Annotated in this window: 50 protein-coding genes and 1 other RNA gene (1 of these 51 cut by a window edge); 11 read left to right on the forward strand and 40 right to left on the reverse strand. The window is 67.9% G+C overall.

What is annotated here, in order from left to right:
• From HWY45_RS30875 to HWY45_RS30890, 4 genes are all read right to left on the reverse strand, one after another.
• A partial coding sequence (locus HWY45_RS30875) for a thiolase family protein (protein WP_457766427.1) occupies positions 1–125 on the reverse strand: 125 nt, incomplete at its 3' end.
• A gap of 99 nt (positions 126–224) precedes the next feature.
• The gene (gene phaC / locus HWY45_RS30880) at positions 225–2,102 is read right to left on the reverse strand and encodes a class I poly(R)-hydroxyalkanoic acid synthase (protein ID WP_059882694.1); all 1,878 of its coding nucleotides are present in this window, start codon (positions 2,100–2,102) and stop codon (positions 225–227) included.
• Between the two features lie 366 nt (positions 2,103–2,468).
• Positions 2,469–3,308, reverse strand: coding sequence for a peptidoglycan editing factor PgeF (pgeF, locus tag HWY45_RS30885; RefSeq protein WP_059882762.1), 840 nt, complete (start codon positions 3,306–3,308; stop codon positions 2,469–2,471).
• A gap of 6 nt (positions 3,309–3,314) precedes the next feature.
• Positions 3,315–4,517: an RluA family pseudouridine synthase gene (locus HWY45_RS30890; RefSeq protein ID WP_059882696.1), complete on the reverse strand. Its 1,203-nt coding sequence runs from the start codon at positions 4,515–4,517 to the stop codon at positions 3,315–3,317.
• Between the two features lie 41 nt (positions 4,518–4,558).
• Between HWY45_RS30890 and HWY45_RS30895 the strand changes: the two genes are divergently transcribed.
• Complete coding sequence (locus HWY45_RS30895) at positions 4,559–5,383, forward strand: outer membrane protein assembly factor BamD (protein ID WP_059558247.1); 825 nt, start codon at positions 4,559–4,561, stop codon at positions 5,381–5,383.
• 100 nt (positions 5,384–5,483) lie between these two features.
• Here HWY45_RS30895 and yoaA read toward each other — a convergent pair whose 3' ends face one another.
• The 3 genes from yoaA to HWY45_RS30910 form a co-directional block, all read right to left on the reverse strand.
• Positions 5,484–7,727, reverse strand: a complete 2,244-nt coding sequence (gene yoaA, locus HWY45_RS30900) for a DNA repair helicase YoaA (RefSeq protein ID WP_059882698.1) — start codon at positions 7,725–7,727, stop codon at positions 5,484–5,486.
• Between the two features lie 56 nt (positions 7,728–7,783).
• On the reverse strand, positions 7,784–7,999 hold the full coding sequence (locus tag HWY45_RS30905; RefSeq protein ID WP_017332212.1) for a DUF465 domain-containing protein: 216 nt from the start codon (positions 7,997–7,999) through the stop codon (positions 7,784–7,786).
• Positions 8,000–8,077: 78 nt separating this feature from the next.
• Complete coding sequence (locus tag HWY45_RS30910; protein WP_059558239.1) at positions 8,078–8,812, reverse strand: hypothetical protein; 735 nt, start codon at positions 8,810–8,812, stop codon at positions 8,078–8,080.
• Positions 8,813–8,976: 164 nt separating this feature from the next.
• Here HWY45_RS30910 and HWY45_RS30915 point away from each other — a divergent pair, with 164 nt between their 5' ends.
• A complete protein-coding gene (locus HWY45_RS30915) occupies positions 8,977–11,304 on the forward strand; it encodes a Tex family protein (protein ID WP_059882700.1) in 2,328 nt (775 codons plus the stop codon).
• An 89-nt stretch (positions 11,305–11,393) separates the two neighbouring features.
• Here HWY45_RS30915 and HWY45_RS30920 read toward each other — a convergent pair whose 3' ends face one another.
• The 17 genes from HWY45_RS30920 to ndk form a co-directional block, all read right to left on the reverse strand.
• Complete coding sequence (locus HWY45_RS30920; protein WP_059809362.1) at positions 11,394–13,313, reverse strand: potassium transporter Kup; 1,920 nt, start codon at positions 13,311–13,313, stop codon at positions 11,394–11,396.
• 251 nt (positions 13,314–13,564) lie between these two features.
• Positions 13,565–14,155 (reverse strand): phosphoribosyltransferase, encoded by a 591-nt coding sequence (locus tag HWY45_RS30925; protein ID WP_059882702.1) that lies wholly within the window; start codon positions 14,153–14,155, stop codon positions 13,565–13,567.
• Positions 14,156–14,161: 6 nt separating this feature from the next.
• On the reverse strand, positions 14,162–15,508 hold the full coding sequence (locus HWY45_RS30930; RefSeq protein WP_059809370.1) for an adenylosuccinate synthase: 1,347 nt from the start codon (positions 15,506–15,508) through the stop codon (positions 14,162–14,164).
• 114 nt (positions 15,509–15,622) lie between these two features.
• A complete protein-coding gene (locus HWY45_RS30935) occupies positions 15,623–16,771 on the reverse strand; it encodes an ATP phosphoribosyltransferase regulatory subunit (RefSeq protein WP_059567201.1) in 1,149 nt (382 codons plus the stop codon).
• A gap of 99 nt (positions 16,772–16,870) precedes the next feature.
• Positions 16,871–17,062, reverse strand: a complete 192-nt coding sequence (locus tag HWY45_RS30940; RefSeq protein ID WP_059567203.1) for a DUF2065 domain-containing protein — start codon at positions 17,060–17,062, stop codon at positions 16,871–16,873.
• Between the two features lie 36 nt (positions 17,063–17,098).
• Positions 17,099–18,001 carry a protease modulator HflC gene (hflC, locus tag HWY45_RS30945; RefSeq protein WP_059567207.1) on the reverse strand — a complete coding sequence of 301 codons (903 nt, stop codon included), beginning with the start codon at positions 17,999–18,001 and terminating at the stop codon, positions 17,099–17,101.
• Positions 18,002–18,015: 14 nt separating this feature from the next.
• A complete protein-coding gene (gene hflK, locus HWY45_RS30950) occupies positions 18,016–19,368 on the reverse strand; it encodes an FtsH protease activity modulator HflK (RefSeq protein WP_059882704.1) in 1,353 nt (450 codons plus the stop codon).
• 47 nt (positions 19,369–19,415) lie between these two features.
• The gene (gene hflX / locus HWY45_RS30955; RefSeq protein WP_175038413.1) at positions 19,416–20,579 is read right to left on the reverse strand and encodes a GTPase HflX; all 1,164 of its coding nucleotides are present in this window, start codon (positions 20,577–20,579) and stop codon (positions 19,416–19,418) included.
• A gap of 72 nt (positions 20,580–20,651) precedes the next feature.
• Complete coding sequence (gene hfq, locus HWY45_RS30960) at positions 20,652–20,891, reverse strand: RNA chaperone Hfq (RefSeq protein ID WP_006399927.1); 240 nt, start codon at positions 20,889–20,891, stop codon at positions 20,652–20,654.
• Positions 20,892–21,055: 164 nt separating this feature from the next.
• Positions 21,056–22,393: a ribosome biogenesis GTPase Der gene (gene der, locus HWY45_RS30965; RefSeq protein ID WP_059567213.1), complete on the reverse strand. Its 1,338-nt coding sequence runs from the start codon at positions 22,391–22,393 to the stop codon at positions 21,056–21,058.
• A gap of 242 nt (positions 22,394–22,635) precedes the next feature.
• Positions 22,636–23,781: an outer membrane protein assembly factor BamB gene (bamB, locus tag HWY45_RS30970; protein ID WP_059567215.1), complete on the reverse strand. Its 1,146-nt coding sequence runs from the start codon at positions 23,779–23,781 to the stop codon at positions 22,636–22,638.
• Between the two features lie 41 nt (positions 23,782–23,822).
• Positions 23,823–24,452, reverse strand: coding sequence for a tetratricopeptide repeat protein (locus tag HWY45_RS30975; RefSeq protein WP_059567217.1), 630 nt, complete (start codon positions 24,450–24,452; stop codon positions 23,823–23,825).
• A 55-nt stretch (positions 24,453–24,507) separates the two neighbouring features.
• On the reverse strand, positions 24,508–25,848 hold the full coding sequence (gene hisS / locus HWY45_RS30980; protein ID WP_059567219.1) for a histidine--tRNA ligase: 1,341 nt from the start codon (positions 25,846–25,848) through the stop codon (positions 24,508–24,510).
• Positions 25,849–25,863: 15 nt separating this feature from the next.
• The gene (gene ispG / locus HWY45_RS30985) at positions 25,864–27,168 is read right to left on the reverse strand and encodes a flavodoxin-dependent (E)-4-hydroxy-3-methylbut-2-enyl-diphosphate synthase (protein ID WP_059567419.1); all 1,305 of its coding nucleotides are present in this window, start codon (positions 27,166–27,168) and stop codon (positions 25,864–25,866) included.
• A gap of 112 nt (positions 27,169–27,280) precedes the next feature.
• Positions 27,281–28,318 (reverse strand): helix-turn-helix domain-containing protein, encoded by a 1,038-nt coding sequence (locus tag HWY45_RS30990; protein ID WP_059882706.1) that lies wholly within the window; start codon positions 28,316–28,318, stop codon positions 27,281–27,283.
• 168 nt (positions 28,319–28,486) lie between these two features.
• A complete protein-coding gene (rlmN, locus tag HWY45_RS30995) occupies positions 28,487–29,626 on the reverse strand; it encodes a dual-specificity RNA methyltransferase RlmN (RefSeq protein WP_059567223.1) in 1,140 nt (379 codons plus the stop codon).
• Positions 29,627–29,682: 56 nt separating this feature from the next.
• Positions 29,683–30,108, reverse strand: a complete 426-nt coding sequence (gene ndk, locus HWY45_RS31000; RefSeq protein ID WP_059882708.1) for a nucleoside-diphosphate kinase — start codon at positions 30,106–30,108, stop codon at positions 29,683–29,685.
• Between the two features lie 249 nt (positions 30,109–30,357).
• On the opposite strand from ndk, the gene HWY45_RS31005 reads away from it, so the two are divergent.
• Positions 30,358–31,056: a Bax inhibitor-1/YccA family protein gene (locus HWY45_RS31005; RefSeq protein WP_006761414.1), complete on the forward strand. Its 699-nt coding sequence runs from the start codon at positions 30,358–30,360 to the stop codon at positions 31,054–31,056.
• A gap of 71 nt (positions 31,057–31,127) precedes the next feature.
• Here the strand turns inward: HWY45_RS31005 and rlmD are convergent, their stop codons facing one another.
• Positions 31,128–32,525: a 23S rRNA (uracil(1939)-C(5))-methyltransferase RlmD gene (gene rlmD / locus HWY45_RS31010; RefSeq protein WP_175038411.1), complete on the reverse strand. Its 1,398-nt coding sequence runs from the start codon at positions 32,523–32,525 to the stop codon at positions 31,128–31,130.
• A 70-nt stretch (positions 32,526–32,595) separates the two neighbouring features.
• On the opposite strand from rlmD, the gene HWY45_RS31015 reads away from it, so the two are divergent.
• Positions 32,596–33,459 carry an endonuclease/exonuclease/phosphatase family protein gene (locus tag HWY45_RS31015; RefSeq protein ID WP_059882710.1) on the forward strand — a complete coding sequence of 288 codons (864 nt, stop codon included), beginning with the start codon at positions 32,596–32,598 and terminating at the stop codon, positions 33,457–33,459.
• A gap of 6 nt (positions 33,460–33,465) precedes the next feature.
• Here HWY45_RS31015 and HWY45_RS31020 read toward each other — a convergent pair whose 3' ends face one another.
• The 10 genes from HWY45_RS31020 to ffs form a co-directional block, all read right to left on the reverse strand.
• Positions 33,466–34,245, reverse strand: a complete 780-nt coding sequence (locus HWY45_RS31020; protein ID WP_059567232.1) for a 3'-5' exonuclease — start codon at positions 34,243–34,245, stop codon at positions 33,466–33,468.
• Between the two features lie 5 nt (positions 34,246–34,250).
• On the reverse strand, positions 34,251–35,342 hold the full coding sequence (gene rpoS / locus HWY45_RS31025; protein ID WP_059567234.1) for an RNA polymerase sigma factor RpoS: 1,092 nt from the start codon (positions 35,340–35,342) through the stop codon (positions 34,251–34,253).
• 11 nt (positions 35,343–35,353) lie between these two features.
• Positions 35,354–36,244, reverse strand: a complete 891-nt coding sequence (locus HWY45_RS31030) for a peptidoglycan DD-metalloendopeptidase family protein (RefSeq protein ID WP_059567235.1) — start codon at positions 36,242–36,244, stop codon at positions 35,354–35,356.
• 5 nt (positions 36,245–36,249) lie between these two features.
• Positions 36,250–37,188 (reverse strand): protein-L-isoaspartate(D-aspartate) O-methyltransferase, encoded by a 939-nt coding sequence (locus HWY45_RS31035; protein WP_059882712.1) that lies wholly within the window; start codon positions 37,186–37,188, stop codon positions 36,250–36,252.
• A complete protein-coding gene (gene surE / locus HWY45_RS31040; protein WP_059567238.1) occupies positions 37,185–37,946 on the reverse strand; it encodes a 5'/3'-nucleotidase SurE in 762 nt (253 codons plus the stop codon). The genes HWY45_RS31035 and surE overlap by 4 nt, the downstream gene beginning before the upstream one ends.
• A 117-nt stretch (positions 37,947–38,063) precedes the next feature.
• Positions 38,064–39,269 carry a CaiB/BaiF CoA transferase family protein gene (locus tag HWY45_RS31045; RefSeq protein ID WP_059567240.1) on the reverse strand — a complete coding sequence of 402 codons (1,206 nt, stop codon included), beginning with the start codon at positions 39,267–39,269 and terminating at the stop codon, positions 38,064–38,066.
• 52 nt (positions 39,270–39,321) lie between these two features.
• Positions 39,322–39,918, reverse strand: coding sequence for a recombination mediator RecR (recR, locus tag HWY45_RS31050; protein WP_017332239.1), 597 nt, complete (start codon positions 39,916–39,918; stop codon positions 39,322–39,324).
• A 31-nt stretch (positions 39,919–39,949) separates the two neighbouring features.
• A complete protein-coding gene (locus HWY45_RS31055) occupies positions 39,950–40,276 on the reverse strand; it encodes a YbaB/EbfC family nucleoid-associated protein (protein WP_017332240.1) in 327 nt (108 codons plus the stop codon).
• A gap of 94 nt (positions 40,277–40,370) precedes the next feature.
• Positions 40,371–42,725 carry a DNA polymerase III subunit gamma/tau gene (gene dnaX / locus HWY45_RS31060; RefSeq protein WP_059882714.1) on the reverse strand — a complete coding sequence of 785 codons (2,355 nt, stop codon included), beginning with the start codon at positions 42,723–42,725 and terminating at the stop codon, positions 40,371–40,373.
• A 116-nt stretch (positions 42,726–42,841) separates the two neighbouring features.
• An RNA gene (gene ffs / locus HWY45_RS31065) (signal recognition particle sRNA small type) lies at positions 42,842–42,940 on the reverse strand.
• Positions 42,941–43,312: 372 nt separating this feature from the next.
• On the opposite strand from ffs, the gene trxA reads away from it, so the two are divergent.
• The 6 genes from trxA (at position 43,313) to HWY45_RS31095 (ending at position 49,837) form a co-directional block, all read left to right on the forward strand.
• The gene (gene trxA / locus HWY45_RS31070) at positions 43,313–43,639 is read left to right on the forward strand and encodes a thioredoxin TrxA (protein ID WP_006402348.1); all 327 of its coding nucleotides are present in this window, start codon (positions 43,313–43,315) and stop codon (positions 43,637–43,639) included.
• Positions 43,640–43,833: 194 nt separating this feature from the next.
• On the forward strand, positions 43,834–45,096 hold the full coding sequence (gene rho, locus HWY45_RS31075) for a transcription termination factor Rho (RefSeq protein WP_006478662.1): 1,263 nt from the start codon (positions 43,834–43,836) through the stop codon (positions 45,094–45,096).
• Between the two features lie 144 nt (positions 45,097–45,240).
• Positions 45,241–46,074, forward strand: a complete 834-nt coding sequence (locus tag HWY45_RS31080; RefSeq protein ID WP_059567244.1) for a M90 family metallopeptidase — start codon at positions 45,241–45,243, stop codon at positions 46,072–46,074.
• A 157-nt stretch (positions 46,075–46,231) separates the two neighbouring features.
• Positions 46,232–46,495 carry a type B 50S ribosomal protein L31 gene (locus HWY45_RS31085; RefSeq protein WP_059567246.1) on the forward strand — a complete coding sequence of 88 codons (264 nt, stop codon included), beginning with the start codon at positions 46,232–46,234 and terminating at the stop codon, positions 46,493–46,495.
• A 145-nt stretch (positions 46,496–46,640) separates the two neighbouring features.
• Complete coding sequence (locus tag HWY45_RS31090) at positions 46,641–48,470, forward strand: ArnT family glycosyltransferase (RefSeq protein ID WP_124480269.1); 1,830 nt, start codon at positions 46,641–46,643, stop codon at positions 48,468–48,470.
• Positions 48,471–48,472: 2 nt separating this feature from the next.
• Positions 48,473–49,837: an MATE family efflux transporter gene (locus HWY45_RS31095; RefSeq protein WP_059882716.1), complete on the forward strand. Its 1,365-nt coding sequence runs from the start codon at positions 48,473–48,475 to the stop codon at positions 49,835–49,837.
• A gap of 38 nt (positions 49,838–49,875) precedes the next feature.
• Here the strand turns inward: HWY45_RS31095 and lipA are convergent, their stop codons facing one another.
• The 5 genes from lipA to HWY45_RS31120 all read right to left on the reverse strand — a co-directional run bounded on the left by lipA (position 49,876) and on the right by HWY45_RS31120 (position 55,206).
• Complete coding sequence (gene lipA, locus HWY45_RS31100) at positions 49,876–50,841, reverse strand: lipoyl synthase (protein WP_059882718.1); 966 nt, start codon at positions 50,839–50,841, stop codon at positions 49,876–49,878.
• 2 nt (positions 50,842–50,843) lie between these two features.
• Positions 50,844–51,959, reverse strand: coding sequence for an acetoin dehydrogenase dihydrolipoyllysine-residue acetyltransferase subunit (locus HWY45_RS31105; protein ID WP_059882719.1), 1,116 nt, complete (start codon positions 51,957–51,959; stop codon positions 50,844–50,846).
• A gap of 4 nt (positions 51,960–51,963) precedes the next feature.
• Positions 51,964–52,968, reverse strand: a complete 1,005-nt coding sequence (locus tag HWY45_RS31110) for an alpha-ketoacid dehydrogenase subunit beta (RefSeq protein WP_059809413.1) — start codon at positions 52,966–52,968, stop codon at positions 51,964–51,966.
• 44 nt (positions 52,969–53,012) lie between these two features.
• Complete coding sequence (locus HWY45_RS31115; protein ID WP_059567259.1) at positions 53,013–53,996, reverse strand: thiamine pyrophosphate-dependent dehydrogenase E1 component subunit alpha; 984 nt, start codon at positions 53,994–53,996, stop codon at positions 53,013–53,015.
• Positions 53,997–54,141: 145 nt separating this feature from the next.
• Positions 54,142–55,206: an ATP-NAD kinase family protein gene (locus HWY45_RS31120; RefSeq protein WP_059882764.1), complete on the reverse strand. Its 1,065-nt coding sequence runs from the start codon at positions 55,204–55,206 to the stop codon at positions 54,142–54,144.
• 488 nt (positions 55,207–55,694) lie between these two features.
• Between HWY45_RS31120 and HWY45_RS31125 the strand changes: the two genes are divergently transcribed.
• Positions 55,695–56,719, forward strand: partial view of a sigma-54-dependent Fis family transcriptional regulator gene (locus HWY45_RS31125; RefSeq protein ID WP_059882721.1) — the 5' portion only. 898 nt of this gene lie beyond the right edge of the window; only the first 1,025 of its 1,923 coding nucleotides appear in the window; its start codon is at positions 55,695–55,697; the stop codon falls past the right edge of the window.

Below are 56,719 nucleotides of genomic sequence, written 5' to 3' on the forward strand. Positions count from 1 at the left end.
CCGCCGCGCTCCAGCACCGCGCGGATCACCGTTGCGCCCAGCTCCGGCGCCGCGATCTTCGCGAGAGCGCCGCCGAATTTGCCGACCGCGGTCCGCGCGGCCGATACGATCACTACGTCCGTCATTTCCCTTTCCTCCGGGCCGGCGCGACACGGCGCATCGCTCCCCGCCCTGTTAAAAATACTGCGGCGCTCCAGACAGCGTGCGCCGCTGTCAGTCTTTCGTCAATCGCGCTGCAACACGTACCGGCCGGGCGCCGGCTCGATCACCGGGAATTGCGCGGAGCCGGCCTGCGCGGGCGGCGCCACCTTGCGGCCGCCGTACTGGTCGAGCCACTCGGTCCAGGTCGGCCACCAGCTGCCGGGCTGCTCGGTCGCGCCGGCGAGCCAGTCGTCGGCGGCTCCGGGCAGGTCGTTGTCGTTGACCCAGAAGCTGCGCTTCTTCTTCGCCGGCGGATTGATCACACCCGCGATGTGGCCCGACGCGCCGAGCACGAACTTCAGCGGGCCCGTCAGGATCGACGTCGACGCGTAGGCCGTCTGCCACGGCACGATGTGATCCTCGCGCGAGCCGTAGATGAAGGTCGGCACGTCGATCCGCGACAGGTCGACCGCCTCGCCGCACACGGTGAGCGCGCCCGGCTCGCGCAGCCGGTTCTCGAGATAGGTATTGCGCAGGTACCACGCGTACATCGGGCCCGGCAGGTTGGTCGAATCGCTGTTCCAGTACAGCAGGTCGAACGGCGCCGGCGTGCGGCCCTTCAGGTAGTTGTCGACGACGTAGTTCCAGACGAGATCGTTCGGACGCAGAAACGAGAACGTGTTCGCGAACTCGACGCCGCGCATCAGCCCCGGCGGCGTGCCGCTCTTTCCGCCGATCGTCTGCTCGCGCATCTGTACGTGCGCCTCGTCGACGAACACGTCGACGACGCCCGTGTCGGAGAAATCGAGCATCGCGGTGAGCAGCGTCATCGACGCGGCCGGGTGCTCGCCGCGCGCGGCCAGCACCGCGAGCGCCGTGGAGAGCATCGTGCCGCCGACGCAGAAGCCCAGCGTGTTGATCTGCTCTCGGCCGCTCACCTGCTGCACCGCATCGATCGCGGCGAGCAGGCCTTCGTTCATGTAGTCGTCCCAGGTCTTGTGAGCGACCGATGCATCCGCGTTGCGCCACGACACGAGAAACACCTGGTGGCCGCACGACAGCGCATGCGCGACGAGCGAATTCTCGGGCTGCAGGTCGAGGATGTAGAACTTGTTGATGCACGGCGGCACGATCAGCAGCGGCCGCTCGAACACCGTCTCCGTCGTCGGCTTGTACTGGATCAGCTGGATCAGGTCGTTCTCGTAGACGACCGCGCCCTCGGTGCAGCCGAGGTTCTTGCCGACCACGAACTGCGATTCGTCGGTCTGCGAAATCTTGCCGCGCTGCAAGTCGCCCAGCAGGTTCATCATCCCCTGCCGCAGGCTTTCGCCCTGGGTCTCGAGGATCGACTTCTGCGCATCCGGGTTGAACGCGAGAAAGTTGCTCGGCGCGGCGGCGGCCGTCCATTGCTGCACCGCGAAACGGATCCGCTCGCGCGTCTTGGGATCGGTCTCGAGCGCGTCGGCGAGCTCCTGCAGGTAGCGCGCGTTGAGCAGGTACCACGCGGCCGTGAACGCGTGCGCGGGCGAAGCCTTCCACGCGTCGCCGCTGAAGCGGCGGTCCTTCAGCTCAGGCACCTCGAGCTTCGCGGCGCTCGCCTGCTGCATCAGCGTCACGCAATCGCGCGCATAGTCGGCCTGCAGCTTCTGCAGGCGCTCGGGCGGGATCGCGGCGGCCGGCAGCTTCAGGCCGGCGAACGGCGATGCCGCGCCGCCGAAATCGGTCATCGACGGCATCTGGAACGGAAACGACTTGGGGAACTGAAACGTCGCGAACGGATTCGTCGCGGCCGACGCGGTCGCGGCGCGCGCCGGATCCGCGAAGCCCCGCCACGCGCTCAACCACGCCTCGAACATCTGCTGCATCGGCTGCGCTGCTTGCTGGGCTGCCTGGGCGAATGCCTGCTGGCCCGCGAAAGTGTCCGCCTGTGCGGACGTCGACGAGTTTTTCGATGCTGTCATTACCTGCCTTACCGGTGATTCCTGAGCGTCAATCGTGGAAATCCTGCTCGCGGGCGCGGCGTGCCGGCCGTGCAAGCAGGGCCGTCATGCTCTGGAGAGGCGTCTCCAGATTCTGCCGCAGTGCGGTATTTTTATCATTATCGTTTTCCCCATGTGAAGCGTTGCGTCAAACCAGGATCACGACCGTCCATCAAGACGGAGATAATCCGCGCGCAACAGGCGGGACAAGGCTCCCGGCGAACACATCGACATTTTGATTCGCTTGACTTCACATTTTTTCATTCGGTTGCGCATACATCGGCATTCTGCCGTGCGAATAGCGAGATAACCCGATACTGCACAGCAGCATGCGATGCATGCGCGACGTCAGCCGGCCAGCCAGATCGCCGCCGCCATGCGGCCGGTTACGCGGTCGCGCCGGTACGAATAGAAGCGCGACGGCTCGGTGACCGTGCATGCGCCGCCACCGCTCACGCGCGACACGCCCGCGCGCGCGAGACGCAGCCGTGCAAGCGCGTGGAGATCGGCCAGATACTTGCCCGGCGCGCCTTCGATCGCGGCGAACGCGCGCCGTGTTTCATCATGCTCCGACTGCGGGGCCGTGTCGAGAAATGCGTCGCGCACGTCCGCGCCCACCTCGAACGCATCCGGACCAATCGCCGGCCCGAGGAACGCATGCAGGCTGTCGGCCGCACCGCCGGCGAGCGCCGCGACCTGCGTCGCGGTGTCCTCGACAATGCCGGCCGCGAGCCCGCGCCAGCCCGCATGCGCGGCGCCGACCGCGCGCCCCTGCGCATCGCACAGCAGCACGGGCAGGCAATCCGCGACCATCACGACGCACACCGCATTCGCGCGATCGGTCACGCTCGCGTCGGCCCGCACCGGCGCCGTGGAGTCGGGATCGGCCGCGATCACTTCGTCGGCGCGCACGATCCGCGCGCCGTGCACCTGCTCGAGCCACGCGGCGCGCGGCTGGCCCGCGAGCGCCAGCAACCGCGCACGGTTCTCGGCGACGTGCGCCGGATCGTCTCCGGTGTGCAGCCCGAGGTTCATCCCGCCCGGCTGCGCGGCGCCGTCCTGCCAGCGCCCGTACGGGCCCTCGCTGACACCGCCGGCGCGCGTCGTGACCAGCGCGCGCACGCGCGGCGACACCTGCCAGTCGGGCTGCACGCAGTCCTGCCACGTCAACGGCGCCAGGTTCGTCATCGCCACTCACTCCTCCTCGTCGTCCGGGTACGCCGCATCGTCTTCATACTCGCCGCCGAAATCATCGTCGTAATCGCCGTCCTCGTCGAATTCCGCATCGTCCTGCCCGAAGCCGAGCGCGCCGACGAGCGCGGTCATGTCGTCAGGCAGCGGGCAGCGCCACTGCATCGTCTTGCCGGTCACCGGATGCACGAGGCCGAGCCGCCACGCGTGCAGCGCCTGGCGCGCGAACCCGTCCGGCAGCGGCGTCACCGAGCGCTTGCCGCGCGCGCGCCCGTACACGGGATCGCCGAGCAGCGGATGGCCGACATGCGAGCAATGCACGCGGATCTGGTGGGTGCGGCCGGTTTCGAGATCGCATTGGATCGCAGATACCGGCTGACGTTGCCACACACATGTGTCAACCGTGCGGAAATGCGTGCGCGCCGGCTTGCCGGACGCACCGGTCACGACCGCCATGCGCGTGCGCTCGCGCGGATCGCGGCCGATCGGCGCGTCGATCGTGCCGTCCTCGGGCATGGTGCCCCAGACCAGCGCGAAATAGCGGCGCTTCACGGTGCGGGCCTGCAGCTGGCGGACCAGGTCGGTCTGCGCGGCGAGCGTGCGCGCGACCACCATCAGGCCCGAGGTTTCCTTGTCGAGCCGGTGGACGATCCCCGCGCGCGGCAGGCCGGCCGCCGCGTCGCCGTAACGGTGCAGCAGGCCGTTGAGGATCGTGCCGCTCCAGTTGCCGGCAGCCGGATGCACGACGAGGCCCGCCGGCTTGTTGATGACGACGAGCGCGTCGTCCTCGTAGACGATGTCGAGCGGCACCGGCTCCGGCGTGAACGCGAGCTGCTCCGGCAGCAGGTCGGGCACGAGCTCGATCGTCGCGCCGAGCGGCACCGGCTGGCGGATCTTCGCGGGCGCACCGTCGATGCGCACCCGCTGGGCGTCGATCCAGCTCTGCAGCCGGCTGCGCGAGAATTCGGGAAACAGCTGCGCGAGCGCCTTGTCGAGGCGCTCGCCGGCAAGCGATGCGGGAACTTCGACGACACGCGGCGCATCGTCGCCCGCGCGGGACGGCGCGACGGGCGACTGCAGCGCGTCGCCGGTGAGGTCGTCGTCGAGCGAATCGCCGGAAGCAGCGTCGGCGGGCCGATCGCTTGGGCTATAATCTTCGCGATTTGCCTTGCCCTGCCGGGCATTCTGCGAATTTGAACGGGTCATTTAGACTGGGTCACCAAGACTTGAAGCTAGGACATGCGAGCATGATGAATTCGACCAAACGCGCGGCACGAACCGTCGCCGCCCGGGCGACGGCGGTTGCAGCCGCGGCCCTCATCGCGGGTTGCCACGGCTTGCCGCAGAAGCAGGACGAGACCGCGACCTGGTCGAACAACAAATTATACTCAGAGGCTCAGGACGCCCTGTCCGGCGGCGACTGGGGCAAGTGCGCGAAATACTTCGAGGCGCTGCAGGGTCGCGACCCGTTCGGTCATTTCGCGCAGCAGGCACAGATCAACGTCGCGTACTGCAACTGGAAGGACAACGAAGCGGCCGCCGCCGATCAAGCCGTCGACCGCTTCATCCAGCTGCACCCCGATCATCCCGATATCGCGTACGCGTACTACCTGAAGGGCATGATCCACTTCAACGACGATCTCGGGCTGTTCGGCCGCTTCTCGGGCCAGGACATGAGCGAGCGCGATCCGCAGGCGCTGCGCGAATCGTACGACGCGTTCAAGGTCGTCGTCGACCGCTATCCGAAGAGCAAGTACGCGCCGGACGCAGCGGCCCGGATGCGCTACATCGTCAATGCGCTCGCGTCGCACGAAGTGCACGCGGCCGACTATTACTACCGTCGCGGCGCGTACGTTGCCGCGATCAACCGCGCGCAGCTCGCGATCAGGGATTACAAGGGTGCGCCGGCCATCGAGGACGCGCTGCACATCATGGTCCTGTCGTACGGCAAGCTGAACCAGCCGCAGCTCGCCGAGGACACGAAGCGCGTGCTCGCGGGCACGTTCCCGGACAGCCCGTACGTCACGGGCCACGCCCGCCCCGGTGCGAAGAAGTCGTGGTGGCAGTTCTGATTCGCTGCGCCGCGTAACGCGCGCGCAGCCACAAAAACCCGGCCTTGCAGCCGGGTTTTTTATTGCGTGGCGGATTCGCGCAAGCGGAAGCGCGAAACGGCTATATCCGCTTCGCGGCGCGATGCTCGGCGAAGAACTCCTCGACAACCTCGATCTCACGCGTGCGCTTGAACGGCGGCAGGCTCTGCCAGATCCGTCGCCCGTAGGGTTTGTCGACGAGGCGCGTGTCGCAGATCATCAGCACGCCGCGATCGGTTTCCGCGCGGATCAGCCGGCCCGCGCCCTGCTTCAGCGTGATCACCGCCTGCGGCAGCTGGTGCACGGCGAACGGGCTCAAGCCCTTCTTCGTCAGCGCATCGAGGCGCGCGGCCAGCACCGGATCGTCGGGCGGCGCGAACGGCAGCTTGTCGATCACGACGAGCGACAGTGCGTCGCCGCGCACGTCGACGCCTTCCCAGAAGCTCTGGCTGCCGACCAGGATCGCATTGCCGTAGGCGCGGAAACGATCGAGCAATTCCGTGCGGCTCGCATCGCCCTGCACGAGCAGCGGCGTATTCCAGCCACGCGATTCGATCACCTCGCGCAGCTTCGACGCGATCCGGTCGACCGCGCGCAGCGTCGTGCACAGCATGAACACCCCGCCGCCCGCCGCCGCAATGGCCGGCAGCGCGGCATCGAACACCGCGTCGGTGAACGCGGGCGACGACGGCTGCGGCAGGTTGCGCGGCACGTACAGCAGCCCTTGCGTCTGGTAGTCGAACGGGCTCGCGAGCGTCATCGAGCGCCGCGAGCTGAGCCCCATCTGTGCCGCGTAATGCGTGAAATCGCCGCGCACCGACAGCGTCGCCGACGTGAAGACCCACGCGCGCGGCACGCCCGCGCGCTGCTTCGCGAAGATCGGCGCGACCGACAGCGGCGTTTCGTGCAGCTGGACGGTATGCGAGAACACTTCGACCCAGCGCACCTTCTCGTTCGGATCGCCGTCGCCGGCCGCGGCCTCGGCCGCATCGGCCTTCGCGGCCTCCTGCGCCGCGCCAGGCGCGACCCAGCCGGCGAGCAGGTCCTGCAGCTCGCGCGCGCGGCGCAGGCACGCGCCGAGCGACTCCGCCCGTTCGGCCTGGCCGGCCAGCGCCGACGCGAGCGCATCGAGCGCGGCTTCCAGCGCGTCGAGCGCGCCGTACAGCGGATGGTCGTCGCCGAGCTGCGCGAGCGACATCCGCACGATCGTATCGTCCGCGAACGCGAGCCGCAGGTCCCGCGCCGCGCGCTCCAGCGCGCCGCCGAGCTTGACCCACTCGACCGCGTCGCGCGCGTGGCTCAGGCCTTCCGCGACCGTATCGCGCGCGAGCTCGAGAATCTGCGTCGTCGACAGCGTTTCGCCGAAGAACAGCGTCGCCGTCTCCGGCAGCTGGTGCGCTTCGTCGAAGATGATCGTGTTCGCGTTCGGCAGCAGCTCGGCCATGCCGGTGTCGCGCAGCATGATGTCCGCGAAGAACAGGTGATGATTGACCACGACGACGTCGGCCTGCTGGGCCTCGCGCCGCGCCTGCATCACGAAGCATTCCTTGTAGTGCGGGCATTCCTGGCCGAGACAATTGTCGCGGGTCGACGTGACCATCGACCACACCGGCGCCGTTTCCGGCACGCTGGCCAGCTCGGCCTTGTCGCCGCTGCGCGTGACCTTCGCGAAGCGGACGATCTCCTGCAGGTACGCGGTGTCCTGCCGCGACGGCAGCCGCCCGTTGTCGGCGGTGCGCTGCAGGTAGTAGTGGCACAGATAGTTCGCGCGCCCCTTCAGCATCGCGACCGTCACCGGCACCGCGAGCGCGTCGCGCACGGTCGGGATGTCGCGCTGGAACAGCTGGTCCTGCAGGTGCTTGGTGCCGGTCGACACGATGACCTTGCCGCCCCACAGCATCGCGGGCACGAGATACGCGTAGGTCTTGCCCGTGCCGGTGCCGGCCTCGACGATCAGCGTGTTGTCGCCCGCATCGCTGTCGGCCTCCGCAGCCGCGGCGGCGTCCGTGCCCGGCTCGGCCGTCTTGTCGGCATCGTTCTGCAGGCGGCGCGCGGGGCGTTTGCGGGTCTCGAAGATCTCGGGCTCGGGCATCCGGCGCGCGGACGCCTCCATCGCGGCCGCGACGGCGCGCGCCATCTCGATCTGCGACGCACGCGGCCGGTAGCCGTCGAGCGCGCGCGCGAACAGCCCGCCGTCGCCGAAGATCGTGTCGAGCTCGTCGACACGCTTGCGGCTCAGCTCGAAGGCGGCTTCGGGCGCACGGGCGCGCCCGGCGGACGACACGTCTCGCCGGGCATCGGGGGTGGCTTCAAGCGGTGAATTCAAGGCAAGCGTTCCTGTGTCCAGCGCCCGGGACGGCGCCGGCGCTTGCCAGGCCGCGCTCAGGCGCGCTTATCGGGTTCCAGCTGCGATTGCAGCATGATGATTTTGTCTTTGGCCGCCAGCTTTTCCTTCTTCAGCTTGTGCAGCGTAATGTCGTCGATGTCGGACCGCCCTTCCTTCTGCTCGATCTCTCGAGCGAGCCGCGAGTGCAGCTCCTCCAATGAAGCCAAACGGTTGTGCAATTCCTGCTGCTGTTCCGCGTGACGGCTCTGCATGTTCGCCTCCTCATCGAAGCAGCGCACCGGCCAGCCTGCCGGTGCGCTCGAGACTGCTTTCCGGATCAACCCAACACGTTACTGCCCCAGCTGTTGCTGCCTGGCCTTCTCGGCCGCGTCCTTCTGTCGCTGCTCCACGTCGGCCTTGTGCTGCGCCGCCTCGTTCTGCTTGCGCTCGTAGCGCTCGGCATTGCTTGCCCGCTCCTGCGCCTTCTGGGCTGCCTGCCGGTGCGCGTCGTCCAGCTTGCGCTGGAAATCGGCCTGCTTCTGGTCGTAGGCCTGCCGGTTGGCCGCGCGCTGCGGGCCTTCCGCACCGCGCTCCGCCCGCTTCAGCGCATTTTGCTGCTGCTTGTCGCGGAAGGCGGCCGCGTTGGCCGCCTCGTTCTCCGCGCGCTGCGGCGCCTGCGCCGCATTCTGCGCGTTCTTCAACGCGATTTGCTGGTCGCGCTGCTCCGCCCGCACCGCACGCTGCTCGTCGTCGAGCGCGAGCTGCTCCTGCCGGATGCTCGCCCGCTCCTCGCGCATCTGGTCGCGCGCCTTGCCGAGGCAGTGATTGACGAAGAACGTGCTGTAGCAGTCGTGCTCGGCCACCGCATAACGATAATCGTTTTTGGCCGTGCGTTGATTGAGCACTTTTTGACGGGCGTCGAAATCCGGGGCGGCCTGGGCCGCGACGGGCTCGGAAGCGGCGACGGCCGACGCCTGCGCATGTGCGCCGGCTGCCCCGAGGGACAAAGCCGCGGCGAGCGCTGCGCCGAGCGCGACGAGAGGAAAACGGGAGGTTGGCAACGTCGTAGGAAAGCTGCGGGACATGTGTCAAATTCTATCACCGCATGGCTGGACGCTCCGCCATTTATGGCAAAATGCCCCGCTTCATTCACCCGCGGCGTCTGGTCCGGCGGGCTCGCCGCGAGCGGCCCGCCACGCGGGCCCCGCCGGCCCCGCGTCGCGATTTCAGCAGGCAGATCATCCACGACATGACGGAAACCGTAGCACTCAAGATCGTACAGCGCATCGCCACCGAACTGACCGTCCAGCCGCGCCAGGTCGCGGCGGCAGTGCAACTCCTCGACGAAGGCGCCACCGTTCCGTTCATTGCCCGGTACCGCAAGGAAGTGACCGGCAACCTGGACGATACGCAGCTGCGCCAGCTCGAAGAGCGCCTGCTGTACCTGCGCGAGCTCGAGGAGCGCCGCGCCGCGATCCTGTCGAGCATCGACGAGCAAGGCAAGCTGACCGACGAGCTGCGCGCCGCGATCGACGCGGCCGACAGCAAGCAGGTGCTCGAGGACCTTTATCTGCCGTACAAGCCGAAGCGCCGCACGCGCGCGCAGATCGCCCGCGAAGCCGGCCTCGAGCCGCTCGCGCAGGCGCTGCTCGGCAACCCGCTGCTCGACCCGCAGGCCGAAGCGGCCGCCTATGTCGACGCCGACAAGGGCGTCGCCGACGTGAAAGCCGCGCTCGACGGCGCCCGTGACATCTTGTCCGAACAGTTCGGCGAAACGGCCGAGCTGCTCGGCAAGCTGCGCGACTACCTGCACAACCAGGGCGTCGTGTCGTCGGCGGTCGTCGAAGGCAAGGAAAACGAGGAAGGCGAGAAATTCCGCGATTATTACGATTACGCGGAAACGATCAAGACCGTGCCGTCGCACCGCGCGCTCGCGCTGTTCCGCGGCCGCAACGCGGGCGTCCTGACCGTCAAGCTCGGCCTCGGCGAGGAACTCGACGCGCAGGTGCCGCACCCCGGCGAAGCGATGATCGCGCGCCATTTCGGCATCGCGAACCAGAACCGGCCGGCCGACAAGTGGCTGTCCGACGTGTGCCGCTGGTGCTGGCGCGTGAAGGTGCAACCGCACATCGAGAACGAATTGCTGACGCAGCTGCGCGAGACCGCCGAACATGAGGCGATCCGCGTGTTCGCGCGCAACCTGAAGGACCTGCTGCTCGCGGCGCCGGCCGGCCCGAAGGCCGTGATCGGTCTCGACCCCGGCCTGCGCACGGGCGTGAAGGTCGCGGTCGTCGACCGCACCGGCAAGCTGCTCGCAACCGACACGATCTACCCGCACGAGCCGCGCCGCGACTGGGACGGCTCGCTCGCGAAGCTCGCGCGCATCGCCGCGCAGACGCAGGCCGAGCTGGTCAGCATCGGCAACGGCACGGCATCGCGCGAAACCGACAAGCTCGCGAGCGAGCTGATCGCGAAACATCCGGAGCTGCGCCTGCAGAAGATCGTCGTGTCCGAAGCCGGCGCATCCGTCTACTCGGCGTCCGAACTCGCGGCCAAGGAATTCCCGGAGCTCGACGTGTCGCTGCGCGGCGCCGTGTCGATCGCGCGCCGCCTGCAGGATCCGCTCGCCGAGCTCGTGAAGATCGAGCCGAAGGCGATCGGCGTCGGCCAGTACCAGCACGACGTGAACCAGCGCGAACTCGCGCGCTCGCTCGACGCGGTCGTCGAGGATTGCGTGAACGCGGTCGGCGTCGACGCGAATACCGCGTCGGCTGCGCTGCTCGCGCGCGTGTCGGGCCTGAACGCGACGCTTGCGCGCAACATCGTCGACTATCGCGATGCGAACGGCCCGTTCCCGTCGCGCGAGCAACTGCGCAAGGTGCCGCGCCTCGGCGACAAGACCTTCGAGCAGGCCGCCGGCTTCCTGCGCATCAACGGCGGCGAGAACCCGCTCGACCGCTCGTCGGTGCACCCTGAAGCATATCCGGTCGTCGAGCGGATCCTCGCGAAGATCAGCAAGCGCATCGACGACGTGCTCGGCAACCGCGACGCGCTCTCCGGCCTGTCGCCCGCCGAGTTCGTCGACGAACGTTTCGGCCTGCCGACCGTGCGCGACATCCTGTCCGAACTGGAAAAGCCGGGCCGCGACCCGCGTCCGGAATTCAAGACCGCGACGTTCCGCGAAGGCGTCGAGAAGGTGTCGGATCTGGTCCCGGGCATGGTCCTCGAGGGCGTCGTGACCAACGTCGCCGCGTTCGGCGCGTTCGTCGACGTCGGCGTGCACCAGGATGGCCTCGTCCATGTGTCCGCGATGTCGACGAAGTTCATCAAGGATCCGCACGAAGTCGTGAAGGCCGGCCAGGTGGTCAAGGTCAAGGTGCTCGACGTCGACGTGAAGCGCCAGCGCATTTCGCTGACGATGCGCCTCGACGACGATGCGCCCCCGGGCGCGCCGGCACGCGGCGGCCAGCAGGATCGCGGCAGTGCGGGCCGCGGCGGCCAGGCGCGGGCGCCCCGCTCGCGCGAGCCGGAACCGGCCGGCGCGATGGCCGCGGCGTTCGCGAAACTCAAGCGCTGAGCATCGCGCGCGCCAAATGAAAAGCCCGCCTGACGGCGGGCTTTTTTTCGTCCTGGCAGCGGGCGGCGCTAAGCCGCCCCGCCGGGCCGTCAGATCTCGATCTTCGTACCGAGCTCGACCACCCGGTTCGCCGGGATCGAGAAGAAGTCGGTCGGCTTCGCGGCGTTCTGGTGCATCCACGCGAACACGCGCTCGCGCCAGATCGACATGCCGGGCAACTGGGTCGGCACGACCGTCTCGCGCGCGAGGAAGAACGACGTATCCATCAGCTCGAACGTCATGTCGTGCGTCCGGCCGAACTCCTCGAGCACCGCCTTCACGTCCGGCGTTTCGTTGAAGCCGTATTCCGCCTTCACGATATACAGGCCGCCGCCCGCATCGCGCGCGCTCAGGCGCTTGTCGTCGCGCACGTACGGGATGTCACGCGTGACGAACGTGAGGAACAGCGTCCGCTCGTGCAGCACCTTGTTGTGCTTCAGGTTGTGCAGCAGGCTGACGGGCACGAGCTTGTCGTTGCCGGTCAGGTAGATCGCGGTGCCCGACACGCGGTGCGGCGGGTGCGCGAGCAGCCCTTGCAGGAACGGCTCGAGCGGGATGCCGTCGGCAGCCGTGCGCTCCTTGACGATGTGCCGGCCCTTGAACCACGTCATCAGCAGGAAGAACAGCAGCGCGCCGATGCCGAGCGGCAGCCAGCCGCCCTGCGCGACCTTCAGCAGGTTCGCGCCGAAGAAGCCGAGATCGATCGCCATGAACACGGCGATGATTGCACCGACCAGCAGCCTGTTCCAGTTCCACACCTTGACCATCACGACGCACGCGAGGATGGTCGTGATCACCATCGTCGCCGTCACCGCGATGCCGTACGCCGCGGCGAGGTTGTCCGAGCTCTTGAAGCCGACCACGATGCACAGGATCACGAACAGCAGCAGCCAGTTCACGACCGGCACGTAGATCTGGCCGATCGCCAGCTCGGACGTGTGCAGCACCTTCATGCGCGGCACGTAGCCGAGCTGGATCGCCTGCGCGGTCAGCGAATACGCGCCGGAAATCACTGCCTGCGACGCGATCACGGTCGCCACCGTCGACAGCACGACCAGCGGCAGCAGCCCCCAGTCCGGCGCCAGCAGGAAGAACGGGTTCTCGATCGCCTTCGGGTTCTGGATCAGCAGCGCGCCCTGCCCGAAATAGTTGAGCACGAGCGACGGCATCACGAGCCCATACGCGGCGAGGCGGATCGGACGCGCGCCGAAGTGCCCCATGTCGGCATAGAGCGCCTCCGCGCCGGTCAGCACCAGCACGACCGAGCCGAGCACCACGTAGGCCTGCAGCACGTGATCGGACATGAAGCTCACCGCGTAGTACGGATTGATCGCCGCGATGATGCCGGGCGCGCGCACGATGTGGTACACGCCGAGCGCCGCGATGACGACGAACCACACCACCATGATCGGGCCGAACAGCTTGCCGACCGTCGCGGTGCCGTGACGCTGGATCCAGAACAGCGCGATCAGGATCACGATCGTGATCGGCAGCACGAGATGGGACAGATGCGGGGTCGCGATCTCGAGGCCTTCGACCGCCGACATCACCGAGATCGCCGGTGTGATCACTGCGTCGCCGTAGAACATGCACGCGCCGAAGATCCCGAGCGCCATCAGCGCGCCCGTGACGCGGGTCTTCGGATCGAGCGGCCGCAGCGACAGCGCCATCAGCGCCAGCACGCCGCCCTCGCCGTTGTTGTCGGCGCGCATCACGAACAGCAGGTACTTGACGCCGACCACGAGCATGATTGCCCAGAACAGCAGCGAGATCACGCCGAGGATCGAGCCTTCGGTGAGCGGAATGCCGTGCGCGGGGCTGAACGCCTCCTTGAGCGAATACAGCGGACTCGTGCCGATGTCGCCGAACACCACGCCGATGGCGGCAATTGCAAGCGCCTGGAGCGAATGTTGCTGCGTCGGCGAGTGTGGCGCGTGGATCGCGTCGGTCGCGTGGGTCGTGTCGTTCATATGAAGCGTAATAATCGGGTCCAGAGTCGGACAAAACGAGCGCTATTCTACCCGCGCGTGCACCGGATGCCGCCTTGTCCTGTTGCCGCGAAGCCACGTCCTCCGCGCCGCCCGTGCAGCGCCGCGCGAGCTGTGGCAGGGCTGCCATCATAGCCGCGGCAGCCACGCCTGCCTACCCGGATCGCGCCGCACCAATGAAAACGGCGCCGCAAGCGGCGCCGTTCGCGAGACCTGGCGAGACGGGCAAGCGCTTACGCGCCCGCGCCATTACGCTGCGCGTCGCCACGCTTGATCCACGCCTCGAGATTGTGCGGACGAACCGTGTCCCACTCCTCGAACGGCTGATGGATCCAAGGGTTCATCGGCAGGAACTGCACGTGGTAATCGGGCTTCACCTTCGAGCAGCCCTTGTACCAGAGCACGGCCGAGCGCACCGCCGTGACCGACGGATAGCGCTCCTTCAGGTGCTCCTGCACGCGCGCGAGCGTGACGCCCGAATCGACCAGGTCGTCGACCAGCAGCACGTTGCCCTCGAGATTGCCGCGCGTCATCGTGATGTACTGCGCGATGTCGAGATCGCCCTGCTCGCGGCCGGCCGCTTCCCGATACGAGCTGGTCGCGAGGATCGCGAGCGGCACGTCGTAGATGCGCGACAGTTGATCGCCGACACGCAGGCCGCCGCGCGCGAGGCACAGGATCTGGTCGAACTTCCAGCCCGATTCATGCACCTGCAGCGCGAGCAACTCGATCAGGCGGTGATACTCGTCCCAACCCACCCAGAGGTTCTTGTCGTCGTTGCGCGGATCGGACATCACGAGCGACGTCGTATTCAGCTTCGTCATCGAGTGTTATACCTTGAACGGATGGCGGAGCAGAATCGTCTCGTCGCGGTCCGGGCCGGTCGACACCATGTCGATCGGCACGCCGGCCACTTCCTGGACACGGGTCAGGTACGCACGGGCGTTCGCCGGCAGCGCATCCCACGAATTGATGCCGACGGTGCTTTCCTTCCAGCCGACGAAGGTCTCGTACACGGGCTCGCAGCGCGCCACGTCGGCCGCGCCGCGCGGCAGGATGTCCGCATCCTTGCCGTCGATCTTGTAGCCGACGCACAGCTTGACCTCGTCGAGGCCGTCGAGCACGTCGAGCTTGGTCATGCACAGGCCCGACACGCCGTTGATCTGGATCGAACGGCGCAGCGCAGCCGCGTCGAGCCAGCCGGTGCGGCGCGGACGGCCCGTGACCGAACCGAATTCCTTGCCGACGTTCGCGAGCTCGATGCCGACCTGCTCCTGGCGCTTCGGATTGTCCGCGTCGTACAGCTCGCTCGGGAACGGGCCCGAACCGACGCGCGTGCAATAGGCCTTCGTGATGCCGAGGATGTAGTTCAGCTTCTGCGGACCGACGCCCGCGCCTGCCGCCGCCGCGCCGGCGACGCAGTTGCTCGACGTGACGAACGGGTAGGTGCCGTGATCGATGTCGAGCAGCGTGCCTTGCGCGCCTTCGAACAGCAGGTTCTGGCCGGCGTTGTTCGCGTCGTACAGGCGGCGCGACACGTCGGCCACCATCGGCTTCAGGCGATCCGCATAGCCGAGCATCGTGTCGAGCGTGGCCTGGAAGTCGACTGCCGCGCCGCCCAGGTACTGGGTCAGCACGAAGTTGTGGAAATCGAGATTCTCGCGCAGGCGATCGGCGAAGGTTTTCGCGTCGAACAGATCCTGCACGCGCAGCGCGCGGCGGCCAACCTTGTCTTCGTACGCCGGGCCGATGCCGCGGCCGGTCGTGCCGATCTTGCCCGCGCCCTTGCGCGCTTCGCGCGCCTGGTCGATCGCGATGTGATACGGCAGGATCAGCGTGGTCGCTTCGGAAATGAACAGTCGGTCGCGGACGTTCAGGCCGGCCTCTTCGAGCTCGCCGATTTCCTTGAACAGTGCCTCGGGGGACAGGACGACGCCGTTGCCGATGTAGCAGGCGACGCCTTCACGCATGATGCCCGACGGGATGAGGCGCAAGATGGTTTTCTTGCCGCCGATGATGAGGGTGTGGCCGGCGTTGTGGCCGCCCTGGAAACGCACGACGCCCTGAGCGTGGTCCGTCAGCCAGTCGACGATCTTGCCTTTGCCTTCATCACCCCATTGAGTCCCCACGACGACGACGTTGCGCCCGGGAGTCACATTCACTGCGCTGGCAGACATGTTGATTCGTTAGCTGGTTAAAAACGTATTCTACCTATGTTCGCGGGCGATTCCGAATTTTTCCGTTTCGCTTCAACGATATGGCACGCCAGAACGCGGCCCGCGAACGCCTTTTTAACGGGGTTCGACCACCCACGCGCCGTTGCGCTCGACGAGCGAACGGTCGCACGCGAATTCGTCGAGCACGTGGTCGTGCCCCGGCAACGCCTGGATCACGACCTCGCCCGCATCGCGCAGCGCCGCCACGGCCGCGCGCAGCGCGTCGTCCTGCGCCCACGGCGCGAGGATCGCGGCGCCGCGCGCCTCGACCGGCGAAATGCGCGCGATTTCGCGCAGGTCGAGCGAGAAGCCGGTCGCCGGACGCGCGCGGCCGTAGGCCTGGCCGACATGGTCGTACCGGCCGCCGCGTGCGACCGCGTTCGGCACGCCGTCGACGTACGCCGAGAACATCGCGCCGCTGTGATACGCATAGCCGCGCAGGTCGGCGAGGTCGATCGCCACCTCGGCATCCCGCACCTGCGCCGCGAGCTGCGCGAGATCGTCGAGCGCCCGCGTGATTTCCGGCAGCGCCGGCAGCTTTGCGCGCGCTTCGTCAAGCACGCTCGCGTCGCCGTACAAGTGCGGCAGCGCACGCAGCGCAGCGCGCGTATCGGCGCCCAGGTCGTCGGTCAGCTCGTTCAGCAGCGGCACGTCCTTGCCCGCCAGCGCGTCGTACAGCGCTTCGCCGCGCTCGGCCGCCTGCGCGTCGCGCGCGAACAACGCCCCAAGCACGCCGGCGTGACACAGGTCGAGACGGATGCGCGACAGGCCGGTCAGGCGCAATGCGTCGAGCATCAGCTGCTGGACCTCGAGGTCGGCCTCGAGCCCCGCATGGCCGTAGATTTCGGCGCCGATCTGGATCTGCTCGCGCGTCGCGTGCAGGCCGCGCGGACGCGTATGCAGCACGTTGCCCGCATAGCACAGGCGGGTCACGCCCTGGCGGTTCAGCAGGTGCGCGTCGATGCGCGCGACCTGCGGCGTGATGTCCGCGCGCAGGCCGAGCGTGCGCCCCGACAGCTGGTCGACCAGCTTGAAGGTGCGCAGGCGCAGGTCGTTGCCGCCGCTCGTCAGCAGCGACTCGAGATATTCGAGCAGCGGCGGCATCACCATCTCGTAGCCGTACGAACGGAAGCGGTCGAGCAGCCTGCGGCGCAGCTCCTCGATCTTGCGCGCTTCCGACGGCAATACGTCGGCGATATTCTCGGGAAGTAACCAGGTCGACATCGGTACGGTCCTACGACAGGAAACTGGGCGCGCAACTCTGCGCACCGCGTTGTGAATCGAAATCGGATCGGGGACGGACGGGCCGGTGCGCCGTCCGGATCAGGTGGCGAGCAGCAGCAGCGTGAGCCCGAGCGCCATGACGATCAGCCCGCCGATCCGGATATGATGCGGCGGCCGCTCCGCTATTCTACGAAACGTGTCGCGCCATGCGGACGGAAACACGAAGGGGAACGCGCCCTCGATAATCAGCATCAGCGCAACTGCAAGCAACAACGAGCCAGCCAGGTCCATGCGATCGACGGCGCCGCGCGTCGCGGCGCCCCAAGGTCAGTGTTTGCGGGGGGCAGGCGCCGCCGGTGCGGCGGCACCGCCCGTCGGGCTGCGCATGAAGCGGAAGAACTCGCTGTCGGGGTCGACGACGATGATGTCGTTGCGCTTGAACGTGTTGCGATAGGCCTGCAGGCTCGCGTAGAACTGGTAGAACTGCGGATCGCGGCCGAACGCGTCGGCGGCGATCGTCGCGGCTTTCGCGTCGCCCTCGCCCTTGATCGTCTGCGCCGACTTGTACGCATTCGCGAGCACGGCCTGCTGCTCGCGCTCGGCGTCGGCCTTGATCTGTTCGACGTCCGCCGCGCCTTCGGCACGCACCCGGGCGGCCTGGTCGCGCAGCGCCGTGATCATCCGCTGGTAGGCCGCATCGGCCTGCGCAGCCGGCAGGTCGACCCGCGTGAGCTGGACGTCGACCACGTCGACGCCGAAGCCGGACGCAGCCGTCTGCAGCACACCGCGGACAGCATCTGCGATCGCGCGCTGCCCGCCGATCGCGTCGTCGAGCGCGCGCTTGCCGATTGCGTCGCCGAGCGCGCCCTTCAGCGCGGCGCCGAGGCGATCGGCAGCCGCGGCCGCCTCGCCGCCGGTCACGGCGAAATACTTCATCGGATCGGCGATGCGGTACTTCACCGCATAGCTGACGAGCAGGTCGTGCTTGTCCGCGGTGGCAAGCTGCAGCGGATCCGCCGACTCGAGCGACTGCAGGCGAGTGTCGATCAGCGTCGCCGTCTGCAGCGGCGGCGGCAGCTTGAAATGGACGCCGGGGCCGGCCAGCGTCGGCTCCGCGCCCGAGCGGCCCGACAACACGGCCGCATAGCGCGGGCCGACGGTCAGGACGGTGGACGATGCCGCAAAGGCGGCGATCACGATTGCGACGACGAGCGCAATGATTCGGTTCATGACTCGCGCTCCCCTTACTTCAGATCGTCTTCACGCGACCGGCTGCGGAACCCTTCACGCGATCGCAGCGTGTCGCCGCCGGCTGCCGACGCGGCAGCGGCCGCGCTGGCCGGTGGCATGGCGGCGGCGGCCGGCGCGGATGCGGACGCGGACGCGGACGTGCCATCGGCTGCCGAAGCGCCGGCCGGCGCCGCTGCACCCGCCGCACCGTGCCGGCCCTGCTCGACCAGCTTGTCGAGCGGCAGGTACAGCACGTTGTTGCCGCCCTTGTTGCCGACGAAGATCTTCGTCGAGTTCGAATAGATTTCCTGCATGGTCTCCAGGTACATGCGTTCACGGATCACGGCAGGCGCCTTCGAATATTGCGCATAGACCTGCTTGAAACGCTCGGCGTCGCCTTCGGCCTGCGTGACGACGCGCTCCGAATATGCCTTCGCCTCGTCGATCAGCTTCGCGGCATCGCCCTGCGCCTTCGGCAGCAGGTCGTTCGCATAGACTTGCGCGGTGCGCTTCGCCGCCTCGCGCTCGTCGCGCGCCTTCGCCACTTCGCCGTAGGCGGCTTGCGTCTGCTCGGGCGCCGCGACGCTCTGCATCGTCACGGACGTGACTTCGAGGCCGGTCTGATAGCGGTCGAGATCGCGCCGGATCGCTTCGGTCAATTGCTGGCGCAGCGCATCGCGGTCCTGGCTGAGCACGTCCGCCGCACTGCGGGTGCCGACGATCGCCCGCACTGCGGCCTGCGCGGCCTGCGTCACGCTGCGATCGGGGTCGGCGCTGCGAAACAGGTAGTCGGTCGCCGAACGGACCCGGTATTGCACGCTGAAACGCACATCGACGATGTCCGCGTCGCGCGTCAGCATCGACGCTTCCTTCACGTTCGCGAGACGCACGACATTGCTGCGGCCGATCTCGATCGAGCGGCTCTGCGACGTATCGACGATCTCGTGCGACGCGAACGGATACGGTGCGCGCCAGTGCACGCCCTGGCCGACCGTGCCGGCCAGCCGGCCCATCTGCAGCACGACGCCCGTCTGGCCTTCCGGCACGACAAAGAGGCCGCTGCCGGCGTAGACCGCGACGAGCACGCCGATCACGATGCCGACGCCGACTCGCGCGGCGCGGCCGTTGTCCGGACGGAAACCGTTGCCGCCCTTGCCGCCGAACAGGCCGCCCAGGCGCCGGTTGAAGTTGCGCCACATCTCGTCGAGATCCGGCGGGCCTTCGCCGTCGCCGCCCGGCGGGCGCTTCGATTCGTTCGCGCGGGGCTTGGTCTCGCCATTGCCTTCGCTACGTCCCCAGCGAGGATCGTTGATCGACAGCAAGGCGCGCATCCGCCGCCAGGTACTCCGCTCGTTGTATTCGTTCACCAGAGTTTGTTCACCAGATTAGACGCCGGCAAACCGGCCGGGACCGGCTAGCGCCCGTGTTCGGAAAGCGTGTGGTCTTCGTGTGATTCTGCGGGCGCGCCGTCGAACGGCATCGCGCCGGCAAGATGTTCCGCGGAGGCGATTTCGGCGATGGCGGCGCGCAGCGCGTCCAGACCCTGACCGGTGCGCGCGCTCAAAAAGACGCGCGAAATATTACCATACTCGTCCCGCTCGACCGCGTCGCCCCGGGCCGCCAGCTCGGGCACGGCGTCGATCTTGTTGAACACCAGCACTTGCCGGATCGTGTCGGCGCCGATCTCGTGCAGCACGCCGTTGACCTGCTCGATCTGCTCGAGCCGCACCGCGCTCGACGCATCGACGACGTGCAGCAGCAAGTCAGCGTGGATCGTTTCCTCGAGCGTCGCGCGGAACGCCGCGACCAGCTGGTGCGGCAGTTCGCGAATGAAGCCGACGGTGTCCGACACCACGATCTGGCCCACGTCGTCGCCGAGATACACGCGCCGCGACGTCGTGTCGAGCGTCGCGAACAGCTGGTCGGCCGCGTATGCCTGCGCTTTCGTCAGCGCATTGAACAGCGTCGACTTGCCCGCGTTCGTATAGCCGACGAGCGACACCGACATCGTGCCGCTGCGGGCCCGCTGGCGGCGCTGCGTGCTGTGCTGCCGGCGCAGCCGATCGAGGCGGGACTTCAGCATCTTGATGCGCTCGCCGATCAGCCGGCGGTCGGTTTCGAGCTGGGTTTCACCGGGGCCGCGCAGGCCGATACCGCCCTTTTGCCGCTCGAGGTGGGTCCACGCGCGGATCAGCCGGGTCGACAGGTATTGCAGTTGCGCGAGTTCGACCTGCAGCTTGCCTTCGTGACTGCGTGCGCGCTGCGCGAAGATGTCGAGGATGAGGCTGGTGCGGTCGACGACGCGCCTGTTAAGCGCACGTTCCAGATTACGTTGCTGGGCCGGTGCGAGCGCGTGATTGAAGATGACGATTTCGACGTCGTTGGCTTCGCAGGCCAGCCGCAATTCTTCGGCTTTTCCGCTGCCGACGAACATCGCGGCATCGGGGCTGGACCGGCGGCCGGTCAGCGTGACGGCGGGATGTGCACCCGCGCTGGATGCGAGAAGACTGAGTTCTTCGAGACTGGCTTCGAAATCGGTCTTGCCGAAATCGATGCCGACGAGCGCTGCGTTGATCAAATTGTCAGGTGTCAAGATTTGGCGGCTGGCATCGGTCGCACGCGGCGACCGGATGCCGGCCGCGGCGATAGGTTAGGACGAGGCTTCCGCGTCCGGGTGGAAATTCACCGGGCGCGCCGGCACGACCGTCGAGATGGCGTGCTTGTAGACCATCTGGGTCACCGTATTACGGAGCAACACGACGTACTGGTCGAACGATTCGATGTTCCCTTGGAGCTTGATGCCGTTCACGAGATAAATCGAAACCGGAACGTGCTCCTTGCGCAGTGCGTTCAAAAACGGGTCTTGTAACAATTGCCCTTTGTTGCTCATGGCGTACTCCATCTTTTTTTGCAGGTTGATCTGGATTGGCGACGAAGAAAAAGAGATCCGGCGCCAATCGCTACACTATAGCCGATTTTGCCTGCCCCGCCCGGGCCCGGGCCATACGGCCTATCCCTTGCGGGACGCGTGAAAACGGGCGTGCGGGGCGTGCGTCAGCTCTTGTCCGCGTACGGATTGTTCGACGAACGGAACTCTATGCGCAATGGAGTCCCGGTCAGGGAGAAAGTTTCGCGGAAACGATTCTCGAGGTAGCGCTTGTAGGTTTCGGTCACCGCGTCGAGCGCGTTGCCGTGGATCACGATGATCGGCGGATTCTGGCCGCCCTGGTGCGCATAGCGCAGCTTCGGACGCACCGGGCCGCGACGGCGCGGCTGCTGGAACTCGACCGCGTCGATCAGCGCGCGTGTGAGCTTCGGCGTCGGCAGCTTCGCCATCGCCGCCGCGTATGCATCGTCGACCGAGCGCATCAGCGTGCCGATGCCGGTCTTCTTCGCGGCGGAAATAAAGTGGGATTTCGCGAAATCGAGGAATTTCAGCTTGCGGGTCAAATCCGCTTTCGCGCGATCGCGCGCGTGCTCGTCGAGCCCGTCCCACTTGTTGACGCCGATCACGAGCGCACGCCCCTGCTCGACGACGAAGCCCGCGATGTGCGCGTCCTGGTCGGAAATGTCCTGCTGCGCATCCAGCAGAAGAATGACGACATTCGCGTCGGAAATCGACTGCAGCGTCTTCACGACCGAGAACTTCTCGATCGCCTCGAACACCTTGCCGCGGCGGCGCAGGCCGGCCGTGTCGATCAGCGTGTACTTCTTGCCGTTGCGCTCGAAGTCGACGTAGATCGAATCGCGCGTGGTGCCCGGCATGTCGAACGCGATCACGCGATCCTCGCCGATCAGCGCGTTGACGAGCGTCGACTTGCCGACGTTCGGCCGGCCGACGATCGCGATCTTGATGCCGCGCGACGGATCGTTCTCGTCCTCCTCTTCCGGGTGGTCCTTGTATGCGACCTCCAGCGCCTCGTTGATCATGTCGGTCACGCCGTCGCCGTGCGCGGCCGAGATCGCGCGCGGGTCGCCGAGCCCGAGCTCGTAGAAGTCGGTCGCGACCGCCGTGTACTTCATCCCCTCGGCCTTGTTGACGACGAGGAAGATCGGCCGGCCGGTCTTGCGCAGGTAGTCGGCGATCGACTTGTCCTGCGGCGCGAGCCCGTTGCGGCCGTCGACGATGAACACGACGACGTCGGCCTCTTCGACCGCCTGCCGCGTCTGGCGCGCCATTTCGTGCAGGATGCCGTCCTTCGCGACCGGCTCGAAGCCGCCCGTGTCGACGACGAGATACGGCCGCGCGCCGACCCGCCCCTCGCCGTAATGGCGATCGCGCGTCAGGCCCGGCAAGTCGGCGACGAGCGCATCGCGCGAGCGCGTGAGCCGGTTGAACAGCGTGGATTTCCCCACATTGGGGCGCCCAACGAGGGCAATGACCGGTTTCATCTGTGTTGTCTACGGTGATGCGCAGCAGCGGGAGGCCCGCTGCTGCGGGCGGCTGCGCTGAATGAAAATATCACGAATTCGCGCTGCGCCGGATGCGCGCGCCCGGCGCACGATGCGCGCCGTCGATCTTTCGTCTCGAACTGCCTTTCAAATACCGAGCGGCCGGGAACACCGGCCGCCTTTGTTTCATGCGCGGTGCGGCGAGCGGGACACCCCGCGCGCCGCGCCCGCGCGTCGCCGCGTCAGCGCGGACGGAAGCCGTACAGGCCGCCGTCCTGCGTCTGCACGACCAGCGTGCTGCCCGCGAGGACCGGCGCCGCCGTGATCGGGCTGCCGTCGGTCTTCATCCGCGCGATGAACGTGCCGTCCTCGCGCGACAGGAAATGCACGAAGCCCTTGTAGTCGCCCAGCACGACCGCATGGCCGAGCAGGTACGGCACGCCGACGTCGCGGCTCTTCAGCTTGTTGTTGCGCCACAGCTCGTTGCCCGTCGCCGCGTCGTAGGCGGTGACGACCGACCAGTCGTCGCCGCCGGCGACGACCGAGTCGTCCTGCGCGACGCCGCTGCGGCTCGAGAACGCCTTCTCCCACAGCGGGCGGCCCGAGTTCGCATCGAAGCAGCCGAGCTGCCCCTGGAACGTCGCTGCGCAGGTTTGCGCGCCGACGAGCGTCGGCGGACCGCTGACGTCGTTGATCCGCTCGACTTCCGTCACGCCCTTCGGGAACGACACCGGCGTCTGCCAGAACGGCTCGCCCGTCTGCAGGTTGATCGCGACGAGGCCGCCGCCCGGGAAGCCCGCCAGCACCGCAGCATCGCCCGCGAACGTCATGCCTGCCGACACACGCAGGTTCAGCGGCACCGCGCGGTTGCGGTAGTTCCACTTCTGTTCGCCGGTTTGCGCGGAGAACGCAATCACCTGGCCGTCGATCGTGCGGACGATCACGAGCCCGTTGCCGACGAGCGGCGGCGAAAAGATCTCGCCCTGCACGCTCGTGTTCCACAGCAGCTTGCCGTCCGGGCCGAGCACGAACACGCCGCCCTTCAGCGCGCCGACCGCGGTCAGGTTGCCGTCGCTGCCGACGCCTGCCGACAGGTCCGAGTCGAGCTTGGTGCGCCAGATCCGCTGACCGGTCTTTGCATCGATCTTCTCGACCGAGCCGTTTTCGCCGGCCGCGAAGATCGCATCGCCCACCGCGACCGGCGAGAACAGGAAGCGACCGCCCTTGCCGACGCTCGACGACCAGACCTGTTGCACGTCGAGGACGGGTTTGAACTCGGTCAGCGGCGTCGGCACCCGGCGCGCGTCCTTCGATGACGAGCAGGCCGCCAATGCCAGGACGGCCGCCGCGCAGGCAACGGGCACAGCGTAACGTTTCAGCAAATTCATCGGTTAGCGAAGCAAAGTTAAGAGGTTGATGGGGCCGCGGCTCAGCCGCCCAGCGCGTCGAGCTTGAACTGCACGAGCTGACGGGCCGACATGTCTTCCTTCGGCAGGCTGTCGAGCGCGAGCTTGTACGCGGCGCGCGCGTCGTCCGCCTTGCCCTGCGCCGCGAGCAGATCGCCGCGGCGATCGGCCACGAGGCCCTTGAATGCATCGGCCGGCGTGCCCGACAGCAGCGCGAGCCCCGCGTCGTACGCCTTCTCGTCGAGCAGCAGCGACGCGAGGCGCAGCTTCGCAATCTGCTTGTACTCGTCGTCCTTCGCGTGATCGACCGCCCATTGCAGTTGCGCCTTCGCAGCCGCGGTATCGCCGGCCGCGTACAGCACCTTCGCGGCCGAGAGCGCCGTCATCTGCGCATAGGCCGTGCTGCCGTACTTGTCTTCCATGTCGGCGGCGGCGCGGGCGATCGTCGCCTTGTCGTTCGACGCGGCGGCCTTCTGCACCTGCTCGTACAGCCCGGACGCCTGCGCGGCCTGACGGCGCTGCCAGTAATTCCAGCCGTTGAAGCCGGCCGCGACGACCAGCGCCGCAAGCACGATCCACGTGGTGAGATTGCCCCAGCGGGCCCACCACGCCTTGACACTTTCAATCGATTCTTGTTCGTCGTGGTAACTCATCGGCGAGCGATTCCTTCCTGTTCAGGCTGTTCTTGTCGAGCGAATGCCAGCGCGATCAGTCGTCGCCGTCTTCGGCGGATGCAACCATCGCATTGATTAGGAATTCGGTCAAGCTTTCGACCGGTACGGTCTGCTGAACGTTCTTTTCCCCTTCCGCACCCGTGCCGCGCAGCGCTTTCACGCCCACCGTGCCGTTCGCGATCTCCTCGTCGCCGAAGATCACCGCGAATGCGGCGCCGCTCGCATCGGCGCGCTTCATCTGCGACTTGAAGCTGGCCGTCGCGCCGTCGGCGCTGCAGTGGAAGATCACGTCGAGGCCCGTGTCGCGCAGGCGCTCGGCGGCGATGAACGCTTGCTCGCGCGCCGCATCGCCCTGGTGCACGACGTAGACGTCGACGCCGTCCTGCTCGGGCACGAGGTCCTCTTCCTTCAGCAGCTCGAGAATGCGCTCAATGCCCATCGCCCAGCCGCACGCGGCGGTCGGCTTGCCGCCGAGCTGCTCGATCAGCGGATCGTAGCGGCCGCCGGCCGCGACCGTGCCCTGCGCGCCGAGCTTGTCGGTGACCCACTCGAACACGGTCAGGTTGTAGTAGTCGAGGCCGCGCACGAGACGCGGGTTGATCTTGAACGGGATGTTGTTCGCCTTCAGCAGGCGCTGCAGCCCTTCGAAGTGCGCGCGCGATTCGTCGCCGAGGAAATCGATCAGCTTCGGCGCGTTCTGCACGATGTCCTGCAGCGCCGGGTTCTTCGTGTCGAGCACGCGCAGCGGGTTCGTATACAGGCGACGCTGCGCGTCGGCGTCCAGCGCGTCGACGTGCTGCTCGAGGTACTTGATCAGCTCGACGCGGTGCGCCGCGCGCTCTTCCGCGAGGCCCAGCGAGTTGATCTCGAGCTTGATGCCGGTAAGGCCGAGGTCGTCCCACAGGCGCTGGCACATCATGATGATTTCCGCGTCCGCATCCGGGCCCGCGAAGCCGAGGGCCTCGACGCCGACCTGGTGGAACTGGCGATAGCGGCCGCGCTGCGGACGCTCGTGACGGAACATCGGGCCGATGTACCACAGGCGCTTCGGGCCGTCGTACAGCATGTTGTGCTCGATCGACGCGCGCACGACGGCGGCCGTGTTCTCGGGCCGCATCGTCAGGTTTTCGCCGTTCAGCGCATCGGTGAAGCTGTACATCTCCTTCTCGACGATGTCCGTGACTTCACCGATGCCGCGCGTGAAGAGCTGCGTGTGCTCGACGATCGGCGTGCGGATGTTCTGGTAGCCGTACGCGCGCAACAGCGATTTCACGGTGGCTTCGAAGAATTCCCACAGCGCGGCATCCTGCGGGAGGATGTCGTTCATGCCCTTGACGCCGGTGAGCTTCTCGATCTTGCGTTTTTGTTCAGTCATCGTGTGTGTGACGGATTAGTTCGCGGCCGTCGCGCGGCCGTAGTTGCGTTCGACGTAGTCGCTGACGATCTGCTGGAATTCCTCGGCGATGCGTTCGCCGCGCAGCGTCTTGACCTTCTCGCCGTCGATGAAGACCGGTGCGGCCGGGTTCTCGCCGGAGCCCGGCAGGCTGATGCCGATGTTCGCGTGCTTCGATTCGCCCGGGCCGTTGACGATGCAGCCCATCACCGCGACGTTCATCGTTTCGACGCCCGGATATTCCTTGCGCCACACCGGCATCTGCTCGCGCAGGTAGGTCTGGATCTGCATCGCGAGCTCCTGGAACAGCGTGCTCGTCGTCCGGCCGCAGCCCGGGCACGCGATCACCATCGGTGCGAACGAGCGCAGGCCCATCGTCTGCAGGATTTCCTGGCCGACGACCACTTCGCCGGTGCGCGACGCGCCCGGCTCCGGCGTCAGCGAAATGCGGATCGTGTCGCCGATGCCTTCCTGCAGCAGCACGCCGAGCGCCGCCGTTGACGCGACGATGCCCTTCGAACCCATGCCGGCCTCGGTCAGCCCGAGGTGCAGCGCGAAGCCGCAGCGGCGCGCGAGCTCGCGGTACACCGCGATCAGGTCCTGCACGCCGCTGACCTTGCACGACAGCACGATGCGGTCACGGCCGAGGCCCAGCTCGACCGCGCGTTCGGCCGAGCCGATCGCCGACTGGATCAGCGCTTCGTACATCACGCTCTGCGCGTCCCACGGCTGCGCGCGCGCGCCGTTCTCGTCCATCATGCGCGCGAGCAGGTCCTGGTCGAGACTGCCCCAGTTCACGCCGATGCGCACCGGCTTGTCGTACTTGATCGCCGCTTCGATCATCTGCGCGAACTGCGTGTCGCGCTTCGCGCCCTGGCCGACGTTGCCGGGGTTGATCCGGTACTTCGACAGCGCCTCCGCGCAGCCCGGATGGTCGCGCAACAGCAGGTGGCCGTTGTAATGGAAGTCGCCGACGAGCGGCACCGTCACGCCCATCCGGTCGAGCTGCTCGCGGATCGCCGGCACGGCGGCCGCGGCCTCGGGCGTGTTGACGGTGATGCGCACCAGCTCGGAGCCCGCGTTCGCGAGTTCCTTGATCTGGATCGCCGTACCGATCGCGTCCGCGGTGTCGGTATTCGTCATCGACTGCACGCGCACCGGCGAATCGCCGCCGATCGTCACGAGCTGCCCGCCCCAGCGGACATTCACCGCATGCGATACACGACGCGCCGCATGCCCGCCGAACACCGGCTCGGTTGAACAAATCTGACTGCTGCGTGGGGATTGAGCTTCGGATTGCATCGATAGATCCATTTACGCCGAATGCGCCGCGACGCGGCGCATGAATTGAAAAAGCGCCGTGTCCTCGAGGCCTGTCGACACCCACGACAGACCCTCGCCACGGCGCTTACCGTCAGGGCAACGTGAACCGCGCCACGTTCCCCCGCGCTGCCGAATATTTTGCCGGATCGACGGGCTTGCCGTCGAACGCGATCGCGTCGAGGCCCGCCTTGTTGCCGATCGTGACCTTGAGCGGCCCGTCGCCCGCGACCTGCTTCGTCTCGCCGGCGCGCACCAGCGCGGAGAACAGCTCCTTGCCGTTCTTGTCGCGTACGCTGAACCAGCAGTCCTGCTTGACCTTCAGTTCGACCATCGACTGGCCTGCCGCGACCACCACACTCGCCGGCTGGGCCGCTGCCGCCACGGGCGCGCTCGCCGCCGGCACGACAGCCGCGGGCTGCGACGCCGGTGCGGCCTCGACCGGAGCTGCCGGGGCCGTCGACGCAGCCGGAGCAGCCGACGCCACCACTTGCGGTGCTGCCGCAACCGCAGCCGACGCAGGCGCCGACGCTTCAGTGACGGCAACCGCGGATGCACCGGCCGCGCTCGCCTCGCCGACAGCGGAAGCCGCGACCGGCGCCTGCACGGCGGATGCGCCTTGCGCGCCGCCGGCCTTGAAGCGCGCCAGCCAGTTCGACGATTCGCCGCCAGTGTGCCACATCGCCGCCGCGATCATCGCGACGACCGCCGCCGCCGCGCCCCACAACCACGGGCGATGGCGCGACGAGCCGCCGAGCGGAATCGACACGCGGCCGCGCGGCAGATCCGTCCCCGACGACGCCGGCATCGACAGGTCCACTTCCGGCACACCGCGCTCACGGCGCAATGCCTGTGCAAACGGTTCCGGATCGACGCCGAGCATCTTCGCATAGCTGCGCACGACGCCGAGCGCGAACGTCACGCCCGGCAGGTGGCTGATATCGCCCGCCTCGAGCGCCCGCAGCTTCTGCGGTGCGACCTTGAGCCGCGCCGACACGTCGTCGACCGACCAGCCTTTCGCTTCCCGAAGCTGCGCGAGCCGCCCCCCGACGGCCGTCAATGATTCCAGTCCAGCCGTTGCCGGCTTCGCGGCATTCGTCTCTGCGCCGTTTGACGGCTGCGGCTCACTCATCCTTGTCCTCGCGTCGATTCTTCTTCACTGGCGGGTGCTGCCGGCCCATGCCGGCGCGGCGCCCGCGCGTCGTCCATACCATGCGCGGCGCCCGAGGCGCCGCGTCCGATCGCTATTCGCGTGTTGTACTGCAAAAAAGGCCCGGGCGACCCCGTCTAAGCGACCCCGTTAAACCGCCCGAACCTCGATGATTTTTCCTGCTGCCCCCATACGCTCCGCGAGGCGCGTGCGATCCTTCACGGCACCGGCCAGCTGGCCGCATGCGGCGTCGATGTCGTCGCCGCGCGTCTTGCGCACGGTCGTGACGACGCCGGCGTCGATGAGCACCTGCGCAAAGCGCTTGATCTGCTCCGGCTTCGAACGAATGAGCCCCGACTCCGGAAACGGATTGAACGGGATCAGGTTGAACTTGCACGGGACGTCGCGCGTCACCGCGAGCAGCTCGCGCGCATGCGCCTCGGTGTCGTTGACGCCGTCGAGCATGCAGTATTCGAACGTGATGAAATCGCGCGGCGCGACCTTCAGGTAGCGCTGGCAAGCCGCCATCAGCTCGCGCAGCGGATGCTTCTTGTTGAGCGGCACGAGCTCGTCGCGCAGCGCATCGTTCGGCGCGTGCAGCGAAACGGCCAGCGCAACCGGCAGCTCGGCGCCGAGGCGGTCCATCATCGGCACCACGCCGGACGTCGACAGCGTGACCCGCCGGCGCGACAGCCCGTAGGCGTTGTCGTCGAGCATCAGCCGCATCGCCGGCACGACCGCGCTGTAGTTCAGCAGCGGCTCGCCCATGCCCATCATCACCACGTTGGTGATCACCCGTTCGGCCTTGCCGTTCGGACCGGGCGCGCGGCCCAGCGAGGCGCGCAACGCAAATTCGGCCATGCGCAGCTGGCCGATGATTTCGCCCGTTGACAGATTGCGGGAGAACCCCTGCTTGCCCGTCGAGCAGAAGCGGCAGTTCACCGCGCACCCGGCCTGCGACGACACGCACAGCGTGCCCCGCGTCTCTTCCGGGATGAACACGGTTTCGACCGCATTGCCGTTCCCGACGTCGATCAGCCACTTGCGCGTGCCGTCGGCGGAAACGTGATCGCTGGCGATGTCCGGCATCGTGATCGTCGCGCGGCCCTTGAGCTTTTCCCTCAGGGACTTCGCGAGATCGGTCATGCCGTCGAAATCGCCGGCGTTGTACTGGTGGATCCAGCGCTGCAGCTGCTTGGCGCGGAACGGCTTCTCGCCCAGGCTGCCGCAATATGCGACGAGCCCCTCGGCGTCGAAGTCGAGAAGATTGACGGAAGTTTCGATCGTCATGGTGTCCTGCCTTGCCGCGTGCGCTGAATCCTGCCTGCCTGAATGTCAGTCAGTGCTTAACGCGAGTAGACGTTCATTTCCGGGAAGAAGAACGCAACTTCGACGGCTGCCGTTTCCGGCGCGTCCGAGCCGTGCACTGCGTTCGCATCGATGCTGTCCGCGAAGTCGGCGCGGATCGTGCCCTTTTCCGCCTTCTTCGGATCCGTCGCGCCCATCAGGTCGCGGTTCTTCAGGATCGCGCCTTCACCTTCCAGAACCTGGATCATCACCGGGCCCGAAATCATGAAATCGACGAGGTCCTTGAAGAACGGGCGCGCTGCGTGAACAGCGTAGAACTTCTCTGCGTCCGCACGCGACAGGTGTGCCATGCGCGATGCGATGATCTTCAGGCCGGCGCCTTCGAAGCGGCTGTAGATCTGGCCGATCACGTTCTTTGCCACCGCATCCGGCTTGATGATCGACAGGGTGCGTTCGATTGCCATAAAAACTCCAAAAAATTAAGAAGTTACACTTCCAAATGAATCCGCTATTGTAGCACGAACCCGTGTATCATTGCGATTGAACCCTTACATGCATGAAAGGTTCCAAATCCATATGTTTTGCGCCGTCCTGCCATTGAAACCTCCCGGCGCGGAACGTATCTTAGCCATAGCTGCACCGGCATGCTGCGCCGCACACCGCGCGCGCCAGGCCGGCCCCGGGCGCCCACGCGTCCAATGTTAGGAGAAACCATGAACGACTATCCGTACAATTTCGGCCGCGGCGGTTCCGTCAGCACCGCCGAGGTGCGCAATCGCGTACTGCGGAACACCTACTGGCTGCTCGCGCTCTCGATGGTGCCGACAGTACTGGGCGCATGGGTCGGCGTTGCGACGGGCTTCTCGCTGTTCGCGGCCACCAGCCCGATGATGAGCCTCCTCGCGTTCTTCGCGATCGCGTTCGGCTTCATGTTCGCGATCGAGCGCACCAAGAACAGCGCCGCCGGCGTGTTTGTGCTGCTCGGCTTCACGTTCTTCATGGGCCTGATGCTGTCGCGCCTGCTCAGCTTCATCCTCGGTTTCTCGAACGGCCCGTCGCTGATCATGCTCGCGTTCGGCGGCACCGGCATCATCTTCGCCGCGATGGCGACGATCGCCACCGTCAGCAAGCGCGATTTCTCGGGCCTCGGCAAGTGGCTGTTCATGGGCGTGATCGTGATCCTGCTGGCATCGGTCGCGAACATCTTCCTGCAGCTGCCGGCGCTGATGCTGACCGTGTCGGTGCTCGCGATCGCGATCTTCTCGGCATACATGCTGTTCGACGTGCAGCGCGTCGTGAACGGCGGCGAGACGAACTACATCTCGGCCACGCTCGCGATCTACCTCGACCTGTACAACGTGTTCACGAACCTGCTGGCCCTGCTTGGCATCTTCGGCGGCAACCGCAACTGACGTTCCCGCCCGCAGCAAGCAAAAAAACCGGCCCTCGGGCCGGTTTTTTCATGCGCGCCGGCGTTGCGCGATCAGTCGCGCTCGAACAGCGCGATCGATTCGACGTGCGACGTATGCGGGAACATGTTGACGACGCCCGCGCCCTTCAGCCGGTAGCCGGCCTCGTGCACGAGCAGGCCCGCATCGCGCGCGAGCGTCGACGGGTTGCACGACACATAGACGATCCGGCGCGGCAGTGGGCCCTCGCCGCTCTGCGCGATGTCCGCCAGCGCCTTCGAAACCGCGAGCGCGCCTTCGCGCGGCGGGTCGATCAGGAACTTGTCGAACGCGCCCAGCGCGCGGATGTCGTCGGCCGTTACCTCGAACAGGTTGCGGCACGCGAACGTCGTGTGGCCGTCGACGCCGTTCTCGCGCGCATTCGCGAGCGCGCGCGTGGTCAGCGTTTCGCTGCCCTCGATGCCCACCACCTCTCGCGCGATGCGCGCGAGCGGCAGCGTGAAGTTGCCGATCCCGCAGAACAGGTCGAGCACGCGGTCGTCGCGCGACGGCGCGAGCAGGCGCAGCGCGCGGCCGACCAGCACACGGTTGATCTGGTGGTTGACCTGCGTGAAGTCCGTCGGCTTGAACGGCATGCGAATGCCGAACTCGGGCAGCGTGTAGTCGAGCGGGACGTCGAGCGGATAGAACGGCGTCACCGTGTCCGGGCCCTTCGGCTGCAGCCAGAATTGCACCTTGTGCTCGTCGGCGAATGCGCGCAGCAGCGCTTCGTCGGCCGCGTTGATCGGCTCCAGCACGCGCAGCACCAGCGCCGTGACCTGCGAGCCGACCGCCAGCTCGATCTGCGGCATGCGATCGCGAATCGACAGCCCCTCGACCAATCGGCGCAGCGGCACGAGCATCGCCGACACGTGCGGCGGCAGCACCTCGCAGCTCGTCATGTCGGCGACGTAGCTGCTCTTCTTCTCGTGGAAGCCGACCAGCACGCCGCCCTTCTTCACGACGTTGCGCACGGTCAGGCGTGCGCGGTAGCGGTAGCCCCACGACGGGCCGTGGATCGGCGAGAACACCGTCTCCGCACGCAGCTTCGCGAGATGCAACAGGTTGTCCTCGAGCACGCGCTGCTTGATCGCGACCTGCGCGCGCATGTCGAGATGCTGCATCGAGCAGCCGCCGCAGGTGCCGAAAAACGCGCATTTCGGCTGCGTACGCATCACGCTCGGGCGCAGAATATCGACAACCGTCGCCTGCTCGTAACTCGGCTTGCGCCGGTAGCTCGAATAGGTCACACGCTCGCCGGGCAGCGCGCCCTCGACGAAGATGACCTTGCCTGGCTCGCCGTCCTCGGTCGTCACGCGGCCGACACCGCGCGCTTCCATGTCGAGCGATTCGATCTCGAGAACCGGGGCGCTTGCGGGCGCGGCGGGCACGCTTTTCAATTTGCGCGCAGAAGTGGGGACGGCTTCAGACACCAGCTTTTCCTGACAAACGTTGAAAGGCGAGATTGTAGACGAAGGACCGCTTCCTCACGGAGATTCGAACATGCGACTGATCGACTGGAACATCCAATGGGGTCGGGACGCGGACGGCGTCGTCGACCTCCCCCGTACGATCGCCGCCGCACGCCGGCTCGGCGACTTCGACGTGCTGTGCCTGCAGGAAGTCACGCGCGGGTTCGGCGCGCTGGCCGGCGGGCCCGGCCCTGACCAGTTCGCGGAACTGGCCGCGTTGCTGCCCGGCTACACGATCGTCGAGGCGATCGGCGCCGACCTGCCGCGCACCGCGCCCGGCACATCCGGCGCGCCGCGCCGCCAGTTCGGCAACGCGATCGCCACCCGCCTGCCGGTCGGGCGCGTGATGCGCCTGCTGCTGCCATGGCCGGCGGACGACGCCGCGCCGTCGATGCCGCGCGTCGCGCTCGAAGTCGAGCTGACGAGCGCGTCGGGCCCGCTGCGCGTGACCACCACTCACCTTGAATATTATTCCGAGCGACAACGGCGCGCGCAGGTGGATGCGCTGCGCGACCGGCATCGCGAAGCCTGCTCGCACGCCGACCGCCCCGCGCGGGCCGAGAATGCGGACGGCCCGTTCAGCTCGACCGCGCAGCCGCGCGACGCGATCATCTGCGGCGACTTCAACAGCCCGTACGACAGCGACGCTTATCGGCGCCTTCTCGAACCAGTCGACGGCGCGCCGCCGTTCGTCGACGCGTGGGCCGCGCGGCACCCGGGCGTCGCGCCGCCACCGACGGCCGGCGTCTACGATACGGCGCAATGGTCCGACGGGCCGCTCACATGCGACTTCGTGTTCGTCACCGACACGCTGCTGCCGCGCGTCCGGCGCTGCGAGATCGACGGCGACGTACGCGCATCCGATCACCAGCCGATCGTGCTCGAACTGGATTAAGACGCATTACGCGTCGCCGAACGCGGCGAGATACTCGACCCAGTGCGGCCCCAGCTCCTGCGCCAGCGCATTCTTGACGATCAGGATCTCGTCCGCGTATTCGCTCGGCGTGAGGCCGCCGCGCATCAGCAGGAAGCGGCAATAAAGCAGATACGTGTTGACGACGTCGGTTTCGCAGTAGCTGCGGATCTCCTCTATCCGCCCTTCCCGGAACGCGGTCCAGACCTGGCTGCCGTCCATCCCGAGCTTGCCGGGAAAGCCGCACAGCTTCGCGAGCGCATCGAGCGGCGCGTTCGCGCGCGCCTGATACATGGCGAGCACGTCCATCAGGTCGGTATGCCGCGAGTGGTAGCGCGAGATGTAATTGTTCCACTTGAAGTCGCGGTCGTCCTCGCCGAGATCCCAGTAGCGGGTCGCGGTGATCCCGTGCACGAGCGCGCGGTAATGCAGCACCGGCAGGTCGAAGCCGCCGCCGTTCCATGACACGAGCTGCGGCGTGTACTTCTCGATCACGCGGTAGAACGACTGGATCAGCGTCGCTTCGTTGTCCTGCGGCGTGCCGAGCGAGCGCACGCGAAAGCCGGTGTTGTCGCGGAACACGCACGAGATCGCCGCGATGCGCTGCAGGTGGTGCGGCAGGAAATCGCTGCCGGTCTTCTCGCGGCGCGCGGCGAACGCATGTTCGGCCACCGCGGCATCGTCGAGCGTCGCGGGCAGATCGTCGAGACGGCGAATGCCGTCGACATCGGGGATCGTCTCGATGTCAAAAACCAGAATCGGAGTCATCAGTTTTACAGGACGGCGTCCTTGCGAACGCCGTTGGAGGCAAAGAACCGCTTGAGACGCACCAGCGCTTCCTGCTGGATCTGCCGCACCCGCTCACGCGTGAGTCCCATTTCGTCGGCGAGCTCCTCGAGCGTCGCCGGCTCGATGTGATTCAGGCCGAAGCGGCGCTCGATCACGTGCCGGTGCTTGTCGGACAGCCGCGACAGCCAGGCGCGCGTGAGCGTCTCGAGCTCGCGGTGCTGCACCTCGGCGTCCGGCGACTGGCTCTGGTCGTCCGGCAGCAGGTCGAGCAGGCTGCTCGCCGGATCGAGATCCAGCGGCGCGTCGAGCGACGCGGTGTGCTCGTTGAGCGCGAGGATGTCGGTCACTTCCTCGGCGGTCTTGCCGGTCAGGTAGGCGATGTCGTCGATGCTGGCTTCGCGGCGTTCGGCCGCCTCGCCCGTCGACATCGAGTTCTTTTCGAGGTGGCGCTTCGCGCGCAGCACCTGGTTGAGTTCGCGGATCACGTGCACCGGCAGGCGCACGGTGCGGGCCTGGTTCATGATCGCCCGCTCGATGCTCTGCCGGATCCACCACGTCGCATAGGTCGAGAAGCGGAAGCCGCGCGTCGGATCGAACTTCTCGATCGCGTGCATCAGGCCGAGGTTGCCTTCCTCGATCAGGTCGAGCAGCGGCACGCCGCGATTCAGATAACCCTTCGCGATACTGACGACGAGGCGCAGGTTGCGCTCGATCATCACCTGCCGCGCCTCGAATTCGCCGGCCTTCGCGAGGCGCGAATAGCGCTGCTCTTCCTCGACGGTCAGCAGCGGCTTGACGCTGATGCGGTTCAGGTAATGCTGGATCGTGTCGGCGGTCAGCTCCGCCTGCAGCAGTGCGCGGAAATCGTCCAGATCGGGCGACGCCTCCGCCCGGCCTTCACGCTCGTCGCCGCCGTCCGCATCGGCGTCGGCATCGCGCGCCTCGAACTCGCGCTCGCTGTCCGCGGCGTCGTCCTCATCTTCCGTCGAAGCGCCAGTTCGCTCCACCGATCCCTGCGTGGCGCGACTGATCTTTTCAGACTCGGCTTGCGGCTCGTGGCGCTTCGATTTCGGCATGGTCGTCTCGGTTATTGAGGCGGCAAATACTTCAGCGGATCGACAGGTTTACCCTGACGGCGAACCTCGAAATGCAGCATCACGCGGTCGGCATCGCTATTACCCATCTCGGCGATCTTTTGCCCCTTCGTCACCGCGTCCCCCTCTTTTACCATCAAAGCGCGATTGTGTGCATATGCCGTGAGGTAAGTTGCATCGTGTTTGATGATAATGAGGTTGCCGTAGCCGCGCAGCCCATTGCCGGCGTAGACGACGCGGCCGTCCGCCGCCGCCTTCACGGTCTCGCCGGTGGTGCCGCCGATATTGACGCCCTTGTTCTTCGCGTCGTCGAAATTGTTCAGCACCGGGCCGCGTGCGGGCCACGAGAACGTCACGGGGCCGCTCGACGCAGCCGGCGTGTCGCTCGACGCCGCCGCGGCGGCTGGCGGTGCGGCGGTCGCCGCCGATGCGCCGCGCGGCGGCGTGGCCGGGCCGCTGCTCAGCGGCGCGGTGGCGACAGCGCCGCCCGCGATCGGCGCGGCGCCCGGCGCAACGCCGGCAGCCGTTGCGCCGGCCTGCGGCGCGACGCGCAGCAACTGGTCAACCTCGATCTGATTCGGGTTTGCCAGGTTGTTCCACGCGGCGATGTCGCGGTAGTTCTGCCCGTTCTCCAGTGCGATCCGGTACAGCGTATCGCCCGGCTTCACACGGTAGTAACCCGGAGGCGGCGGGCCGAGCGGCACCGCAGGCTGGGCGGCCGGCGTCGTGCCGAGCGAGCCGGAGCGGTCGACGACAGGCGCGTTGTCGAGCCGCGTCGCACAGGCGGCCAGGAGCGTAGTGAACGCAGCCACACAGATCGCGCGCTGGGCGAGCGTGAGCGGTTCGTTCGAACGGTTGTTTTGCATCGCGCGCAACATACTCATCGGTTTCAAATTACTCCGGATTTTAAAGGGACAAAGAAAACGCGATCAAGCCGCGACTCCCGCCACTGCGCGTGCGCAACGCGCTCGACGAGCGTGAGCACCTGCGGCTGCCCGCTCTGCGCGCCGACCGGCGCGACGAGCCGTCCGCCGATCGCGAGCTGCTCGAGCAGCGCCTGCGGCACATCGAGCCCGGCCGCTGCGATCACGATCGCATCGAACGGCGCTGCGGACGGCAGGCCCACCCGCCCGTCGCCGTAATGGAGACGGATATTCGGCACGCGCAGCGGCCTCAGGTTCAGCTTCGCGCGCTCATAGAGCGGCTTGATGCGTTCAATCGAATACACGTCGCGCGCCACGTGGCTCAGCACCGCGGCCTGATAGCCGCAGCCGGTGCCGATTTCCAGCACGCGCTCAAGGGTTCGGCCGGCCATCGCGAGTTCGATCATTCGCGCGACGACCGACGGCTTCGAAATCGTCTGCTGGTGGCCGATCGGCAGCGCGGAATCCTCGTAGGCCTGCGTTGCAAGCCCGGGATCCACGAACATGTGGCGCGGCACCGCGGCCATCGCCTCCAGCACGCGCGCGTCGGTCACCCCGTTCGCGCGCAAGCGTTCGACCATCCGTTCACGCACGCGTTCCGACGTCAGCGCCAGCGTTCCCGCGAGCGCAAGGTTCGACGCGGCCGGCTTGGGCGGCGCAAGATTGAGCGCCGTCGGTTTCGGCGTGGCGGGTTTGCCGGATACGAGCGCCTTCGGTGTGACAGGCGCCGGCGCGGCCGGCCTGGGCCCACCCGCCTTGTCCGCCGACTTCGCCAGCGCGTTCGCGCCGCCGCGCGACGGGCGACCGTCCTGCGCGCGCTCGCCCGCCCGGCCTTCGGCCTTGCGCGGCGCTCGCTTGAGATCTTCGAGCGCGAGCGGGAACCGCTTCGCGCGCTCGCCGCTCATGAAGCGCGCCCCCCGGCGCGCACCCAGTCGTGCGTCGCAGGCAGCATTTGCGTATGCGTGAGATCGAGCTGCAGCGGCGTGATCGACACGAAACCGTTTGCGACCGCGTGGAAATCGGTGCCTTCGCTCGCATCGAGCGCCGCACCCGCCGGCCCGATCCAGTAGATGGGCTCGCCGCGCGGGTTGGCCTGGCGGATCACCGGCTGCGACGGATGACGCTTGCCGAGGCGCGTGACCTTCCAGCCCTTCAGCTCACCATATGGCAGGTTCGGGATGTTGACGTTCAGCAACGGCTGGCCCGGCAGCGGATGCGCGAGATAGTGCTGCACGATCTCGGCGGCCACGCGTGCGGCGTCGGCGAGATGCGCCCAATCCTTGTCGACCAGCGAGAACGCGATCGCGGGCACGCCGAACATGATGCCTTCGGTCGCCGCTGCAACTGTCCCCGAATAGAGCGTGTCCTCGCCCATGTTCTGGCCGTTGTTGATGCCCGAGACAACGAGATCCGGCTTCGTGTCGAGCATGCCCGTCAGCGCAATGTGCACCGAGTCGGTCGGCGTGCCGTTCACGTAGAAGAAACCCGTACTCGCGGAACGCTGGATCGACAGCGGCCGCGACAGCGTCAGGGAATTCGATGCGCCGCTGCAGTTCTGCTCGGGCGCCGTCACCGTGAGGTCGGCCAGCGGCCGCAGCGCGTCGTGGAGCGCCGCGAGACCGGGGGCGAGATAGCCGTCGTCGTTGCTGAGTAGGATTCGCATGCGGCGATTGTAACCGAGGAAAGATGGCGCGAGAGCGACAGTCGGGCCGCCGCAAACGCACGCCCGCACGCGGTGCGCCGCCGCAAGCGGGCACGCGTTTGCGGCGGCCTTCCCGGCTCAGATCGCCCCGGCTTCGCGCAGCGCCGCGATCGCCTGCGCGTCGTAGCCGAGGCCGCGCAGCACCTCGTCGGTATGCTCGCCGAGCGCCGGCCCGAGCCAGCGCGTTTCGCCCGGCGTGCCCGACAGTTTCGGCGTGATGTTCGGCAGCGGAATGTCGGTGCCGTCGGCAAGCTTGAAGCGCTGGATCATTTGCCGCGCGACGAATTGCGGATCGGTGAACATGTCCGCGACGCTGTAGATGCGCCCGGCCGGCACGTCCGCCGCATTGAGCACCTCGAGCGCGGCATCGATCGTGCGCGGCGCGAGCCATGCGGCGATCGCGTCATCGATTTCCCGGGTGCGCGGCACGCGTCCGTCGTTGTGCGCGAGCGCCGGATCGTCGGCGAGGTCGTCGCGCTCGATCGCCTTCATCAGCCGCTTGAAGATCGGGTCGCTGTTGCCGCCGATCACGATGCTGCCGTCGCGGCACGCGTAGGTGTTCGACGGCACGATGCCCGGCAGCGACGCGCCGGTGCGCTCGCGCACCATCCCGTACACGCCGTACTCCGGCACGACGCTCTCCATCATGTTGAACACGGCTTCGTACAGCGCGACGTCGACCACCTGCCCCGCGCCGCCGTTCACGTTGCGATGATGCAGCGCCATCATCGCGCCGATCACGCCGTGCAGCGCGGCGATCGAATCGCCGATCGAAATGCCGATGCGCGGCGGCGGCAATTCCGGGTAACCGGTGATGTGACGCAGCCCGCCCATCGATTCGGCGATCGCGCCGAAGCCGGGCCGGTCGCGATACGGGCCGGTCTGCCCGTAGCCGGACAGGCGCACCATCACGAGGCCCGGATTGTCGGCCGACAGCACGTCGTAGCCGAGCCCGAGCTTCTCGAGCAGCCCCGGGCGGAAATTCTCGATCACGATGTCCGCCTCGCGCGCGAGCTGGCGCGCGATCGCCTTTCCGGCGTCCGACTTCAGATTGAGCGTGACCGATTTCTTGTTGCGCGCCTGCACCGACCACCACAGCGACGTGCCGCCGGCCTCCGGATGGAGCTTGCGCCACTTGCGCAGCGGGTCGCCGCCTTTCGGATCCTCGATCTTGATGACTTCCGCACCGAATTCGGCGAACAGCCGCGACGCGAAGGGCCCCGCGATCAGCGTACCGAACTCGAGCACTTTGACGCCCGCGAGCGGGCCCTGGCTGGTGCTCATGTGTCTCCCTGGGATGAGGAACGGCGCCGCCAGAACGGCGGCCACCGAAGCGTTACATCGTGCGGCGATCGAGCATCGCGCGCGCGATCGTGCCCGCGTCGACGTATTCCAGCTCCCCGCCGACGGGCACGCCACGCGCGAGACGCGTCACCGCGAGCCCGCGCGCCTTCAGCGTCTGGCCGAGATAATGCGCGGTGGCCTCGCCTTCGTTGGTGAAGTTGGTCGCGAGCACGACTTCCTTGACGATGCCGTCGGACGCGCGCCGCACCAGCCGGTCGAAATGGATTTCCTTCGGGCCGATGCCGTCGAGCGGGCTCAGCCGCCCCATCAGCACGAAGTACAGCCCGCGATAGGTCATCGTCTGCTCGAGCATGATCTGGTCGGCCGGCGTCTCGACGACGCACAGGAGCGTCGGGTCGCGCTCCGTGTCGCTGCAGACTTCGCAAATCTGCGCTTCCGTGAACGTGTTGCACTTCTCGCAGTGCTGCAGATGCTCGGTCGCAAACAGCAGCGAGCGGCCGAGCCGCTCCGCCCCCTCCCGATCGTGCTGCATCAGGTGGTACGCCATGCGCTGCGCGGATTTCGGCCCGACTCCGGGCAGCGCGCGCAGCGCTTCGACGAGGGCGGACAAGGCGGACGGCTGTTTCATGCGTCGGCGGGCAAGGACACGGACGCGCCGCTCAGAACGGCAGCTTGAAGCCCGGCGGCAGCGGCAGGCCGGCCGTCATGCCGCTCATCTTTTCCTGCGAGGTCGCTTCGGCCTTGCGCACGGCGTCGTTGACCGCGGCCGCGACGAGATCCTCGAGCATGTCCTTGTCGTCCGCGAGCAGGCTCGGGTCGATCGACACGCGGCGCACTTCGTTGCGGCACGTCATCGTCACCTTGACGAGGCCCGCGCCCGACTGGCCCTCGACCTCGATCTGCGCAAGCTGCTCCTGCATCTTCTTCATGTTTTCCTGCATTTGCTGCGCTTGCTTCATCAGTCCGGCGATGTTGCCTTTCAACATGGGAATACTCCTTCTTGATCGTGTGAAAACCGGCACGCGGCGCGTGCCGGCCAATGTGTACGGGCGTGATTGTGCCTGCCGCCGCGCGGTTCGTTCAATGCAGCGTCGGCGGCACGCCGCCCGCCGGCACGGCGGCATCGGCGAGCGGCCGCACCGAGCCGTCGACGATGCGGGCGCCGAATTCGCGCACGAGCTGCTGGACGAACGGATCCGCGTGGATCTCCTGCTCCGCCTCGCGCTGGCGCGCCGCACGTGCGGCCGCGTCGAGCGCTGCCGCGGTGCGCCGCGCCGGCCCGACCTCGACGGCGACGTCGACCGGCTTGCCGAGCGCATCCGCGAGCGCGGCCTTCAGTTTCGCGACCTGGGCCGCGTCCGCGTACTGCGGCACGGGCACGGAAAGCTTGAGCGTCGTCGCGTCGACGGCCGTCAGCTCGCTGTTGAACGCGAGCTGGAACGCGACGCCCTTCAACGGGAGCTGTGCGGCCAACGCGGGCCACTCGCCGTCGAAGCCGATCGGGTCGAGCGCGATGGCAGGCGGCAGCGGACGCGTGTCGAGCGGCGCGGACGGCCGGGCTTCCGCCGGCTTCGGCGCACCATTCGGCGCAATACGCACGTCGTCCGGCCCGCTGTCGAAGACCGGCACGAAACCGTCGTCGGGCGGGCCGCCGAACATCTCGTCCGCGCTGAGCGGCACGTACTCGTCCGGCGGAATGTCTTCCCACGGCGGCGGCGCCTGACGCGTGTCGGGCTGCGGCGCGCGGGCGGCGGCACGCGGCGTGGGCACCTGCACCGCGGGACGCGGCGCGGCCGGTTTCGCGGCGGCCGGCGCGGGAGCCGGCTGCGCCGCTGCGGCCGGGCGCGAGCGATCGGTCGATACGCGCATGCCGGCGTTGCGCAGCACGTCGAGCGCCGCGGCGGCGCCGCCGCTGCGCGATGCCGGACGCGCGGCGGATTCCGCCGGCGCGGCGCGCGGCGCGGATTCGGCCGGTGCGGCGACTGCCGCTTCGGCGCGGGATTCGGGTTCGGCCGGCGATGCGGGCGGCTCGCTCTTCGCAACGGCGGCGCCGGACACAGCCACGGGCGCGTCGACTGCCGCGGCCGGCTGAGCCGGCACAGTTGCCGCGGGAACGGCCGTTGCCACGGCAGCGGCAGGCGGCTCGCCAGCGGCACGATCGTCGGGCTGCGCAGGCGCGTCGGCAGCCGGTCGCGCGACCGGCGCGGCAACAGCAGCCGCAGCCGGCTGGCGCATCGCATCGGCAGGCGCTGCCGCCGCCGGCTTCGCGGCAGCCGCCGGCACGGCCGCACGCGGCCCCGGCACGGCGCGCGGCGCGGACGGCTGGCCGACCGGCGCACTGCCGGCGCTCGCGGCGGGCTCGAACGCGAGCATCCGCAGCAGCGTCATCGTGAATCCGGCGTACTCGTCGGGCGCGAGGCCCAGTTCGGCACGCCCGACCGTTGCGATCTGATAGAACAGCTGCACCTGCTCGGGGCTCAGCGTCTCGGCGAAGCGGCGCAGGTCGGCCGCCTCCGGCCATTCGTCTAGCACCGACCCCGGCGCGAACTGCGCCCAGGCGATCCGGTGCAGCAGGCTCGCGAGATCCTGCAGCGCGGTCGAGAACGACAGGCTGCGCAGCGACATCTCGTCGGCGATCGCCAGGATTTCCGGGCCGCCGCCGGCCGCGAGCGCGTCGAGCAGACGCACCATGTAGGTCTGGTCCAGCGCGCCGAGCATGCCCGACACGGCCGTCTCCGTCACTTCGTTGGCCGAATAAGCGATTGCCTGATCGGTCAGCGACAGCGCATCGCGCATGCTGCCCTGCGCCGCGCGCGCGAGCAGGCGCAGCGCCTGCGGCTCGAACACGATCTTCTCTTCGCCGAGAATGCGCTCGAGGTGCGACACGATGTGCCCGGCGGGCATCTGCTTCAGGTTGAACTGCAGGCAGCGCGACAGCACCGTGACCGGGATCTTCTGCGGGTCGGTCGTCGCGAGGATGAACTTGACGTGCGGCGGCGGCTCCTCGAGCGTCTTCAGCATCGCGTTGAACGCGTGGTTCGTCAGCATGTGCACTTCGTCGATCATGTAGACCTTGAAGCGCGCATCGACGGGCGCGTACACCGCGCGCTCGAGCAGCGCGGCCATTTCGTCAACGCCGCGGTTGCTCGCGGCATCCATCTCGACGTAATCGACGAAGCGGCCTTCGTCGATCTCGCGGCAGGCGCGGCATACGCCGCACGGCTGCGACGTCACGCCGGTTTCACAGTTGAGCGCCTTCGCGAAGATGCGCGACAGCGTCGTCTTGCCGACGCCGCGGGTGCCGGTAAACAGATAGGCGTGATGCAAACGCCCGCCGTCGAGCGCGTGCGTGAGCGCCCTGACGACGTGCTCCTGGCCGACGAGCGAAGCGAAATCCTTCGGACGCCACTTGCGTGCGAGAACTTGATAGGTCATCGGGAAATTGTATCAGCAACGCTGCGTCGCGCCGACACGCGAAACGGTACGGAACACGAGTGCGGAAACAGGAGAAGGGGAAATAAAAAACGCCCGGCGAACGGGGCGAGAAGGAAGGTGACGAGCCCGACCCTCGGCACTGGCGGAAAACGGCTGTGGCTGCTTCGTTCCCGACCTGACCAGGTTCACCGGCCCACCATGCGAGGAGGCCCGTCACATCGCATTCTAACACCGCTTACGGCCGAATGCGAACGTTTATGCACACGAATGTGCAAACAAATGCACATGCGATTGCCGCCGCGGCCGCCCTCTTGTATTTTCCGTGCCGGCCTCCATCTGCATGGCGCACCGGTCGTCGGCGCCATCGTGCCCCTACTCGCGAAGCGGCTACTATCGCCGTCAACAGCGGATAGCAATTTAGGCTAATATGACGCCCGAATGACCCGCGAGCCGCGGTACGCAGCGCTTACGCCCTTCTTTTCCGGAGAGCGGAGCTACCTGCCGCAGCGGCCGGCAGCCCGCCGGGCGGCCGGCGCGCCGACAGGCGCCATGCAGGCAGTCCCCGAACCGAAAGAGGTATTGACCAAATGAGCGAACAGATCAAACACATCAGCGACGCTTCGTTCGAACAGGACGTCGTCAAATCCGACAAGCCGGTGCTCGTCGATTTCTGGGCCGAATGGTGCGGCCCGTGCAAGATGATCGCCCCGATCCTCGACGAAGTCGCGAAGGATTACGGCGACAAGCTGCAGATCGCGAAGATCAACGTCGACGACAACCAGGCGACGCCCGCGAAGTTCGGCGTACGCGGCATCCCGACGCTGATCCTCTTCAAGAACGGCGCGGCTGCCGCGCAGAAAGTCGGCGCGCTGTCGAAGTCGCAGCTGACCGCGTTCCTGGACAGCCACCTGTAATTCCCGCGGGTTCGCGGACGTGTTGTCAGCCGGCAACACGTCCGCCGCAAAGCCGCCGATCGGCCGCTCAAGCGCGAATCGGCCTATGCTAGAATTAAAAAACGTCTAGAAGACGCATTTAAGTCTCTGAGCGCTTCCGCTCGCCCTCCTCCCATTTTTCTTTCGTCGCTTCTCTTCCCTGGCGGGATCCCCGTATGCATTTATCCGAGCTCAAGTCTCTGCACGTGTCCGAATTGATCGAAATGGCCAATGGCCTCGAGATCGAAAACGCGAACCGCCTGCGCAAGCAGGAGCTGATGTTCGCCATTCTCAAAAAGCGCGCCAAGACGGGAGAGACGATCTTCGGCGACGGTACGCTCGAAGTGCTGCCGGACGGCTTCGGCTTCCTGCGCTCGCCGGAAATGTCGTACCTCGCGAGCACCGACGACATCTACATCAGCCCGTCGCAGATCCGCCGCTTCAACCTGCACACCGGCGACACGATCGAAGGCGAAGTCCGCACCCCGAAGGACGGCGAGCGCTACTTCGCGCTGGTGAAGGTCGACAAAGTCAACGGGCAGCCGCCCGAGGCCTCGAAACACAAGATCATGTTCGAGAACCTCACGCCGCTGCACCCGAACAAGCCGCTGTCGCTCGAACGCGAAATGCGCGGCGAAGAGAACGTCACGGGCCGCATCATCGACATGATCGCGCCGATCGGCAAGGGCCAGCGCGGCCTGCTCGTCGCGTCGCCGAAGTCGGGCAAGACCGTGATGCTCCAGCACATCGCGCACGCGATCAAGCAGAACCACCCGGACGTGATCCTGTTCGTGCTGCTGATCGACGAGCGTCCTGAAGAAGTGACCGAAATGCAGCGCTCCGTCGCGGGCGAAGTGATCGCGTCGACGTTCGACGAACCGGCCACGCGTCACGTGCAGGTCGCCGAAATGGTGATCGAGAAGGCCAAGCGCCTCGTCGAAATGAAGCACGACGTCGTGATCCTGCTCGACTCGATCACGCGTCTCGCACGTGCGTACAACACCGTGATCCCGGCATCGGGCAAGGTGCTGACGGGCGGTGTCGACGCCAACGCGCTGCAGCGTCCGAAGCGCTTCTTCGGCGCGGCGCGCAACATCGAGGAAGGCGGCTCGCTGACGATCATCGGCACCGCGCTGATCGAAACCGGCAGCCGCATGGACGACGTGATCTACGAAGAGTTCAAGGGCACCGGCAACATGGAAGTGCACCTCGAGCGCCGCCTCGCGGAAAAGCGCGTCTACCCGTCGATCAACCTGAACAAGTCGGGCACGCGCCGCGAAGAAATGCTGATCAAGCCCGAGATCCTGCAGAAGATCTGGGTGCTGCGCAAATTCATCCACGACATGGACGAAGTCGAGGCGATGGAATTCCTGCTCGACAAGATCCGCCAGACGAAGAGCAATTCCGAGTTCTTCGACCTGATGCGCCGCGGCGGCTGATCGCCCGGCAAAGGACCAAACGGCCGCCCGCGCGTTTCGCCCGGCGGCCGTTTTTTCGTGGCCTGTACGCGAACGGCCACGTTGACCTATCATCCGCCCCATCCGAGTCAAACGACTGGCCCTGGGCCTCCGCTCGCCGCCTCCATGCTTTCGAAACTGACCCGCTGGCTCGATCATCGCCGCCGCGAGCGCGCACTGCGCAGCCACCCGATCCCCGATGCGCTGTGGCAGGACACCGTCGAGCGCCTGCCGTTCCTCGACCACCTGTCGCCGGGCGACCTCGGCCGGCTGCGCGAACTGACGAGCCTGTTCCTCGCGCAAAAGTCGTTCTCGACCGCGCACGGCCTCGAGCTGACCGACGCGATGATCGTCGGGATCGCCGCGCAGGCCTGCCTGCCGGTGCTGAATCTGGACCTGTCGCTGTATGACGGCTGGGTCGGGATCGTCGTGTATCCGGGCGAGTTCGTGATCCGCAAGACGGTTCAGGACGAGGACGGCGTCGTCCACGAGGTCGAGCAGGACGCGAGCGGCGAAGCGTGGGAAGGCGGGCCGGTCATCCTGTCGTGGGAAGACGCGCAGATGACCGACGGCCGCGATGCGTACAACGTCGTGATCCACGAGTTCGCGCACAAGATCGACATGATCAACGGTGCGGCCGACGGCTATCCGCCGCTGTTTCGCCGCTGGCATGCGCCGCACCTCGACGCGCAGGCGTGGGCCGACGTGTTCGAGCACGCCTATGACCACTTCTGCGCGCGCGTCGACGCGGTGCCGGATCGCGCATGGGCGCGCTTCGAGCGGGATTCGCTGATCGATCCGTATGCGGCCGACCACCCGTCGGAATTCTTCGCCGTGTGCAGCGAGGCGCTGTTCGTGCAGCCGCGCGCGTTCGAGGCCGAATTCCCGGAGCTGTACCGGCTGCTCGCCCGCTACTACCGGCAGGATCCGGCCAAGACCGGCGCGCTCGACGCACCCTGAAAAATATTCGTCAACCGTCTGATTTTCTGGCATAATCGCCGTTTTTCGACCTTAGGCAAGTGGCTCGCGCCGGGCTTGGCGTCTGTCGATACGCGCATCAACGCGCGGTTCGGAACGGCAAGCGGCGGGTTGGCTACCGCTCTCACCAAGGAAAATCATGAAACCTGGCATTCACCCCGATTACCGCGAAGTCGTCTTCCAAGACATGTCGAACGGCTTCAAGTTCGTGACGCGCTCGACCATCCAGACGCGCGAAACCATCGAACTCGACGGCAAGACCTACCCGCTCGCCAAGATCGAAGTGTCGTCGGAATCGCACTCGTTCTACACCGGCCAGCAAAAGATCATGGACACGGCCGGCCGCGTCGAGAAGTTCAAGAACAAGTTCGGCGCACGCGCCAGCGGCAAGGTCGCGAAGTAAGCTTCGCACCGCATCCGGTGGAAGTCATGCACCGGTACCGCACCAAAGGGCAGCCCAGGCTGCCCTTTTTCGTCTCTGCTCACCCGTGCGTCGCCGGCCCGCGCGCGGGCAACGCCGAAGACGCGCGACGGCCAGCGCGTCTACAATGCCGGATGCTCAAAACCGGCGCGCCGCGCGGCATCGCGCGGGCCGCGCCCAGAACAAATCGCTCATCTGCATGAAGCCAGTCGTTCGTCTCACCGCCTCCGCCACGCGCGCGCTGCCGCGCTGGCTGCTGCTCACGCTCTGCCTCGTCTACGCGGCATTCGGCCTGTTCGGCCGCGACCCGTGGAAAAACGAGGACGCAGCAGGCTTCGGCGTGATGTGGACGATGGCCAAGGGTGGCTGGCACGACTGGCTGCTGCCGAATCTCGTCGGCAAGTTCATTACGACCGACGGGCCGCTCGGCTACTGGTTCGGCGCGCTGTGGATCCGCGCGCTCGGCCCCTGGGTCGACGCGAGCAACGCGTCGCGCCTCTCCACCGGAATCCTGTTCTGCGTCGCCTGTGCGTTCGTCTGGTATGCCGCCTACCTGCTCGGCCGGCGCGCCGAAGTCCAGCCGTTCAAGTATGCGTTCGGCGGTGAGCCGGAGCCGCGCGACTACGGCCGCACGCTCGCCGACGGCGCGCTGCTGATCCTGCTTGCCTGCTTCGGCCTCGCGGAGCGCGGCCACGAAACGACGCCGCAGCTCGCGCAATTCGCGCTGATCGCCATGCTCGTCTACGGGATCGTGCGCGGCATCGACAAGCCGGCCCAGGGCGCGCTGTGGTGGGGCCTCGCGATCGGCCTCGTGGCGCTGTCCGGCAACCCGGTGCTGGTCGTCGCGCTGATCGTCGGCACGGCCGCGCTGTGGCTCGTCGCGCCCGACATGCGCAACCTGCGCGTGGCGGCGATCGGCGTGCCGCTCGCTGCCGCGATCATCGCGCTGTGGGTGTTCACCGCGCTCGCCGTGGCGCCCGACGACGCCGCGTGGTTCTTCGACCAGTGGGTGCACGGCAGCCTGATGCGCTTCTCGGGCCCGCCGACCGCCGTGCTCGCGTATGCGGCAAAGAACCTGCCGATCTTCACGTGGCCTGCGTGGCCGCTCGCGATCTGGGCCTGGTGGAGCTGGGCCGGCCTGCGCCGGCGCGCGCACATCGCGATTCCGCTGTCGGTCGTCGTGCCGCTCGTCGCGCTCGTGATCCTGCAGAGCCAGCAATCGAACCGCATGTACATGCTGCTGCTGCCGCCGCTCGCGGTGCTCGCGACGTTCGCGCTGCCGACGCTCAAGCGCGGCGCGATCAACGCGATCGACTGGTTCGCGGTGTTGAGCTTCACGATCCTCGGCAGCTTCGTGTGGCTCGTCTGGCTCGCGTCGCTCACCGGCTTCCCGCACCCGCTTGCGCGCAACCTCGGCCGGCTCCTGCCCGGTTACGAGCCGCATTTCAAGGTGCTGTCGTTCGTCTGCGCGGTCACGGTGACGGTCTGCTGGTTCCTGCTGGCGCGCTGGCGCGTGTCGCGCCAGCCGAAGGTGCTGTGGCGCAGCGTCGTGCTGTCGGGCGCGGGCACCACGCTGATGTGGGTGCTGCTGATGACGCTGTGGCTGCCGATCGTCAACTACGGCCGCACCTATCGCGACGTCGCGCAGCAGATCGCCACCCACCTGCCGTCCGATTACGAGTGCATTGCGCCGGTGCGGCTCGGCGATGCGCAGATCGCGACCTTCGCGTATTTCGGCAACATGCGCTTCGACTACTCCGGCGATTGCGATGTGATCCTGCGCCAGGACCGCGCCGATTTCGGCGAACCCAGCTCGATGTCGCAATACGTGTGGCGACTCGTCTGGGAAGGCCGGCGCGTCGCCGACCGCGACGAGCGGTTCCGCCTGTACGAGCGCATCGAGCGCCCGAAGACACCGGTCAAGCGCCGGCCGCCGCGCCGCCAGGCCGACGATTGACGATGCTGGCCGACCTCCGCCGGATCATCGGTCTCGCGTGGCCGGTGCTGGTCGGCCAACTCGCGATCATCGGGTTCGGCGTGACCGACACCGCGATGGTCGGCCGTTTCTCCGCGATCGATCTCGCCGCGCTCGGGCTCGGCGCATCGATCTACGTGTCGGTCTTCATCGGCCTGACGGGCATCCTGTCCGCACTGCAGCCGATCACCGGCCAGCTGTACGGCGCGCGGCGCTACGCCGAGATCGGCGAGGAAGTGCGCCAGGCACTGTGGCTCGCCGTGATGCTCGCGGTGCCCGGCTTCCTGCTGCTGCATTTTCCCGAACCGCTGCTGCGGCTCGCGCACGCGCCCGCCGCGCTGCACGAGCGCACCGTCGCATATCTGCGCATCCTGTCGTTCGGGCTGCCCGCGAGCCTCGTGTTCCGCATCTACAACGCGCTCGCCAATGCCGCCGGCAAGCCGCGCCTCGCGATGATCCTGCAGATCGGCGCGCTCGCGCTCAAGTTTCCGCTGAATTTCTGGTTCATCTTCGGCGGCCTCGGGGTGCCGGCGCTCGGCGGCCCCGGCTGCGCGCTCGCCAGCACGCTGATCAACTGGACGCTCGCGCTGACCGGCTTCACGCTGCTCGCGAAACTCGACGTGTTCGCGCCGCTCGCGATCTTCTCGCGCTTCTGCTGGCCCGCGTGGGCGCGCCTGAAGGCGATCCTCAAGCTCGGCGTGCCGATGGGCCTGTCGTACCTGATCGAGGTCACCTCCTTCACCTGCATGGCGCTTTTCATCGCGCAGTTCGGCACGACGACGCTCGCCGGGCACCAGATCGCCGGCAACATCGGCGGCGTGCTGTACATGACGCCGCTGTCGATCGGCGTCGCCACGTCGACGCTCGTCGCCCGTGCGCTCGGCGCCGGCCGGCCCGACGAGGCGCGGCTGCTCGGCCGGCACGGCGTGATGCTCGCCGGCGGCGTCGCCGTGCTCTATGGCGCGATCGTGTTCGCGCTGCGCCCGCTGATCGTCGGCGCGTACACGCCGAACCCGGCGGTCGCCGCGGCCGCGCTGCCGCTCGTCGCGATCGTCACCTGCTATCACTTCTTCGACGCGCTGCAGGTCACCTCCGCGTTCGTGCTGCGCGCGTACAAGGTCGCGATCGTGCCGACCGTCATCTACGCGGTCGCGCTGTGGGGCGTCGGGCTCAGCGGCGGCTACCTGCTCGGCTTCGACGCCGGCGGCTTCTCGCCCGCCTGGCTGACCGGCGCGCGCGGCTTCTGGTTCGCGAACACGATCAGCCTGATGCTCGCGGGCGCCGGGCTCGTGCTTTACCTGCGTCGCGTGAGCCGCACCGCGCGGGCGCTCGCGCCCGAGGCGGCCTGAAACTGCCTGACGCCGCCGGCGCGCGCCACGGCGGCGAGTCAGGCCGCTCGCAGCACCTCCGCCGCGTGATACGACGAACGCACGAGCGGGCCGGCCACCACCTCCCTGAAACCGCACGACAGCGCCTCGTCGCGCCACGCGGCAAACGCGTCCGGGCTCACGTAGCGGCGCACCGGCAGGTGATGCGCGGACGGCGCGAGATACTGGCCGAGCGTCAGCACGTCGACGCCGTGCATGCGCAGGTCGCGCAACGTATCGCGCACTTCGTCATCGCGCTCCCCGAGCCCGAGCATCAAGCCCGACTTCGTCACGAGCGCCGGATGCGCGGCTTTCGCACGCGCCAGCAGCGCGAGCGAGCCGCGGTAGTCGGCGCCCGGCCGCGCCGCGCGGTACAGCGACGGCACCGTCTCGACGTTGTGGTTGAACACGTCAGGCCAGGCGGCCGACAGCGCTTCGAGCGCGCGGGCGACGCGGCCGCGGAAATCCGGCGTCAGCACCTCGACGCCGATGCCCGGCACCCGCGCACGCACCGCCGCGATGCAGGCGGCGAAATGCGCGGCGCCGCCGTCGCGCAAGTCGTCGCGGTCAACCGACGTGATCACGACGTAGCGCAGCCCGAGCGCGGCGACCGCATCGGCAAGCCGCCCGGGCTCGTCGGGGTCGAGCGGCGCCGGACGGCCATGCGCGACGTCGCAGAACGGGCAGCGCCGCGTGCACAGCCCGCCCATGATCATGAAGGTCGCGGTGCGCTGCGCGAAGCACTCGCCGATGTTCGGACACATCGCCTCCTCGCAGACCGAATGCAGCCGATGCTCGCGCAGCACCGCCGCCATCGCGGCGACGCTGTCGCTCATCATCGGCCGCGCACGCAGCCACGCCGGCTTCGGCAACGCGGCGCCGGCCGCCGGCTCGACGCGCACCGGAATGCGCGCGAGCTTGTCGCGGCTGCGCGCGCCCGGCTGGCCGAGCGCCGTCAGGCTGGGACGTTCGAGCGCGGCCGTCATCGTCAGTCTCCGAGAAAGGCGACGATCAGGCGGTTCACGTCGGCGGCCGCCTCCATCTGCACCATGTGCCCGCGGCCCGCCAGCACCTCGGCGCGCACGCCGCCCGGCAGCCCCTGCGCGTGCCGCGCGGGGATCACCTGGTCGCGCTCGCCCCAGATCACCAGCGTGCGCGGTGCGAGCGCCGCGAGCCGGTCGCGGAACACGCGCCGCTGCGTCGCGCCGTCGAACGCGGACGACGCGATCTTCTCGAGCGCCGCCTGCACGCCTTCGAGCCGCTTGTACTTGACGAGATCCTCGACGAGTTGCCGCGTGACGAGCGCGCCGTCCGCGAACAGCTTGCCGAGATGCGGCTTCAGCGAATTGCGGCTGTTGCCGGCGACGAAGCCGTCGATATAGTCGCGATCGATGTCGGGGCCGAGGCCCGCGCTCGCGATCAACGTGAGCGACGCGACGCGCGCCGGCGCGCGCTCGGCCGCCGTCATCGCGACCGCGCCGCCCATCGAGTGGCCGACCAGGTGCGCACGTTCGATGTGCTGCGCATCGAGCAGCGCCAGCACCGCGTCGGCCAGCTCGTCGAGGCTGCCCGAGTCGACCGCCTTGCCCGACTCGCCGTGGCCCGGCAGGTCGAGCGCCCAGACCGGCCGGTGCGCGGCCAGCTCCGCGTGATTGAACAGCCAGTTGTTCAGGTCGCCGCCGAAGCCGTGGATCAGCACCGCGGGCGTGCCCGCACCGTCGCCGAGCTTCAGGAAGCGGACCATGCGGCCGCCGATCTGCGCCTTCTCCGGCTGCGGGCCGGCCGCGTCGTCGGCGGCCGCGCTCGGCGTGAAATCGCGCTGGAACGCGGCGATCGCCGCGTCGATATCCGCGTCGCTCGCCTGCTCCGCCGCGACGACGCCGAGCAGCGCGCCGACCGGCAGCGTGTCGCCCTCCTGCGCGACCTGCCGGCGCAGCGTGCCGTCGAACGCGCATTCGACGCCCGACGAGATCTTGTCGGTCTCGACGTCGAGCACCTCGTCGCCCTTGCTCACCCGCTCGCCGACGGCCTTCAGCCAGCCGTTGACCTGCCCCTGCTCCATCGACAGCCCCCACTTGGGCATCGTGATCATGTGAATCGACATCGTGTCAGCTCCTCGTCTTCAGCACCGCCTGCGCGATCGCGTCGGCGGACGGGATGTACAGGTCTTCGAGCACGCCCGCGAACGGCGCCGGCGTGTGCGGCGCGGTCACGCGCTCGATCGGTGCCTTCAGCGACCGGAACGCGCGCTGCGCGACCAGCGCGGCAATGTCGGTGGCGATCGAGCAGCGCGGATTCGCCTCGTCGACCACCACCACGCGCCCGGTGCGCGCCGCGCTCTCGAGGATCGTCTCCTCGTCGAGCGGCGACGTGGTGCGCAGGTCGATCACGTCGACGTGGATGCCGTCCTTCGCGAGCTTCGCGGCCGCGTCCGTCGCGACGTGCACCATGCGTCCGTAGGTGACGATCGTCGCGTCGTCGCCTTCGCGCACGATGCTCGCCTCGCCGAACGGGATCGCATAGGACTCCTCGGGCACGTCGCCTTCGCGCGTGTACAGCAGCTTGTGTTCGAGGAAGATCACCGGATCGTCGTCGCGGATCGCCTGGATCAGCAGGCCCTTCGCGTCGTACGGCGTCGCCGGGCACACGACCTTCAGGCCCGGGATGTGCGTAAACAGCGACGTCAGCATCTGCGAATGCTGCGCGGCCGCGCGCAGGCCCGCGCCGTACATCGCGCGGATCACGACCGGCGTCACGGCCTTGCCGCCGAACATGTAGCGGAATTTCGCCGCCTGGTTGAAGATCTGGTCGAAGCACACGCCCATGAAATCGATGAACATCAGCTCCGCGACCGGCCGCATCCCGCACGCGGCCGCGCCCACCGCCGCGCCGATGTAGCCGCCCTCCGACAGCGGCGTGTCGAGCACGCGCCCCGGGAACTTGTGGAACAGCCCCTTCGTCACACCGAGCACGCCGCCCCATGCGTCGTCCTCGCCGGGCGCGCCCGCGCCGCCCGCGTTGTCCTCGCCCATCACGATCACGCGGTCGTCGCGCGCCATCTCCTGGGCGAGCGCTTCGTTGATCGCCTGCGAATAAGTGATCTTCCTTGCCATGTCTGTCTCCTGGAATCCGGTCTGTCAGTCGTGGTGCGCGGCGCTCACGGGTACGACACGTACACGTCGGTCAGCAGGTCGGATGCGTCCGGCAGCGGCGCCGCCTTCGCCGCGGCGACCGCGTCGTCGATCAGCCGCTTCACCTGCGCGTCGACCGTGCGCAGTTCGTCGGCCGTGAGCACCTCGGCGCGCACGACGCGCGCTTCGAAATGCTTCAGGCAATCCTTCTCGTCGCGCAGCTTCTGCACCTCGCCGGGCGCGCGATAGGTCTGCGCGTCGCCCTCGAAGTGCCCGAAATAGCGCGAGAACTTCACCTCGACGAGCGTCGGGCCGCCGCCGCCGCGCGCGCGCTCGACCGCCTCGCCGAGCGCCTCGTGCACCGCGAAGAAATCGAAGCCGTCGACGATCACGCCGGGCATCCCGAAGCCGTTCGCGCGATCCGCGATGTTGTCGGTCGCAACCGACCAGCTCGACGACGTCGCTTCCGCATAGCCGTTGTTCTCGGCGACGAAGATCGCCGGCAGCCGCCACACCGATGCGAGGTTCATCGATTCGAAGATCACGCCCTGGTTCGACGCGCCGTCGCCGAAGAAGCACACGCCGACGCCGCCGGTGTTCCGGTGCTTCGCGGCGAGCGCCGCGCCGCACACGAGCGGCCCGCCCGCGCCGACGATCCCGTTCGCGCCGAGCATGCCCATCGACAGGTCGGCGATGTGCATCGAGCCGCCCTTGCCGTGGCACACGCCCGTCTTCTTGCCGTAGATCTCGGCCATCATCCCGTGCACGTCGACGCCCTTCGCGATGCAGTGGCCGTGGCCGCGGTGCGTCGTCGCGACGTAGTCGGCGACGCCGAGGTGCAGCATCGTGCCGACCGCGGACGCCTCCTCGCCCGCGTACAGGTGCACGAAGCCGGGAATCTCGCCGGTCGCGAACTCGACGTGCAGACGCTCCTCGAATTCGCGGATCGTGCGCATCAGCCGGTACGCGTCCAGCAGCGTGTCCCTGCCGAGCTGAGTCGAAACGGTCATGTCTGTCTCCTTGTTTCATCGTTGAAATGCCGCCGCGCGACGGAGTGCGGCGGCGCTGTGCTGCATGGGTTCAGCGCCTTTGCGGCGCGGCCGGCGGATCGCGGCCGGATGTCGTCATCGCCTTCATCGCGGCTCTCCTGCGCGGTCAGCGCGGCCACGCGCGCGAGCCCGCATCGCGCAGCAGCTGGCGCGACGCCGCGTAGCGCAGCGTGCGGCCGACGTCGACCGTCAGCGGCCCGCGCCAGTCGAGCGCAATCACGTAGCGTTCGCCGCGCGCGACCTCGATCTCGCGTTCGCCGTCGAACGCGAGCGTGCCGTGCTCGAACGGAATCGGCTGCCAGGCGCCGGGCTCGAGCCGTTCGCAGCTGCGCATCAGGACGCGGTCGACGCGGCCCGGTGCGATCGGCGCGACGAGCGGCGTGCCGTCGGTCCGGCCCGGCGCGGCAAAGCGCATCGCAAGGCCGTGCGGCGCGCTGCGTTCGAGCGGCGCCCATGCGCCGCCGAGCGCCGACAGGCCGATGCCGTCGGGTTCCGCGAACGTCAGGTAAAGGGTGTCGATGTCCGCGGGCCCGGAAATCGCCCGGGCGCCGATGAAACGCTGGCGCGCCGCGCAGACGTCGACGAGCGCGATGTCCTCGCGGCCCGGCTGCGCGCCGGCCGCGCAGCGCACGACGAGCCGCTTGTTGCGCGCGAACGCGACGTCGGCCGGCACCGCGCCGGTCGCGGCAAGCCCCGCCGCGATGCCGGCGACGGTCGCCTCGCGATGTTCCGGAAACGCATTGTTGGTGCCGGTGGACAGCGCGACGAGCGGCGTCGCGCCGCAGTGCGCGGCCACCGCGCGATGAGTGCCGTCGCCGCCGAGCACGACGATCAGCGTGACGTCCATCCGGTGCATCCACGCCGCGCCCGCATGCGTATCGGCGACGCTGTCCGTGATCGGCAGGTCGGCGAATTCGACTTCGGGCCAGCGCTCGTGCGGCGCGACGGCCCGATGCGTATCGAGCGCGCGCAGCAGCAGCGTCGCGATGCCGGTGCGGTCGCGCAGCGTCAGCACGCGCTCGACGCCGGCCGCGCCGAGGCCGGCCAGCAGGCGCACGACCATGTTCGCCTTCTCCGCGGTCGGGAACACCGACGCGTGCGTCGTGAGGCGGCGGATGTCGCGCCCCGATGCGGGATTCGCGATCACGCCGACGGTAATGGGGGTTGTCACGGGCTTGTCTCCTGTCCCATGCAGGACGTCCGCCGCCATCGTGGGCTGCGGATCGTCGTCGCCGGCACGGATGCGCCGGTCCTGCCCGGGATATCTGCAAGCGCCGTGCCATCGCGCTTGCAACGTGCGTCGATCGCGCGCAGACGTCGGCGTGGCGGGCCCGAGGGCGACCGGCATGCGGCGCGCAGACGCGATCGCGCGATGCGCGATGGCCCGCGTGTCTCACGCATCGGCATGCGCCCCCGATTGCCATCGCACTCGCGCCGCCAGCCGCCACGCCCCCGCCGACCCGCATGCGATCAGGCGCGGCGCGGCCCGCGCCGCTCCGGCTCGCGCACGCGGCGCATGCCGTCGCGCGTCTCATCCGCCCGAGATGCCGGTGAGACGAACGTCTCACGCGTGTTTCGTGCTGCGATGCAATGTGATCGGCCGGCACGGATGTGCTACAAAACCGTCGAACCCCCTGCCGTACGGAGCCGGAGCCGACCATGCCCTACGCCGTTCCCCAGACCCGGCACGCCGACCGGGTGCTCGGTGCGCTCGCCGGACGCCTGCCCGCGCCGGCCGATTCGTCGCGCCTCGTGTCGTCGTGGCAGCGCTCGCTCGAGCGCTACCGGCTCGATCCGGCGTCATCGATCGGGCCGCGCGTGCTGACCGCCGCGGCGCTGCGCGAGGTGCGCGACAAGGAAGAGGCGTTCCTGCGCGCGTCGGGACAGTGCCTGACGCGCCTGCACGACATGATCCGCGTCGCCGACTACTGCGTGATGCTGACCGACGCGCACGGCGTGACGATCGACTACCGGATCGACCGCGAGCGCCGCGCCGACTTCCGTCATGCGGGGCTGCACATCGGCTCGTGCTGGTCGGAGAGCGAGGAAGGCACCTGCGGCGTCGCGAGCGTGCTGACGGATCTCGCGCCGATCACCGTGCACAAGACCGATCATTTCCGCGCGGCATTCACGACGCTCACCTGCAGCGCCGCACCGATCTTCGCGCCGACGGGCGAGCTGATCGGCGTGCTCGATGCGTCCGCGGTGCAGTCGCCGGACAGCCGCGACAGCCAGCGCCTCGTCTACCAGCTCGTGCGACAGCACGCGGCGCTGATCGAGGATGGCTACTTCCTGCACAGCCTGGCGCAGCACTGGATATTGTTCGGTCATCCGAACCGTCACTACGTCGAGGCGCAGCCCGAATGGCTGATCGCGTTCGACGCGTGCGGCAACATCGTCGCCGCGAACCGCCACGCGCGCGACGCACTGCCCGAGCTGCGCGAGCCGCGCCACATCGACGAGATCTTCGATTCGGCCGACCTGCCGCTGCGGGACGCCGCGCAGCTCGACGCGATCGTCGCGCTGCGGCTGCGCGCGACGGGCGCGCCGCTCTATGCGCGCTTGCGCGCGCCGCTGCGGGGCAGCGCGCGCGACACGGCCGGCGCCGCGTCGCGCCGGCCCGGCACGGCCGCCGAGCGCCACGTCGGCGCGCTGACGCCGTTCCTGCACAGCAGCGACGCGCG

The sequence above is a fragment of the Burkholderia stagnalis genome, assembly GCF_902830275.1.
Lineage (GTDB): Bacteria > Pseudomonadota > Gammaproteobacteria > Burkholderiales > Burkholderiaceae > Burkholderia > Burkholderia stagnalis.

What these genes read in the sequence shown, in the direction of transcription:
- phaC (WP_059882694.1), bottom strand. Translation starts at nt 2,102, where the DNA reads ATGACAGCATCGAAAAACTCGTCGACGTCCGCACAGGCGGACACTTTC.
- pgeF (WP_059882762.1), bottom strand. Translation starts at nt 3,308, where the DNA reads ATGACGAACCTGGCGCCGTTGACGTGGCAGGACTGCGTGCAGCCCGAC.
- HWY45_RS30890 (WP_059882696.1), bottom strand. Translation starts at nt 4,517, where the DNA reads ATGACCCGTTCAAATTCGCAGAATGCCCGGCAGGGCAAGGCAAATCGC.
- HWY45_RS30895 (WP_059558247.1), top strand. Translation starts at nt 4,559, where the DNA reads ATGATGAATTCGACCAAACGCGCGGCACGAACCGTCGCCGCCCGGGCG.
- HWY45_RS30905 (WP_017332212.1), bottom strand. Translation starts at nt 7,999, where the DNA reads ATGCAGAGCCGTCACGCGGAACAGCAGCAGGAATTGCACAACCGTTTG.
- HWY45_RS30910 (WP_059558239.1), bottom strand. Translation starts at nt 8,812, where the DNA reads ATGTCCCGCAGCTTTCCTACGACGTTGCCAACCTCCCGTTTTCCTCTC.
- HWY45_RS30915 (WP_059882700.1), top strand. Translation starts at nt 8,977, where the DNA reads ATGACGGAAACCGTAGCACTCAAGATCGTACAGCGCATCGCCACCGAA.
- HWY45_RS30920 (WP_059809362.1), bottom strand. Translation starts at nt 13,313, where the DNA reads ATGAACGACACGACCCACGCGACCGACGCGATCCACGCGCCACACTCG.
- HWY45_RS30925 (WP_059882702.1), bottom strand. Translation starts at nt 14,155, where the DNA reads ATGACGAAGCTGAATACGACGTCGCTCGTGATGTCCGATCCGCGCAAC.
- HWY45_RS30930 (WP_059809370.1), bottom strand. Translation starts at nt 15,508, where the DNA reads ATGTCTGCCAGCGCAGTGAATGTGACTCCCGGGCGCAACGTCGTCGTC.
- HWY45_RS30935 (WP_059567201.1), bottom strand. Translation starts at nt 16,771, where the DNA reads ATGTCGACCTGGTTACTTCCCGAGAATATCGCCGACGTATTGCCGTCG.
- HWY45_RS30940 (WP_059567203.1), bottom strand. Translation starts at nt 17,062, where the DNA reads ATGGACCTGGCTGGCTCGTTGTTGCTTGCAGTTGCGCTGATGCTGATT.
- hflC (WP_059567207.1), bottom strand. Translation starts at nt 18,001, where the DNA reads ATGAACCGAATCATTGCGCTCGTCGTCGCAATCGTGATCGCCGCCTTT.
- hfq (WP_006399927.1), bottom strand. Translation starts at nt 20,891, where the DNA reads ATGAGCAACAAAGGGCAATTGTTACAAGACCCGTTTTTGAACGCACTG.
- der (WP_059567213.1), bottom strand. Translation starts at nt 22,393, where the DNA reads ATGAAACCGGTCATTGCCCTCGTTGGGCGCCCCAATGTGGGGAAATCC.
- bamB (WP_059567215.1), bottom strand. Translation starts at nt 23,781, where the DNA reads ATGAATTTGCTGAAACGTTACGCTGTGCCCGTTGCCTGCGCGGCGGCC.
- HWY45_RS30975 (WP_059567217.1), bottom strand. Translation starts at nt 24,452, where the DNA reads ATGAGTTACCACGACGAACAAGAATCGATTGAAAGTGTCAAGGCGTGG.
- hisS (WP_059567219.1), bottom strand. Translation starts at nt 25,848, where the DNA reads ATGACTGAACAAAAACGCAAGATCGAGAAGCTCACCGGCGTCAAGGGC.
- ispG (WP_059567419.1), bottom strand. Translation starts at nt 27,168, where the DNA reads ATGCAATCCGAAGCTCAATCCCCACGCAGCAGTCAGATTTGTTCAACC.
- HWY45_RS30990 (WP_059882706.1), bottom strand. Translation starts at nt 28,318, where the DNA reads ATGAGTGAGCCGCAGCCGTCAAACGGCGCAGAGACGAATGCCGCGAAG.
- rlmN (WP_059567223.1), bottom strand. Translation starts at nt 29,626, where the DNA reads ATGACGATCGAAACTTCCGTCAATCTTCTCGACTTCGACGCCGAGGGG.
- ndk (WP_059882708.1), bottom strand. Translation starts at nt 30,108, where the DNA reads ATGGCAATCGAACGCACCCTGTCGATCATCAAGCCGGATGCGGTGGCA.
- HWY45_RS31005 (WP_006761414.1), top strand. Translation starts at nt 30,358, where the DNA reads ATGAACGACTATCCGTACAATTTCGGCCGCGGCGGTTCCGTCAGCACC.
- HWY45_RS31015 (WP_059882710.1), top strand. Translation starts at nt 32,596, where the DNA reads ATGCGACTGATCGACTGGAACATCCAATGGGGTCGGGACGCGGACGGC.
- HWY45_RS31020 (WP_059567232.1), bottom strand. Translation starts at nt 34,245, where the DNA reads ATGACTCCGATTCTGGTTTTTGACATCGAGACGATCCCCGATGTCGAC.
- rpoS (WP_059567234.1), bottom strand. Translation starts at nt 35,342, where the DNA reads ATGCCGAAATCGAAGCGCCACGAGCCGCAAGCCGAGTCTGAAAAGATC.
- HWY45_RS31030 (WP_059567235.1), bottom strand. Translation starts at nt 36,244, where the DNA reads ATGAGTATGTTGCGCGCGATGCAAAACAACCGTTCGAACGAACCGCTC.
- HWY45_RS31035 (WP_059882712.1), bottom strand. Translation starts at nt 37,188, where the DNA reads ATGAGCGGCGAGCGCGCGAAGCGGTTCCCGCTCGCGCTCGAAGATCTC.
- surE (WP_059567238.1), bottom strand. Translation starts at nt 37,946, where the DNA reads ATGCGAATCCTACTCAGCAACGACGACGGCTATCTCGCCCCCGGTCTC.
- HWY45_RS31045 (WP_059567240.1), bottom strand. Translation starts at nt 39,269, where the DNA reads ATGAGCACCAGCCAGGGCCCGCTCGCGGGCGTCAAAGTGCTCGAGTTC.
- recR (WP_017332239.1), bottom strand. Translation starts at nt 39,918, where the DNA reads ATGAAACAGCCGTCCGCCTTGTCCGCCCTCGTCGAAGCGCTGCGCGCG.
- HWY45_RS31055 (WP_017332240.1), bottom strand. Translation starts at nt 40,276, where the DNA reads ATGTTGAAAGGCAACATCGCCGGACTGATGAAGCAAGCGCAGCAAATG.
- dnaX (WP_059882714.1), bottom strand. Translation starts at nt 42,725, where the DNA reads ATGACCTATCAAGTTCTCGCACGCAAGTGGCGTCCGAAGGATTTCGCT.
- trxA (WP_006402348.1), top strand. Translation starts at nt 43,313, where the DNA reads ATGAGCGAACAGATCAAACACATCAGCGACGCTTCGTTCGAACAGGAC.
- rho (WP_006478662.1), top strand. Translation starts at nt 43,834, where the DNA reads ATGCATTTATCCGAGCTCAAGTCTCTGCACGTGTCCGAATTGATCGAA.
- HWY45_RS31080 (WP_059567244.1), top strand. Translation starts at nt 45,241, where the DNA reads ATGCTTTCGAAACTGACCCGCTGGCTCGATCATCGCCGCCGCGAGCGC.
- HWY45_RS31085 (WP_059567246.1), top strand. Translation starts at nt 46,232, where the DNA reads ATGAAACCTGGCATTCACCCCGATTACCGCGAAGTCGTCTTCCAAGAC.
- HWY45_RS31090 (WP_124480269.1), top strand. Translation starts at nt 46,641, where the DNA reads ATGCCGGATGCTCAAAACCGGCGCGCCGCGCGGCATCGCGCGGGCCGC.
- HWY45_RS31095 (WP_059882716.1), top strand. Translation starts at nt 48,473, where the DNA reads ATGCTGGCCGACCTCCGCCGGATCATCGGTCTCGCGTGGCCGGTGCTG.
- lipA (WP_059882718.1), bottom strand. Translation starts at nt 50,841, where the DNA reads ATGACGGCCGCGCTCGAACGTCCCAGCCTGACGGCGCTCGGCCAGCCG.
- HWY45_RS31105 (WP_059882719.1), bottom strand. Translation starts at nt 51,959, where the DNA reads ATGTCGATTCACATGATCACGATGCCCAAGTGGGGGCTGTCGATGGAG.
- HWY45_RS31110 (WP_059809413.1), bottom strand. Translation starts at nt 52,968, where the DNA reads ATGGCAAGGAAGATCACTTATTCGCAGGCGATCAACGAAGCGCTCGCC.
- HWY45_RS31115 (WP_059567259.1), bottom strand. Translation starts at nt 53,996, where the DNA reads ATGACCGTTTCGACTCAGCTCGGCAGGGACACGCTGCTGGACGCGTAC.